This is a genomic window from Actinokineospora inagensis DSM 44258 (genome assembly GCF_000482865.1).
GTDB lineage: Bacteria > Actinomycetota > Actinomycetes > Mycobacteriales > Pseudonocardiaceae > Actinokineospora > Actinokineospora inagensis.
Genome location: NZ_AXWW01000035.1, coordinates 1 through 57,274, shown reverse-complemented (window position 1 = coordinate 57,274; position 57,274 = coordinate 1). Strand labels below are relative to the sequence as shown.

Genomic DNA, 57,274 nt, shown 5'->3' with positions numbered 1-57,274 from the left:
CATCGAGTAGCGGTAGCCGTCGGCATGGCTGAGTCGGATACCGAGGGTGTCGGCGTCCCACTTGGGATCGGTGTAGTGGACGTAGTCGGCGGCGTGCCGTTCGACGGCGACGATGTCGAAGGGGCCGCGAATCCGGCTCGGGTCGTCGATGGCGAACGCGTAGGCGACGACGTAGTCGGTGTGGATCAAGATGTTGCCGGTGTTGTCGATGTCGGCCCACATCCGGCCGGACACCTTCGGTCGCACCGGCAGCAGCGGGTACTCGTTGGCGATCTTGGTGACCCAACTCGACCGCGAGTGCGGGTCCTCGTCGAGGAATCGCTTGCTGTAGGCGGACAACAGCGTTGTTGCCTTGGTGAGGTCACCGCGTTCGATGACGTCGGGGTCGAGCCGGGACGCGATGACTACCGCTTTGGTGCGGTCGAAGGCGTCTTGGACCTCTTTGGCGCTGTGGCCGCGCAGTGGTGTCGCGATGGGGGTGACGATCCCGGCGGCCCCGTCGCTCCAGCCCGATGCGGGGGTGTTTTCGAAGGGGTGGGTCATGTCGACCCGGAAAGCGAGATCCGCCGTCGTGGCCGTCGTGTGGTCGTGTTTGGTCCACAGCTTGGGCAGGTAGGTCGCGGCCGACACGACGACCAGTGCGCTGGTGATGATCAGGCCGATTCGCGTGGTGGTCGAGAACCGCCGCGGTCGGGGCTCGCGCGGACGCGACTTGCGTTTTCGGACGCGTGGCGGTCGGGCTTTTCTGGCGGCTTTCTTGGCGTCCTTTTCAACGCGCGCCAGCCACGTCGGGTTCCGTAGGTCCGGGTGGTCGAAGATGTCGCCGTCGTCGTCGCGTAAAGCCACGGTGTATCCCCCAGGATGTGAGCCGAGCCCGGGGAAGTGTACGGCTATGGCCACAGTGGACAAAGCGGCCGCGGGGGTTGTTCGTTCGCGGTGCAGGTCGCCGAAACGTCCGGTTCGGGGAGAACCGGACGTTTCGGCGCAAAGGGTCAGCAGCCGTCGAGCATCGACGACAGGGCCGACTTCTCCGACGAGTTCACGGTGAGGTTGTAGGTGTACTTCACCTGCGTCCACATCTTGGCGTAGGTGCACCAGTAACCGGTGAGCGGCGGCTTCCAGCTCTCCGGGCCCTTGTCGCCCTTGGCCTGGTTGACGTTGTCGGTGACGGCGATCAGTTGCGGGTGGGTCAGGTCGTTGGCGAACGCCTGCCGCTGCGCGGTGGACCAGCCGGACGCGCCGGAGCGCCAGGCGGCGGCGAGGGGGACGACGTGGTCGATGTCCACATCGGAGGCGGCGTGCCAGGTGGCGCCGTCGTAGGGGCTGTACCAGGCGCCCGAGGTGGCCGCGCAGGACGAGTTGGTGACCACGCCGCTGCCGTCGCGCTTGAGGACGGTCTCCCGGGTGTCGCAGGCCCCCGAGATGGTGATCCAGTGCGGGAACTTGTCCCGCGAGTAGCCGGTCATCGAGCCGTCGGCGCGCACGGTGAGCGCGGACAGTTCCGAGCGGGCGGTGCTGACGCTCGGGATGCCGGGCGGGGTGGCTCCCGCCGGGCTGGCGAGGGCGAACACCCCGATCAACGCGGCGAGCAACGCCGCAACGCGGGTCTTGGTCGTCATCGTTCCTCCGGGTAGCGGGGAAGGCGGTCCCTCACCGTGGGGCCGCCAGATGGCCGATCATGCACCTGAAAGTGACTGGCTCATAACGGACGGTGAAAGGTCTGGGTTACACCGGGCACGCGGGGCGGTTTTCGGGCTGGGGGTCGGGCCAGTAGCCGAAACTGGGGTAAGAGGGGCTGGCTACGGCCGCCGAGCACCCGCGCTTGCGGACGCTGCCGTCCGGGTATTGCACCCCGGTTTTGAGCCCGTCCAGGGTCGTGACCTGCACGACCGGCTCGTTGAAGTAGACCGTCGCGCGTCCCTTCGGGACAAGACACGTGGACGGGACAAACGCCCAGACCCCGTAGGAGCTACCGGAGCGGGGCGCGCTAACCAACGCCACGGCGCCGTCCGTGGTCACGTACCGGTAGGACACCTGGCCGAGATCGAGATCGGTGACCTGCTGCGTCGGGTCCACCACGTCCGGCCCGGTGCCGACGCGGGTGTAGTTGAGGCTCGGGACGCAGCCCGCCGCGAGCTTGACGCCGGTGCCGAAGGTGATTCGCCGCCAGCCGGTCACTCCGTCGACGGTCGTCTTCCGCAGGGAGTGGAACGGCGCGTTGATGGCCCCCACCCAGTCCCGCCAGCGGTCGCCGTCGGTGCCGCACTGCTCCGGGACGCTGTCGAGCCCGCCCGCCTGCGCCGCCTTGGTGAGGTTGCCGCGCAGCACCCAGCCGACCGGGGTGGCCATGGTGTGCGCGGCCGTCACCCTGACCCGCACCCAGTCGCCGCAGTGGGCCGTCAGTTCCGCCTTGTCGCCCTTCGCCGCGTTCGCGAGGACGAGCCTGCCCGGGTAGTCGCGCACGGTGGCCCGGTCGGCGGAGAACGTGTCCATGGTCGCTGCGTCGCTGACTGGCGCAACCGCGACACCGGTCGCGATCACCGCCGCGAGCACCAGCGCGATTCGGTTCATACGTCGCTTCACACGTGCCAGTAGCCCGCGGAACCGGCTTCGGGCGACACCGCCGCTGCCCAGCCGATCAACCACAGTGCACGGTCACAACAGGCCGCGCGCCACCCGCAGGTCCTCGGTGTGCCGGTACCACGTCCACTTCGCCACGTCCTTGACCTCGCCGTCGCGGGTCAGCCGGGTCCGCACGCAGCCGATCTGGAACGCCCGCCCGGCCACCGCGGTGACCCGCTTGCCGAGCAGACCGCCGCGCACCACCCTGGCCACCAGGCCCGCGCCGCCGTCCGGGTCCGGGGTGACCTCTATCCGCTTGGCCCGACCGCGCAGCGCGACCGCGTCGTCGCAGTAGGCCACCCCCTGCGGCTGCTCGATCACGCCGAGTCCGACCAGGACACCGCCCGCGTCGTCCCGGATCAACGGGAACGGGTCGATCTCGCCACCCAGCGCGATGTCCACCAGCCGCCCCTGGTCGCGGGGCAGCCCCCACAGCGGCGGGACGGCCGACGCGCCCGGGTCGACCGGGATGAACCCGATCGGCGTGTCGGCGAGGCGGTCCAGCCGCAGCACGCGCAGTACGACCGCGGCGAGGTCGGCGTCGGTGCCGAACACCACCACCCGGTCCTGGTCAGCGGCCTTGAGCAGCGGGTCGACGGCCGCTCGGCCGGGGGTCGCGGGCACCGCCCGCCAGGTGATCCCGTCACGCTCGGTGAGCGTCGGCGGGCGGCCGGTGGCGGTCGCGTTTCCGCAGGCCAGCACGAGTGCGCTCACGGTCGTCTCCTGGTCTAGTCTCAATCACCGGCATTCGCCCGAGGACCGCCCGGGTACGGGTGTCCCACAGGTTCCGCACTGTCAACACCTGGAGTTTCACATGCCGGCTATCGTGCTGATCGGCGCCCAGTGGGGCGACGAGGGCAAGGGCAAGGCGACCGACCTGCTCGGCGACCGCGTCCAGTGGATCGTCCGCTACCAGGGCGGCAACAACGCAGGCCACACCGTCGTGCTGCCGGACGGCCAGAAGTTCGCCCTGCACCTGATCCCCTCCGGCATCCTCAGCCCCGGGGTCACCAACGTCATCGGCAACGGCGTCGTGGTGGACCCTGGTGTGCTGCTGACCGAGCTGTCCGGACTGGAGGAACGCGGGGTGGACACCTCGCGGCTGCTGATCTCCGCCGACGCGCACCTGATCATGCCGTACCACGTGGCCATCGATAAGGTCACCGAGCGCTACCTGGGCAAGTCCAAGATCGGTACCACCGGCCGCGGCATCGGCCCGGCCTACCAGGACAAGGTGGCCAGGGTCGGCGTGCGGGTGCAGGACCTGCTGGACGAGAAGATCCTCCGGCAGAAGGTCGAGGCGGCCCTCGACGTCAAGAACCAGATGCTGGTCAAGATCTACAACCGCAAGGCGCTCGACCCCAACCAGGTCGTCGACGAGGTGCTCGCCGCGGCCGAGCGGTTCGGCCACCGCATCGCCGACACCCGGCTGCTGCTCAACCAGGCCCTGGAGCGCGGCGAGACGGTGTTGCTGGAGGGCTCGCAGGGCACCCTGCTCGACGTCGACCACGGCACCTACCCGTTCGTCACCTCGTCCAACCCGACCTCCGGCGGCGCCTGCGCCGGCTCGGGCATCGGCCCGACCCGGATCACCACGGTGATCGGCATCCTCAAGGCGTACACCACCCGGGTCGGCTCCGGGCCGTTCCCGACCGAGTTGGACGACGACATGGGCGAGCGGCTGCGCAAGGTCGGCGGCGAGATCGGCGTGACCACCAAGCGGCTGCGCCGCACCGGCTGGTTCGACGCGGTGATCGCCCGCTACGCCACCAGGGTCAACGGCATCACCGACTTCTTCCTGACCAAGCTGGACGTGCTCTCCGGCCTGGACACGGTGCCGGTGTGCGTCGGCTACGAGGTCGACGGCCGCCGGGTCGACGACATGCCGATGACGCAGACCGACGTGCACCACGCCGTCCCGGTCTACGAGGAGCTGCCGGGCTGGTGGGAGGACATCAGCGAGTGCCGCACCTTCGACGAGCTGCCCGCCAACGCCCGCGCCTACGTCGAGCGGCTGGAGGAGCTCTCCGGCGCGCGCGTTTCCGCGGTCGGCGTCGGCCCCGGCCGCGACCAGACGATCGTGCGCCACCGGATGGCGTAGTCGAATAGGCCGAAAACCCCCGGGACAATTCGTTCCGGGGGTTTCTTCTTTTCACACAGAAAATAAGGCGTCAGGTTGTTGCGCGAATTCCGGTAAAGGTGACCAGGCGGTTTCCAGGATTCGAGACGCGGCGTCCGGGCCGTTGACTTCACCCCGGCGGGATCGAACACTCATCGACATGAACGGCGGCCCCCAACTGGTGCACCGCCTGCACGTCGACCTGCGGCGGCAGGCGAGTTCGATCTGTCCGGCCTGACCGGTCCCGCGAACCAGCTCCTCGTAGCGCCTTCACCAGGGAGACACCGTGTCCGTCTCTGCCCTGGGCGCCCCCGCGCGTGCGGAATCGCCCCCGTCCCCCGTCCCGGCCAAGCGAAACCGGCGAAAACCACCCGACCTGCGCCGGTGGATCAGTCCACTCGCGATAGTCGTGCTGTGGCAGCTCGCCTGCGCCACCGGACTCCTGCCACCCGACAAGCTCAGCTCGCCGTGGACCGTGCTGCGGTCGGGCGTCGACCTCGCCCGCAGCGGCGAACTCGGTGACGCGTTCGTCGTGTCCACCACCCGCGTCGGCATCGGGTTCCTGATCGGCGCCGCGGTCGGCCTCGGGCTCGGTGTCGTCGCCGGGCTGTCGCGGTGGGGGAACCACCTGGTCGACCCGCCGGTCCAGATGCTGCGGACGCTGCCGTTCCTCGGGCTGATCCCGCTGTTCATCCTGTGGTTCGGCATCGGCGAGGAACCGAAGATCGCCCTGGTCGCGCTGGGGGTGGCGTTCCCGCTCTACCTCAACGTGCACGCGGGCATCCGCGGCGTCGACAGCCAGTTGGTGGAGGCGACGACCGCGCTCGGGTTCACCCGCGCGGAGCGGCTGTTCCACGTCGTGCTGCCGTCGGCGTTGCCGAGCACGCTGGTCGGGTTGCGGCAGTCCCTCGGTGTGGCGTGGCTTTCGCTGATCGTGGGCGAGCAGGTCAACGCGAGCAGCGGACTCGGCTACCTGATCAACAACGCCCGGGAGTTCCTGCGCACCGACGTCATCGTGGTCGGGCTGGTCGTCTACGCCGCGCTCGGACTGGCGACCGACGCCATCGTGCGGCTCGTCGAGCGGAGGGCGTTGCGATGGCGGGGCTGACCGTGGCGGTGCGCGGGCTGACCAAGCGGTTCGGCGAGCGGACCGTCCTGCGCGACCTGGACCTCGACATCGCGCCGGGGGAGTTCGTCGCGCTGTTGGGGCGCAGCGGCTCCGGCAAGTCGACCTTGCTGAAGGTGTTGGCGGGACTGGACACCGACACCACCGGATCGGCCACTGTGGACGGTCAGGTCTCGGTGGCGTTCCAGCAGCCCAGGTTGCTGCCGTGGCGCAGGGTCTGGCGCAACGTGGTGCTCGGCCTGCACCCGGTGGTCGGTCGGGACGCCGCGCTGGCGGCACTGGCCGAGGTCCGGCTGGTCGACCACGCCGACGCCTGGCCGCGCACGTTGTCCGGCGGCGAGGCCCAGCGGGTGTCGCTGGCCCGCGCGCTGGTCCGCGAACCCGACCTCCTGCTGCTCGACGAACCCTTCGGGGCGCTCGACGCGTTGACCCGCCTGGCCATGCACCGGCTCGTGGAAACCCTGTGGCAGCGGCACAAACCCGCCGTGCTGCTCGTGACCCACGACGTCGACGAGGCGTTGTTGCTGGCCGACCGGGTGCTCGTGCTCGACGACGGCCGTATCGGGAGCGAGTACGTCCTCACACACCCGCGACCGAGAGAACTGTCCGACCACATCGACATCCGCGCCCGTGTGCTGCGCGACCTGGGAGTGACCGACCGTGCGACTGCGTAACCTGCCCCTCTTAGCCGTAGCTGCCCTGGTTCTGACCGCCTGCGGCAGCACCGACTCGGAGAACAAGGCGGCGTCCGTCCCCGCCGCGGTCAACGCCGCCGACCTGGCCAAGGTCACGCTCAAGGTCGGTGACCAGAAGGGCGGCCAGAAGTCGCTGCTGGACGCGGCGGGCCTGCTCAAGGACCTGCCGTACAAGATCGAGTGGTCGACCTTCACCTCCGGCCCGCCGTTGCTGGAGGCCGCGTCCGCCGCGGCGATCGACATCGGCGCCGTCGGCAACACCCCGCCGCTGTTCTCCGCCGCGGCCAACGCCAAGGTCGCCGTCGTCGCCGCGCAGAAGGGCGACGTCACCAGCGACACCTTGTTGGTCCCCGACGGCTCGCCGCTGCGCGGCCTCCAAGACCTGCGCGGCAAGACCATCGGCGTCGCCAAGGGCAGCTCCGCGCACGGCCTGCTGCTCAACGTGCTGCGCGCGGCGAAGCTGAACCCCGGCGACGTCACCATCAGCTACCTGCAGCCCTCCGACGCGTACGCCGCGTTCACCCAGGGCAAGCTGGACGCCTGGTCGATCTGGGACCCGTACACCACGCAGGCACTACGAGACGCCAAAGCCAGGATCCTCGTCGACGGCACCGGCACCATCGGCGGTGGCAAACCCAACACCGAAGCCGGACCCGACTCGCTCGCCAACGGCTACAGCTTCCTCGTCGCCGGTAAGGCGGCCCTGGGAGACGCGGGCAAGAACACCGCTTTGCGCGATTACGTCGTCCGCTACGCCAAAGCGCTCAACTACGCCAAAGCCCACGTCGACGAACGAGCAGCGGCCTGGTCGAAGGAAACCGGCCTCAAACCCGAGGTCGCGCTGGAGGCGGCCCAGCGCGGCCTGGACCGCCCGATCAAGCTCGACGACACCCTGAACGCCGACGAGCAGAAACTGGCCGACGCGTTCGTCGAGGCCAAGATCCTGCCCGCCAAGTTCACCTTCGCCGACTTCGTCGACCACCGCTACGACGCCGACATCGCGGCCGTCGCCGAGTCAGGAGCCCAACGATGAGCGTCACCCTGCACTGGTTCCTCCCCACCTCGGGCGACGGCCGCACCATCGTCGAGCGCTTCCACGCGGGCCGCGCCGAGTCCTCCGCCCGCCGCGAACCCGACATCGACTACCTCGCCCAGGTCGCCCGCGCCGCCGAACAACTCGGCTTCACCGGCGTGCTCACCCCCACCGGCACCTTCTGCGAGGACGCCTGGCTGATCACCGCCGCCCTCATCCGCGAGACCAGCAGGCTCAAGTTCCTCGTCGCGTTCCGCCCCGGCGTCATCTCCCCCACCCTGGCCGCCCAGATGGCCGCCACCACCAGCGGATCTCCCGCGGCAGGCTGCTGCTCAACATCGTGACCGGCGGCGACGCCGTCGAACAGCAACGCTTCGGCGACTTCCACGACCACGACGCCCGCTACGCCCGCACCGACGAGTTCCTCAGCATCGTCCGCGGCACCTGGACCGGCGAACCGTTCGACTTCGACGGCGACCACCTGCGGGTCGTCGGCGCGACCACGCTCGCCGCCCCGGACCCGCTGCCGTCCATCTACTTCGGCGGCTCGTCCGACGCCGCCCTCCCCGTCGCCGCCCGACACGCCGACGTCTACCTGACCTGGGGCGAACCGCCCGCCCAGGTCGCCGAGAAGATCGCCAGAGTGCGCGCGCTCGCAGGCGACCGACCACTGCGGTTCGGCGTCCGCCTGCACACCATCTCCCGGGACACCCCGGACGCGGCCTGGGCCGAAGCCCAGCGGCTCCTCGACGCGCTCAGCCCCGAGCAGGTCGCGGCGGCCCAAACCCAGTTGGCGACCAGCCAGTCGACCGGTCAGCAACGCATGCTGGCACTGCACCGGGGCGCGCTGGACAAGGGCGTGCGCGGCCTCGAGGTGCACCCCAACCTGTGGGCCGGTATCGGCCTGGTCCGCGGCGGCGCGGGCACCGCCCTGGTCGGCAGCCACACCGAGGTCGCCGACCTGATCGAGGAATACCACGGGGTCGGCATCACCGAGTTCGTCCTCTCCGGCTACCCACACCTGGAAGAGGCGTACTGGTTCGGCGAGGGCGTGCGGCCGGAACTGGCCCGACGCGGCCTGCTGGCCCCGCAGGAGGCGACACCCGCACGCGAACTGCGGGTCGCCGCGTCCTGAATCGAGTGGCGGAGGGCCGGTTTGAGCAGGGGCCTGCCCTCCGCCCTCACTCGTCCGCTCATCCGGCCTGGGGATGGATCACGCTCAGCCGGATCGCGGTGCCGACACCCAGGTCGACATGTCGGCGCCGCAGCCGTTCTACGCACATCGCGGCCGTGGGTCAGGCGCTGATGATGCACCACCCGCACTCGCTGTTCACCCAGGTCATCACCTGTCTCGCCAGGTGGTCACGCCGTTCGCCATCGAGGTGATCGGGTCGAGTTGTCCACACTCCACACCAAGGTCGTCGGGTCGAGTTGTCCACATTCCGCTCGCCTGTCCACAGCCCCCGACACCCACCCCTGTCGATCTTGCCCACCCGGTAGACTGGGCCTGGGGACGCCCCCCGGGAAGGGTGGGGGCCGCCCGGGGCCAGGTCCGGATGCTGTTGAAGTCGGTTGTGCGCAGGCGGCACGCTCCCAGATCGCGACCGTGCCGCGTGGGTACGGCACATCGACAACCGGCTGCACCGGGTCGGCGACGTCACTGTCCGCGAAAGCCAGTCCCGAGTACGCGTCGGCACCGGACCTCACGTCGTGGCCACTCCGCGCAACCCCGCCATCAGCGCCTGACGCCTCGTCACCGTCGCTCACGCGCCGTGACCTGGCCGCTGTAACCACCCAGGCTCCTGCTCCGACCAGCACAAACTAGCGTCCGCGGAACCCCTGGGAAGGGGGCGGTTGCCGAAGTGCGTGTCCGGTCCGTCACTCCCGCGCGAGCGCTGCCTCCTCCAGGTCGAGTTCGCGTTGCACCTGCCGCAGGATCTCGTCGTCGATTTCGCCGCGGTCGCGGGCGGTGACGAAGACAGCGCGCTCCGCGGCCAGCATCTCCCGCCGCAGCCGCCGGAACGCCGCGGCCGGGTTCTCCTGGGCTTGGCGGCCCAACCGCTCCCACACGGCGTTGCCGCGGTGTTGGGCCAGCGCCCGCAGTTTCGCCGCGACGTGCTCGGGTACGTCGTCGCCGTCGAGCAGTTCGTCCAGTCGGTCGACGGCCGCCCGTGCCGCTGTGCTCTGCACCTGGGCCTCGGCCAGCACCCGGTCCTGCCCGTCCTCGGCCCGCACACCCAGCCGCCGGATCAACAGGGGCAGCGTCATGCCCTGCAGCAGCAACGTGCCGACGGTGATCACGAACGTCAGCAGCACCACCACGTCGCGGCCGGGCATGGTCAACGGGATCGCCGCCGCACCCGCCAGCGACACCACGCCGCGCATCCCGGCCCACGAGATCACCGTCAACTGCCGCCAACTCGGTTTCGCCTCGCGCCGCCGGATGCGCGGGGACAGCCACCGCGGCACGTACGCCGACGGGAACATCCACACGAACCGGATCGCGATCACCGCCAGCAGCACCAGCCCGGACGCCGCCAGCAACCCGCCGTCGATGTGCACCGAGGACACGATCGTCCGCATCTGCAACCCGATCAGCGCGAACACCAGCGACTCCAGCAGCATGTCCACCGACTGCCACACCGCCGTCTCCTGCAGCCGCGTCGCGTACCCCGCCGCGGGCGCGTTGTGCCCCAGGTACAGCCCCGCCGCCACGATCGCCAACACCCCGGACGTGTGCACCTCCTCACCCAGCAGGTAGGCGGCGAACGGCACCAGCATGCCCAGCGCGCTCTCCAGGAGCCCGTCACCCAACCGCAACCGGATCTTGTGGACGACCACGCCCAGCACCAGACCGACCAGGACCCCACCAACCGAGGTGACGAGCAGCGTGACGATCCCGGTCGTCCAGGAGAACGCCGCCACCCCGGTGGCCGCCGCCAACGCCACCTTGAACGCGGTCAGGGCGGTCGCGTCATTGCCCAGGCTCTCCCCGGTGAGCAACGTCATCGCCCGCCGTGGCAGCCCCAGTTTCCGTCCGATCGAGACCGCCGCCACCGCGTCCGGCGGCGCCACCACCGCCCCCAACACGAGCGCCGACGCCAACGGCAGCCCCGGCAGCACCATGTGAGCGACAACACCAACCGCGACCGTGGACGCCAACACCAGCCCGACGGCCAACAGCCCGATCGGCCGGATGTTCGCCTTGATGTCCAGGTAGGAACTGTCCAACGCCGCTGAGTACAACAGCGGCGACAGCACCAGGACCAGCACCAACTCCGGGTCCATCCGGAACTCCGGCACCCCCGGCACGAACGACACCGCCAACCCCACCGCCACCAACAACAACGGCGCGGGCCAGTCGAACCGGCGCGCCGCAGCCGCCACCGCCAGGGCCCCCGCCAGCAGCAGGAGTAGTTCCACCGCAGCCTCCTCCGTGTCCGTGCGCAAGGATTGCCCATGCCACACCCGGCACGGAAGGAGCCGCCCCATGTCCTGCGACCACACCACCACCCTGCCCACCCTGCCCGCCGACCCCACCGACACCTGCGGCGACTGCGTCGCCGAGGGCAACCGCCACTGGGTCCACCTCCGCCGCTGCCTCACCTGCGGTCACGTCGCCTGCTGCGACTCCAGCCCCCGCAAACACGCCACCGCCCACCACCACGCCACCACCCACCCCGTCATGCAATCCCACGAACCCGGCGAATCCTGGCGCTGGTGCTTCATCGACGAACGCATCGTCTAACCCCTGCCCCAAACGAGCTACCAGCCAACTCCCCCACGCGCGGCGTCACCGGCCCCACACCCGCGCGACGCACGGCTCCACACAACTCGCACCCGCTCGCCCCACAGCTCCAACAGCCCGAGATCCGAGCCCCACTCACCCGATCCGGCGAACCCGCCCGTACCCGCTTGCCAAGCCGCCCCACCACCCCCAGGCGGCCCCACCCTTCCGGCAGGGTTTCGGCACTGTCGGTTTGTGCTGGTCAGAGTGTGATTCGGGTTGGTGTGGCGGTCGTTGTGGGCCTCGGGTCATGTGTCGTGGTCCTGCGGTGATCTTGGTGTGTCGGGCCGGGCGGGGTGCAGCCGCTTTGCCGTCAGGGTCGAGGCCGACGGCGTGGTATTTGCCCCTGTCGACGTCCAGGCCGAGGAACACGCCGACAGCGCTGCTCATCCACCCTGCCGATCGTTCGTCGCGGGTGGTCACCCGGACGGGCATCGATGGCCCGGCTCCTACAAGGCTGAGCTCGCCCGCCACCTGGCAGCCGCTGACATCGACGTGTTCGAGGTCACCGGCTCAACCGCGCCGGCGACTGTCCAGCGAACTCGGCCCTGCGCAGCATCGAGCTGGTGCGCCTACGCTGGGACCACCACACCCGCGACCACATCGACCGCGTGTCCGTGAAGGCAAAGCCAGACGCGAGCCACCCAGTGCCTCAAACGCCACATAGCCCGCAAGCTCTACCGCGTCAGCACCCACCCACTCCACGGACAGCCCCAACACCCCAGGCCGGCGGGCACCCGCAGTGGATCTTGCCAAGCCACCCCCCACCACCCCCAGGCGGCCCCCACCCTTCCCGGGGGCAGCCCTCGATGCCAGTCTACCCGTGGGGTCGGACAAAAGATCTTGAAACAAGGGGCGGAGAAGCTCTCCTGTGGATAACTTCTGTCACCGAGATGGATTAACCTCCGGAGCGGAACATGGGCCTGACCTGGGAAAGGTGAAGGGCCGCCACCCCTAGGACAGAGGTGACGGCCCAATCGGAAGAAGGTCAGTGGCGCGGGAAGGTTTCCGCACGCGACGCGACCCCGATGTCGGCGTTGTCGGTGAAGACCCCGTCCACGCCCGCGGCCCAGTAGGCCGACAGCTCACCGAACAGGTTGCCGTACTCGTTCGGCACGGTCGAGGAGCGGAAGTTCAGCGGGAGGAAGGTGTTCTCGGCGCGGAAGGTGTACGGGTGCACCTTGAGCCCGGCCTTGTGGGCGTCCGCGATCAGGCTGGTCGGCTGGGCGAGGTTGCCCGCGGCGTCCCGGGGGATGACCTGGTTCTTGTCGGGGCCGATCCCGTACGCGTACTTCGCCACGTCGCGCAGGCCAGCGGCGGAGACGATGTCGGCGTAGGTGCGCTTGTCGCCGCGGTCGATGAAGTCGTACGGCGCGCCGGACGCCGAGGTGAGCTGGATGAGCGGGAGGCGCAGTTTGTGGCTGAGTTCCTGCAGGTTGCCGACCTCGAACGACTGCACGAACACCTTCGCGTTCGGCCGGTTGAGGCCGTTGCGGTTGAGGATGTCGACCAGCTTCGGGTTGAGGTCGAGGCCGAGCTTGCGGAAGTACGTGGGGTGCTTGGTCTCGGGGTAGATCCCGATCTCCCGGCCGAGTTCGCGCGAGAGTCGCCTGCTCAGGTCGATGACCTCCTGGAAGGTCGGCACCTCGTAGCGGCCGTTGTAGATCGTGTTGCGCTGCCGGACGTCCGGGATGCGCTCGACGGCCCGCAGCGTCTTGAGTTCGGCGAGGGTGAAGTCCTCGGTCCACCAGCCGGTCACCGTCACACCGTCGAGGACCTTGGTCTTCTTCCGGTCGGCGAACTCGGGGTGCTTCGAGACGTCCGTCGTGCCACCGATCTCGGGTTCGTGCCGGGCGACCAGGACGCCGTCCTTGGTCGACACCAGGTCCGGCTCGATGTAGTCGGCGCCCATCCGCGCGGCCAACTCGTAGCCGGCCAGGGTGTGTTCGGGCCGGTAACCGGCCGCGCCGCGGTGGCCGATGACCAGTGGGGGCGCCGTGCCGTGCCGCTGGTCGGCCTGGTCGGGGGTGGCGCTCGCCGTCGTCATACCGACAACCCCTAACAGGGCCAGGGCGGACACGGCAACGCCGATCGTCCGGGTAGCAGGCATTCTTCCTCCTCGTCGACCGCTGGTTGACCGGCGTCACCCTGGTCGCGCACCGCGAAATCCCGGTCACGTTCCGGCAACGCCGGGATCACCGCCGGATGAACGCTCTGTCCGGCTTCGCCGGGTTTGCACCGGCCCGCCGCGTGCCGCCCACCCGGCGGCATCTACCCTCACTGACCGTGCGAGTCCTGGTGATCGGGTCTGGTGCCCGCGAACATGCCCTGGTCCTGGCGCTGTCGAAGGACCCCGAGGTCGTCGCGCTTGCCTGCGCCCCCGGCAACGCCGGCATCGCCGGGCTCGCCGAGATCTACGGGGTCGACGCGCTCGACCCGGCCGCCGTGGTCGAGTTGACCGCTCGGTGGAACGCGGACCTCGTGGTCATCGGGCCGGAGGGTCCGCTGGTCGCCGGGGCCGCCGACGCCGTGCGCGCCGCGGGGGTCGCCTGCTTCGGGCCCAGCGCGGACGCCGCCCGCATCGAGGGGTCGAAGGCGTTCGCGAAGGACGTCATGGCGGTGGCGGGAGTGCCGACGGCGCACAGCGAGATCGTCGACAACCCGGCCCGGCTCGACTCGGCCCTCGCCCGGTTCGGTCCCACCTGGGTCGTGAAGGACGACGGTCTCGCCGCGGGCAAGGGTGTCGTGGTCACCGCCGACCTCCCCACCGCGCGCGCCCACGCGATGACCCTGCTCGAAGACGGCCACCCGGTGCTGCTCGAGTCGTTCCTCGACGGCCCCGAGGTGTCCCTGTTCTGCGTCGTCGACGCCGCCGGGGTCGTCGTCCCGCTGCTGCCCGCCCAGGACTTCAAACGCGTCGGCAACGGCGACACCGGCCCCAACACCGGCGGCATGGGCGCCTACGCCCCGCTCCCGTGGGCGCCGGACGGCCTCGTCGACGACATCGTCACCCGCGTCGTCGAGCCGGTCGTCCGCGAGATGGCCAACCGCGGCACCCCGTTCACCGGCCTGCTCTACGCGGGCCTCGCGCTGACGTCCAACGGCCCCGAGGTCATCGAGTTCAACTGCCGCTTCGGCGACCCGGAAACCCAGTCCGTGCTGGCACTGCTGCGCAGCCCGCTGTCGCTGCTGCTGCTGTCCGCCGCCCAGGGCACCCTCGCCGACCACCCCCCGCTCGACTGGGCCGACGGCTCCGCCGTCACCGTCGTCATCGCCGCCGACGGCTACCCCGGCCGCCCCCGCACCAACGACCCCATCACCGGAGCCGAAGCCGACGGCGTCCTGCACGCGGGAACCCGCCGCCGCGACGACGGCGCCCTCGTCTCCGCAGGCGGCCGCGTCCTCGCCGTCGTCGGCACCGGCCCCACCCTCCCCGACGCCCGCGACGAGGCATACCGCAAGGTCACCGCCATCCACCTCGCAGGTTCGCACCACCGCACCGACATCGCCCTGCGCGCCATCAACGGCGAAATCGGCGCCCCGGTCTGACCGCAACCAGGGGTGACGCCCCGCCCCCCGTTGGTAACCTCGACCAGGACACCGACGCCGACCCCCGGGGGTACCCGCCATGACCGACGACACCCAGGTCGTCGCGGGCGCGATCGCCGCCGTAGCGGCCACCGCCCGCATGGCAGCCGAGGCCATCCACCAGTCGACCCGCACCACCACCGGCCAATTCGTCATCAACCGCGACAACGTCCTGGCCGCCGCCAAGGTCATCCAGGTCCAAGCGGACACGCTGCAGAAGCGGCTGGACGACGCCGCACGCGATCTCCAGGTCGTGCCGCCGGGGAATGACGATGTCAGTCGGCACATCGCGACCGAGTGGAACGACCGGCTGATCTTCCAGGACGGGTCGTACAGCATTCGGGTCAACGACTACATCACCGGGCTGCGTGATCTCGTGAACCAGCTCAGGACGAGCGCGAAAACCTACGGCTACAACGAAGACGAGATCAAGGCGGCGCTTGGGAGCGCGAGTGGGTAAGCGGGCCGTCCTGGCACTGGTGATCGTGATCGCCTCGGTCGTCGCCGGGTGCACCGCCAGGGAGCCGGGTACACCGACCTCGATCCAGGGGACCGATTCGTCGCAGCCGTCGCCGACCGCGGGGCGGCCGGACAAGACCGCGGTGTCGATCCCGCCGCGCCCGAAATCGCTCAAGCTGGACGCAGTGGATCCGTGTGCGCTCTTGACCAGTGGCCAACAACAAGATCTGAAGGTCGACAGGCATCATGCGGAAACCAGCGACGTCGAGATCTACCACGGCGCCAAGGAATGCGTTTTCGAGGTCTCCGCGCAGGCACCTTATTACCGGTACTACGCGACGTTGATCACGACTGAGGGGATCGACGCCTGGTTGACCGGCAAGCGGAATGTCGACGCGAGACTCGTGTCCGTGGGTGGGTTTGCCGCGGCCGAGTTCACCCTCGCAGGTCAGGGGAAGAACGCAGCGCCGTGTACCACGGCGCTGGATGTGGCCCAGGGGCAACAACTGCAGGTCGTGATGACCTCCAGCGGCAAGGATTTCACGCAGGACCAGGTGTGCCAGATGAGCGAGCAGGCGGCCGGACAGGTGTTGGCGACGTTGCAGACCCTGGAGTAGGACCACTGAGACCTGAGGGGCGGAGATGGCGGAGAACGGGTTGGCTGACCTGCGGTTCGACGGGTACGGCTATGACGCGTTGGCCGATCAGTTGGACGGGTTGCGGCAGGGGCCTGGCTCGGAGAGCCTGTTCAAGGCGGTCGGGGCACTGCTGAAGATCGCCGACGGGTTGGCCGAGACGGATCTCACGCTGCGCGCCGAGTTGGCGAAGGTCGGGGTCGCGTGGCAAGGCGCGGCCGCTGATGGCGGTGTGGCGGCGACGCAACACGCCGGGGTCTACGCGTCTGACGCGGTACCGGTGGTGACCCAATCCGCCCGTGGCGTGGGTGAGCAGGGGGACTCGTTCTCCACGACGCGGAATGCTGCGCCGGAGGGGAAAGATCTGCGGGGTGCGAATCGGACGACTGTGTGGGATGACGGGTTGGGGCTGCTCGGGCACACGACTGATCACGCGGCTGAGGTGCAGCGGACGCAGGCGGCGCGGCAGCAGGCGATCGTGGCGATGAACAATTACGTGCAGGGCAGTCAAGGCGCGTTGAACAACTTCCAGGGTCTGCCCGTCCCGCCGACGGTTGGTGTCGTGACTGAGCAGCCGCCGGAGCGGGGTTCGACGGCGGTTCAAGGGTTTTCGACTGGGGAGGGCTCGTTCAGCCCCTCGGGGAACAGTGCTGCCACCGGTGGTCCGTCATTCGCTCCGCCGGGTTCGCAGTCGGGTTTTACCGGTGTCGCTCCGCCTGGTGGTGGTCCGGCTCCGTCGGTGGAGTTCCGGCCCGGTGGCCAAGCGGCGCCTGGGGTGTCGAGTGGTCCGGTTCCGGCGCTTGGGCGGGTTTCCGGGGTTGGGCCGGTGGTGTCCGGTGTTGGGGGGATGCCGGAGAACTTCGCGACTTCGGGGGGGATGCGGCCGGGGTTTTCCGGGCAGCTCATGGGTGAGATTGCCACTGCTGCGGGAATTGCGGGGGCTGGTGGGGCGGGTGCGGCGACTGGGGCGAGTCTTGAGCAAGACCGGCTTGCCCGTGGTGGTAGGCCTGTGAACGCGCTCGCGCCGGGGAAGCAGGCTGGGCCGGTGGCCGAGGTGCCTGAGGAAGAGGCGAAGGCGGCTAGGAATGCGGAGAAGTTGGGTGGGGTCAAGAGTGGTAAGCAGCCGTCTTCGTTGATGCAGGCGGCGGCGGGGAGTGGGGCGGAGGGGGAGGATGAGGACGAGCATGTGCGGAAGTACGGGATTGACTCGGAGGATTTGTTCGGGGATGAGCGGTTGGTGATCGCGCCCGTGCTCGGTGAAGACGACTGAAGTTGTCCGGGAGCATTGTTCTGTCGGCGCTTGAGTTCGACGTGTTGTGGGAGGCGGAGGGGCTTCCGTTGCGGCACGTCGCTATTGACGTGCCCAGTCCGGGGATGACCTATACGGAGCGGTCCGTGTTGGTGGCGGGGGCTTTGCGGCAGTTGGAGTTGCGGGGGTTGGTGCGGCGGGGTCGGGCGTTGCCCGAGTTGGGTGATCAGTTGGCGTTGTTGGCGCACGCGCGGACGACCATTGACGCGTGGGTGTGGGCGGATCGGGAGATCAGGGCGCTCGCGGTGGCGAACAGTGATCAGGCGGCGCTCGCGGTGGTGGACGCTGATCAGGTGTGGTTGATTCCCGCGCGGGTGACGGCGCTTCCGGAGGCGGCGGTTTCCGTGGCCGGTGAGTGTCCTGCCGGGCCGGGGCGTTCGGTCAGTGTGCCGACCGATGTCCTTGTCGCGGCGGATGGGAAAGCCGGTGGTGAGCCGCAGAACCTGGTGACGCCGTTGCAGAAGGCCGGGCTTCCGTTGTACGAGGCGCAGACATTGGCGGCGATGTTCGTCGGGATCGGTGTGCGCGGGCAGTTCGGTCTTGAGCGGCTGAACCAGCGCAGGCAGCGGGCGAGTCGGGTGGTGGCATTCCACGACACCGCTCAGGGCCGTTATTTGCACGTGGCGAAGCCGAGCAATGACGGTGAGATGTGGAGCACGGTGGCGCCCGCGGACAACGCCCGGCTCGCGGCCGCGGTGGGGGAACTCCTCGACGATCTGTGACCGGCGGGGAACCGGTGCCCGCCGGGGGGCGTCAGAGTCGGGCACCGAACCGCTGAGGGGGACGTTGTGGCAGGCGCCGACTACAACCTGCAGGCCATCGAGCAGTGCCGGGCGGCGGTCGCGGGTCAGGCCGGTCCGGTCGCCGCGGCCGGGGACCACTTACCCGTTGACGCCGATGGCGCGGTTTTCGGCACCTTACCCAGTTCGTCCGCTTTGGCCGACGCGGTCCGGGCGCTGGCGAAGACGTCCGGTGACGAGTTGGACAAGGCGGGCGCGCTGCTTGGCGCGGTCGACCGGGCGTTGGACGCGATCGGCACGACGGTGACCAACAACGAGCAGGCCGCCCAGCGGTCGTTGACGGTCTGAGGGGGCTGCGGTGACCGCGAGGGATTCGGCGGCGGGCCTGGGCGGGGCGGCGGCCGCGCTGGCCGACGACGCGAACAAGGTGTACTTGGCGAAGCCGGGCGCCATCGGCGACCTGGCCGAGAAGTTCACGCAGGCGGGGGCGGCGAGCACCGATTCGGTCGGCAAGGTGGACAGTTCGGTGAAGCAGTTGGACGGCGCCTGGCAGGGCACGTCCGCCGACGGTTTCGTGGCTTATATGGCCAATTTCACCAAAGCGGGCCAATCGCTCAACGAGGCTCTTACCGCTGCCGCGTCCGACTTGCACACGGCCGCGACCGGCATTCAAGGCGCGCGCGACGCGCTCGAAGGCATCTTCGGTGAGCTCTACGACAATGCCACCGCGTGGATCAAAGCGAATCCGAAGGCCACGGAAGACGAGAAGCGCAGCCACATCGATGGTCTCGCCGGTGGCTACAAGGGGCGCGTGACCCAGCAGATCGACTACGCCGAACAAGCGGTGTCGACGGCGGCTTCCGCGCTTAAGGGCCACCAACCCAACCCCACGTTCTCCAGCATCCCCGATCCGAACACCCAGTCGTTCACGCCCGCCCCGGGTAAGAAGATTGAGTGGACGCCCACCCAGCCCGGCGCGACTACCCAAGCCAGCACTACGAACTCGCCGCAGCAGCCTGCCGCGACACCCCCGGCAGCCGGAACTAGCAGCGGCCACCACAGCGGCGGCGGCTCAGGTGGAGGCCACAGCGGTGGTGGTGGCCACGGTGGCGGTGGTGGTGGTCACAGTGGTCACGGTGGCGGTGGGCTCGGGTCCAGCGGTGGCCCGCCGAGCGGCCCACCCCCCGGCAACGTGCAGGAGTGGATCCGCGAGGCGATCGCCGAGCTGCGCGCCCGCGGCATCAACGTCACCGAGGCCGACTCGCAGCTCATCTGGGAGATCATCCAGCACGAGTCGGCAGGCAACCCGAACGCGATCAACAACTGGGACTCCAACGCGGCCAAGGGCACCCCGTCCAAGGGCCTGATGCAGACCATCGACCCGACCTTCAACTCGTACAAGTTGCCTGGTCACGACAACATCTGGAACCCGGTCGACAACATCTGCGCAGGCGTGAACTACGCGGTGTCGCGCTACGGGTCGCTGTCGAACGTGCCCGGAATCAAGGCGACCCACCACGGCGGTGGCTACGTCGGCTACTGAGCCAGGTGGCGGGCGTCACTAGGCTGGGGCCATGCACGCGCTGCTCAAGGTGGCCGAACGGGCCGCGATCCCGCCGTTCCACGTGATGGATGTGGTGTCGGCGGCCAACGCGCGCCAGCGCACGCACGGCGACATGCTCTCGCTGGCGGCCGGTCAGCCGTCGGCCGGCGCCCCGCAGGCGGTCAAGATCGCCGCCGCCGAGGCGTTGGGGTCGCAGCCGCTCGGCTACACCGAGCCGCTGGGCATCCCGGAGCTGCGCGAGGCCATCGCCGGGCACTACGGGCGGCGGTACAACCTGGACGTCGCACCGCAGGACGTCGTGGTGACCACCGGATCGTCCGGCGGTTTCCTGCTGGCGTTCCTGGCCGCGTTCGACGCCGGTGACCGTGTCGCCCTCGCCCGCCCCGGCTACCCGGCGTACCGCAACATCCTGGCCGCCCTCGGTTGCGAGGTGGTCGAGTTGCCCTGCGACGAGCGGACCCGGTTCCAGCCGACCGTGGACGTGCTCGACGAGATCGGCCCGATCGACGGGTTGATCGTCGCCAGCCCGGCCAACCCGACCGGCACCGTGCTGGACCCGGCGGAACTGGCCGCGATCGCCGGGTGGTGCGCCGAACGCGGGGTGCAGTTGGTCAGCGACGAGATCTACCACGGTATTTCCTATGGCGCGGAAACGGCGTCGGCGTGGCAGTTCTCCCGCGAGGCCGTGGTGGTGAACTCGTTCTCCAAGTATTTCGCGATGACCGGGTGGCGGCTGGGCTGGCTGCTCGTCCCGCAACGGCTCCAGCGTGCTGTCGACTGCCTCACCGGCAATTTCACGATCTGCCCGCCCGCCATTTCCCAGCACGCCGGCGTGGCTGCTTTTGATGACGGTGTCTACGCCGAACTCGACGCGCACGTGGCGCACTACGCGGCGAACCGGACCCTGCTGCTGGACGGTCTGACCTCGATGGGCATCACCCGGGTCGCCCCATCGGACGGCGCCTTCTACGCCTACGCCGACGTGTCGCACCTGACCCGCGACTCGATGAGCTTCTGCCAGCGGTTGCTCGCCGAGACCGGGGTCGCCATCGTGCCCGGAATCGACTTCGACCCCGAGCTGGGTGGGCGTTTCCTGCGGTTCTCCTTCGCCGGTGCGACGCATGACATCAAAGAGGCGGTGAACCGGCTCGCGGGCTGGCTCTGACCCGGCCGTCAAGCGAACCCGGGTCCGTTGGGGAACGATGGGCCACCGGTGCTCGTTCAGCGGGTACAAGAGGTTCTCGGGGAGGCGGCGGGACATGGTTATCAGGATCATCGGCGCGATCATCGTCATCTGGCTGGCGTTCACCTTGATCGGCGTCGTGTTCAAGGTGCTCGGCACGCTGCTGGTCGTGGCCGCGGTGGCCACGCTCGGTGTGGCGGCGTACGGCGCGATCAAGGGCCGCTCGCACCGCCAGATCCGCTAGGACGCAGGGCTCCGCCAAGACGCAAGGCGTCGGGGATGCACAGGGGGCATCCCCGACGCGGTCTACGCGGCTGGACTGGTGCTGCGCGCGGAGTTGATCCGGCGCAGCACCTCGTTGATGTCGGCTTCCGGCACGTCACGGTGGGTCACGAACCGCACCCCGCCGGGCACGCTCGTGGCCTGCACGCCCACCCGGTCCAGCGAGGTAAGGGCGGCCGCGACATCGGGCACGGCCGCGATGACGATGTTGGTCTCCGGCACCCCGACCTCCCAGCCCAGTTCGGCCAGCCCCGCGGCCAGCCGGCGGGCGTTCGCGTGGTCGACGGCGAGGTCGTCGATCCGCTCCAGGGCGAGCAGCCCGGCCGCGGCGAGCACGCCACCCTGCCGGACCCCGCCGCCGAGCATCTTGCGCACCCGGCGGGCCTCGGCCACGAACGACGTCGACCCGGCGACCAGCGACCCGACCGGCGCGCCGAGCCCCTTGCTCAGGCACACCTGAACGGTGTCGACACCCACCGTCAGCGCGGCGGGCGGCACCTGCAGGGCGATTGAGGCGTTCCACAGCCGCGCGCCGTCCAGGTGCACCAGCAGCCCGGCTTCCCGTGCCGCGGAGACCAAGAGGGCGTGTTCGTCCGGTGGGGTTACCGTGCCGCCCGCGAAGTTGTGCGTGTTCTCCAGGCAGAGCAACCGCGTGTGCAGCGCGTAGTAGGGAGCGGACGCGGTAGCGAAGGCGCGCACGTCTTCCACACCGATCCGCCCGGGGCCGACAGTCCACTCGAGCGCGTGCGGCATTCCCCCGGCCAGCCACGCGGCTGTCCCCAGTTCGGCCTCCAGTACGTGCGCCGCGCGCGGGGCGAGGAAACGGTCACCGCGGCGCAGGTGGACGGTCAGCGCGATCAGGTTGCCCATCGTGCCGCTGGGCACCCACAACGCCGCCGCCATGCCCAGCCGGGCGGCCGCCTCTTCTTCGAGTCGGCGCATGGTGGGGTCGTGGTCGAGCACGTCGTCACCGACCTGCGCGGCGGACATGGCCACCCGCATGGTCTCGTCCGGCTGGGTCACGGTGTCCGAGCGGAGGTCGATCCGGCGCGTGTAAGTCACGATCCGATCACACCACAGCATCGGCTGTTCGACCGATGCCGGGGGTGGCGTATGTCTCTGCGGTACCCCGTGCAACCGTTGTCCGGGGCACGTCCGTCCCCCACCCGTAGACAAGACGAGCGGAGAGCGTCCGCGTGGACCAGCGCGACGAGCAGGAGTTCGCGGAGTACTTCACGGCACGGCGCGACGCCGTGCGCAGAACCGCTTACCTGCTCTGCGGGGACTGGCACCGGGCGGACGACCTCACCCAGACGGCGTTCGTCGCGTTGCACCGCAGGTGGCGCAAGATCCGGGACCGCGGGGCCCTGGACGCCTACGTCCGCCGGTCGGTGCTGCGCGCGATGATCGACGAGACGCGCAGGCCGTGGCGGCGGGAGCGGCACGTCGAGGTCGTCCCGGAGGTCGCGGCCACCGACGCCGAGGTCGGCGAGGTGGTGGCGGTCCGCTCGACGTTGGTGGACGGGCTGGCCAAGGTGCCACCGCGGCAGCGGGCCGTGCTCGTCCTGCGGTTCCTCGAAGGGCTCGACGTCGCCGCGACCGCCGTGGCGATGAAGTGTTCGGAGGGGACCGTGAAAAGCCAGACCGCGCGCGGGCTGGCCGCGTTGCGCGACGTGCTCGGCGACGCGGTCGACGACCTGCGGTCGACTTCGTGACGGGGAGGTGGGTGTAGGTGGACGAGCACAAGATCTCAGAGCTGTTCAACGACGCGGTCCGCGACGTGCCCCCGCCGTCGTTCGACCGGGACGACGTGCTGGCGGCCTCGGCCAAGGCGACGAGGCGGCGCACCGGGGTGATCGCCGGTGCGGCGCTGGGGCTCGCCGTCGTCGTGGGCGGGGTGGCCGTCGGGGTCGCGTTGTGGCCCACGACGAACGGCACGTCGAGTAACGATTCGGCCGCGCTCGGCTCGGCGCCCGCGGTTCCCGGTAACGCGAATCCTGTTCCGGGCGAGACGCAGAGTGCCACCCCGCGCCTCGCGGAGGCGGCACCGGACGCTCCGTCGGCGACGCCCAAGCAGGGGGGCTCGCCGGGTGGAGAGGTCGGCCTCGGTGCCGACAGCACTCCTGGTGGGTGCGGACCGGCGGACCGGAAGCTCGCTGCTGCCCTCGCGGGCGAGCTTCCGTCCGCCGTTTCTCCCGGCGAGTACCGCGCTTCCCCGCTGACCTGCGCCCCCGGTTCGACGTCGGCGGCCTTCCAGATCACCAGGGGGCCGGAGCGCGGGCTGCTCTCGATCATGGTCACCCCGAAGGGCAAGGCGCAGGTCATGCAGCCGCCGTGGGCCGACCGGTCGGGCGCGCAGGGCTTCGTCATCGCGGCGAAATCGGGTGCGACGGTGGTGCTCGAGGTCGAGTCCGTGTCCGGCTCCGCCGCCCCGCCGATCACCGCGGACGGGCTGCGCGACATCGGCAAGAAGCTGGCGGGCCGGTACTGACCCTGCCCGACCGCGTCCGGCGGCAGAATCCAGGCATGACCACCGCGAGCACTCCCAAGGGTGAGCGACGCAGGCACGCGCTCGTCGAGGCCGCCGTCGAACTGCTCGCCGAGGGCGGTTTTGACGCGGTCCGGCACCGGGCCGTCGCCGAGCGCGCCGGGTTGCCGCTGGCGTCCACCACGTACTACTTCCAGTCGCTCGACGAGCTGATCGGCGCGGCCATCGAGTACCACGGCCGCTCCGAACTCGCCCGCGGCCGGGCCGTGCTCGCCGCGATGACCGAGCCGGTGCGCGGCCGGGACCACCTCGTCGAACTGGTCCTCGACCAGCTCCTCGGCCCCGTCGAGCGGGACGACGCCGAGAACGTGCTGCTCCGCTACGAACGGCTCGTCGCCACCGGCCGCCGCCCGTACCTGCGTCCGCTGATGCTGGAACTGGGCGCCGAGCTGCGTGCCCTGCTCCGGGAGACGTTCGCGCTGGCCGCCGCCGACATCGACGACGCCAGGCTGGAGCAGTTGATCGCGCTGGTCGACGGGGCCGTCGTCAACGCGCTCATCGAGGTCAACCCCGATCCGCGGGCGGCGGCGCGGCGGATGCTGCGGACGGCCCTCGCGTAAGCTGGCCAGACGTGACCGCAGCGCAGAAGCCCCGCATCCCCAACGTCCTCGCAGGCCGCTACGCCTCCCCCGAGCTGGCCGCGCTGTGGTCCCCGGAGGCGAAGGTCCGGCTGGAGCGGGAGCTGTGGCTGGCGGTCCTCTCCGCGCAGGCCGACCTCGGCATCGACGTCCCGGCCGGTGTGGTCGACGACTACCGGCGGGTCCTGGACCGGGTCGACCTGGGCAGCATCGCCGACCGCGAGCGGGTCACCCGGCACGACGTGAAGGCCCGCATCGAGGAGTTCAACGCGCTCGCCGGGCACGAGCACGTGCACAAGGGCATGACCTCCCGCGACCTCACCGAGAACGTCGAGCAGTTGCAGGTCCGCCGGTCGCTGGAACTGGTCCGGGTCCGGGTCGCCGCGGTGCTGTCCAGGCTGGCCCGCCTTGCCGCCGAGCACGCCGACCTGGTCATGACCGGCCGCTCGCACAACGTCGCCGCGCAGGCCACCACCCTCGGCAAGCGGTTCGCCACCGCGGCCGACGAGCTGCTGGTCGCCTTCACCCGGCTCGACGAGCTGATCACCCGGTACCCGCTGCGCGGCATCAAGGGCCCGGTCGGCACCGCCCAGGACATGCTCGACCTGCTCGGCGGTGACCAGGACAAGTTGGCCCGGCTGGAGCGCGCGGTCGCCGGGCACCTCGGGTTCGACGAGCACCTCGTGAGTGTCGGGCAGGTCTACCCGCGGTCGCTCGACTTCGACGTGGTCACCGCGCTCGTGCAGGTCGCGGCCGCACCGTCCAGCCTGGCCAAGACGATCCGGCTGATGGCCGGGCACGAGCTGGTCACCGAGGGCTTCAAACCCGGTCAGGTCGGCTCGTCGGCCATGCCGCACAAGATGAACACGCGTTCCTGCGAGCGGGTCAACGGGCTCGCGGTGGTGCTGCGCGGGTACGCGTCGATGGTCGGCGAACTCGCGGGCGACCAGTGGAACGAGGGTGATGTCTCGTGCTCGGTCGTGCGCCGGGTCGCCCTGCCGGACGCCTTCTTCGCCCTCGACGGTCTACTTGAGACATTCCTCACCGTACTCGACGAGTTCGGCGCCTACCCGGCCGTGATCGCCCGCGAACTCGACCGGTACCTGCCGTTCCTGGCCACCACCAAGGTGCTGATGGCCGCCATCCAGGCCGGGGTCGGCCGGGAGACCGCGCACGAGGCGATCAAGGAGAACGCGGTCGCGGTCGCGCTCGCCATGCGGGAGAAGGGGATCGCCGACAACGACCTGCTGGACCGGCTCGCCGCCGACAGCCGTATCCCGCTCGACCGCGCCGCTCTCGACGGGCTGCTCGCCGACCGGCTGCCGTTCACCGGCGTCGCGGGCGCCCAGGTCGCCGCGGTCGTCGCCCGCGTTGAAACCGTGCTGGCCCGCTTCCCCGAGGCGGCGGCGTACGCGCCGGGAGCCATCCTGTAGCGAGCGTCACCAGGTCGCCGTCCTGTCATGTGGGAAGACGGCCGCCCGTTGGCGCTCACGGCCGGTTGGTTCCTACCGTCGGTGCCGAACGCGGGTGGGGATCGGACCTCCTCACCCGCGTGATCCTCTTGTGCGACAAGCACATGAAGACGGGAAGACCGATGAGAACCTCACTGCGGCGCGCGATCGCGCTCGCCATCGCCGGGATCGCCGCCACCACCGCGTTGGCGGGCTGCGGGTCCTCGTCGGCCGACGCAGGCGACTCCAGCACGCTGCGCGTCGGCACCCTCGGCGACGCCCCGCCCAACGTCTACCAGGAGAACGGCGTCTACACCGGCTTCGACAACGAACTGTTCAAAGCCGTCGCCGCGAAAGCCGGGTACCAGACCGAGTTCGTCGGCACCGACTTCTCCGCCCTGCTCGGCCAGGTCGCCAACAAGACCTTCGACGTCGGCTCGTCCGCCATCGCGCAGACCGACGAGCGGCGCAAGACGGTGGACTTCACCGACCGGTACAACTACGAGTACATCAGCGTCCTGAGCAAGGACAAGACCATCACCGACGCGAAGCTGTTGAGCGGCAAGCGGGTCGCGGTGATCCAGGCCACCGTCGGCGACAAGTACCTGGGTGCCAACGTCCCCGGCGCGCAAGTCGTGCGCTTCCCCAGCTACGACTCCGCCATCGCCGGACTGCGCAACGGCACCGTCGACGCGTGGGTGGTCGACCTGACGATCGCCGAGAAGTACGCCAAGGACGACCCGGCACTGTCGGTCACCACGACCATCGCGGCCAACGACCTCCCGCACGGTTTCGCGGTGCGCAGGGGCAACGACCAACTGCGCGCCAAGCTGAACGACGGCCTGCACGCGGTCATCGCGGACGGCACCTGGCTGCGGTTGCACGACAAGTTCATCCCGTCGGTGCCGGTGCCCGACGAGTTCAAGCCCAAGTCCTGATGTCCGACCTGGTCGACACCTTCCTCAACTGGGACCACATCACCGCGGTCCTGCCGGACCTGCTGCGCACCGGCCTGGTCAACACGCTGATCCTGGCGGGCAGTTCGGCGGTGCTCGGGACGGTGCTGGGGCTCGGGTTGGCGCTGCTGGGGTTGTCCCACCGGCGGTGGCTGCGGTGGCCCGCGCGGGTGTACACCGACATCTTCCGCGGTCTGCCCGCGATCGTGACGATCCTGCTGGTCGGGCAGGGTCTCGCGGTCGTGGCCCGGCCGGTGATCGGCACGAACCCGTATCCACTGGGGATCCTCGCGTTGAGCCTGATCGCGGCCGCCTACATCGGCGAGATCTTCCGGGCAGGCATCCAGAGCGTCGACAAAGGACAGTCGGAGGCGGCGCGCGCCCTGGGCATGACACACGTGGCGACCATGGCGAAGGTCGTTGTGCCGCAAGGGGTTCGACGGGTGCTGCCCGCTCTCGTCAACCAGTTCATCGCGCTGGTGAAGGACTCCAGCCTGGTGTACTTCCTCGGGTTGCTCGCCTCGCAGCGGGACCTGTTCCGCATCGGGCAGGACGTGGCGGCCAACACGGGGAACCTGTCGCCGCTGGTCGCGGCCGGGTTGGTGTACCTGCTGATCACGGTGCCGCTGACGCACCTGGTCAACTTCGTCGACCGGCGCCTGCGCGACGGTCAGCCGGTTCGGGGAGGTGACACCCTTGCCGAGTTCGAGCCTGCTCGTGCGTGACCTGCACGTGTCGTTCGGCCCGGTCGAGGTGCTGCGCGGGGTCGACCTGGAGGTGCCGCGCGGGACGACGACGTGCGTGATCGGCCCGTCCGGTTCGGGCAAGTCGACGTTGCTGCGCGCGATCAACCAGTTGGAACCGCCCAGCCGCGGCGAAGTGCTGCTCGACGGCTCGGGCGTGGCCGACGTCAACGTCCTGCGGCGGCGGATCGGCATGGTGTTCCAGCACTTCAACCTGTTCGCCCACCGGACAGTCCTCGACAACCTCGTGCTGCCGCTGCGGTCGGTCCTGCGGCTGTCCCAGGAAGAGGCGCGCGACCGGGCGTCGCGCTACCTGGACCGGGTCGGGCTCGCGGACAAGGCGCCGTTCCGGCCGTCCGCCCTGTCCGGCGGGCAGCGGCAGCGGGTGGCGATCGCCCGCGCGCTCGCCATGGAACCCGAGGTCGTGCTGTTCGACGAGGCCACCAGCGCACTCGACCCGGAGCTGGTGAAGGGCGTGCTCGGGTTGATGGCGGAACTGTCGTCGGCGGGCATGACCATGGTCGTCGTGACGCACGAGATGGGGTTCGCCCGCGAGGTCGCCGACCAGGTGTGCTTCCTCGACCACGGCTTGGTCGTCGAGTCCGGTCCGCCCGCCGCGGTGTTCGGGTCGCCAACCGCGCCCAGGCTCCGGAAGTTCCTGGACCAAGTCCTGTGAGCAGGTAGCGTGGACGGCGTGGCAACGGTTTCCGCGCTGACGTACTACCCCGTCAAGGGATTCCACGGCATTTCGGTCTCCACGGCGGACGTCGTGCGGACCGGCCTGCGCGAGGACCGCGCGTACATGGTCGTCGACGCCGCCGACGGCACGTTCCTCAGCCAACGCAAAGTCCCCGCCATGGCCGTCGTCCACGCCAACCCGACCCCCGACGGCCTCCGGCTGTCCGTGGCCGGGTACGACGACATCCTGGTCGAGCCGGTCGTGGACGGCCCCCGCCGCGAGGTCAGCCTGTTCAACAAGTGGTTCGGCCCCGCCGTGGACCAGGGTGACCTGGCCGCCAAGTGGTGCAGCGAGGTCCTCGACCGCGACGTCCGCCTCGTCCGCGTCCCCCCGGACCACGACCGCGACGGCTGGGGCCTGCACCCCGGCAAAGTCGGATTCGGCGACGCCCACGCCGTCCTGGTCACCTCGGACTCCTCGTTGGTCGAACTCAACACCCGCATCACCGCCGCTGGCGGAACCCCCATCCCCATGGACCGCTTCCGCCCCAACATCGTCATCACCGGCTGGCCCACCCCGCACACCGAGGACACCGCGGCCACGTTGACCATCGGCCCCGTCCACCTCGGCTACTCCACCGAAGCCATCCGCTGCGCCGTCCCCACCGTCGACCAGTCCACCGGCGAGCGAAAAGGCCCCGAACCCACCCGAACCCTCGCCACCTACCGCCGCCACCCCACCCGCCCCGGCGTCACCTTCGGCGCCAAATACGCCACCCTCACCCCCGGCCCCCTAACCCTCGGCGACGAGGTCCACCTCACCAGGCGCTAGACTCCCCTCCACCAAGTCCGGGTGGCGGAATGGCAGACGCGCTAGCTTGAGGTGCTAGTGCCCTTAACGGGCGTAGGGGTTCAAGTCCCCTCTCGGACACGCTTACTACCCCTACCAGACCTGATGCTGACGTCGAGCATCCGGTCTTGTGCGTTGTAGAGCAGTTCCAGGTCGAGGGCGGCGTAGAGCTCTTGGAGCCTGGCCGGGCTGGCGTCATTGATCTCGCGGCCGATGGTGTCGAGGTGGTCGAGCATGGTATTGGCCTCCGCCTGGCGAACCATACGGCCAGGCGGAGGGCCTGAAGCTCTACCGGTCCTGGGGTGTGTCGACACCGACTTGGTTCACCCGGTACCTGAACGAGATCGGGGTCAAGTCGGTCGCCGCTATTCGCCAAGGGTGTGCCTCTCGAACCGAACCACCTGACGCATTCGGTGGAATGGTGGTGCGGTCGAGGTGGATACCGCTTACGATGATCAACATCGTATTCGGGTACTTCTCGTCATTGAGGTCGACTTCGTTCTTAGTCAGGATCACCTCCTCGCCAAGAGATGTAGTACCTTTCACCTCTACGTAGAGGCGTTCGCTTCGGCGTCTGGCGTCGAGGTCGTAGGACTCGGTGGCTCCGAAATCGCGAACCGAGTAGCCCTTCGCCTCCAAGTGGCCGCGGGCGAGGGCGACAGAATGGTCCTCGATTGCCGCGCGCTCGGCGTGGCTTAGCCGCATGCCCTGGCCTGCGCGACGTCGTCCCGCGACGCGGTCTGCCACACTGATCGCATCAGAGATTTCCGGGGCCAACTCGCCGGGCACCGCTTCCGAGCCGCTTTCCGCCACGTGCAGTTCTTGTAGCACGGAGGCCATGAACAGCAGGTCTGTCTTGAACACCTCCTCAGTGGGGAGCGTATCGATGCGGTATTCGAAGGCTGCGACCATGCCAACCTCATATCCAAATGCGCGTCTACTCGCTCGGCCCTTCAACGAGATCGCCTAGACCAGGTCGGGCCGCTGCCCCAGGGCAGGTGTGAGCGCAGTTCTTGCCCATGCGACACGGGCACGTAACTCGGCCAAGGGCCGGTCCACTGGTGAACCACCATTCCACTTTGTGGTGCCCTGTATGAGTGTCAAGAAGACAGCTTCTCCGCAGGCGTCGAACAGGTAGACGACATACCATCCATCGGTGGCCCTGGGAGATCTGCTGGCCGAGTGAACGCGCACCCATGGGATCTCGCTGCGGAGGCCTTTTCCGTCACTGGCGTCAACTCGCAGATCTTCTACTGACACGGCCCGGAGCTCAGGTAATAAGCCCTCAATCCAGCCCGTCATCTGTTTGCGGATCAACTCTCCGCGACGCTGCATCGCCGGGGTGTTCTCCGCGCTGTACTCCGGCTGAGCTTCCAGCACTCTTCGTATCACGTCACGCACCATGCGAAGATCATCACACCCTCCCGGATCCGTCCCGCATCGCGCGGGACCTTGCTCGCACAAGTGCGCCACTGATCCTTCGGACACTTGGGGTAAGCCCTGCCGCGTTACGGCCCGGGTGGGACCGGAGTAGTTCCTTGCACGCAGGATCACGGGCGGTGGCGGTTCCTTTCCTGCCGAATGATTCGCGCTGGTGTGGTGAAGAGGGCGTGGGCGGCCAAGAAGGCGGGGGGTACGAGGGTCGCGAGCAGGAGCCAGGGGTTGGCCTGGTCGGCGATGGCGGACCACTGGGCCACCACGATCAAGGTGCTGACGAAGAGGACGCGAGCGGTCAAGGGGGCGTGCATCTGACCTCCGATGTGGACGGCTTCAGCCGACTTAGGCGATATCGGGTCAAAATATTCCCAGTGGTCGGGCCGGTATGTCTACACCGTTGATCGAGGGGCAACCTATAAAGTCGGTCCCGGGTGGACGTGGGAGGACCGGTGACCGAGGACTGGGCCGCGGTGGCGTGGACCATCGTGGAGCGGATGCGGGTGCTCGGCCTGTCCCAACAAGACGTGATCGACCGGTCCAACCTCTCCAAGGTCGTCGTCCGCGAACTCCAGCACAACCTGGTCCAACGCCGCCGCAGCCCCCGCACCCTGGAGGCGATGTCCGTCGCGTTGGGACTGCACCCCCGGCACCTCTCGGGCATCCTCGAAGGAAGGACCGTGGAAACCATCCACAGCCCCGAAGACCGGTCCTACGTCATACTCGACCGGCTGGCCGCCCTGGAGAGCCGACTCGACAAGATGACCACTCTGCTCAGCGAAATGGACGACGACCTGGGCATCCTGGGCAGACACCTCCGCGAGCGATGACCCGTAGGTGGGCTTGCGTTGCGCAGGCCGGAGCTACCTCATCGTTGGATTCCCGCCCGGCATCAACCTGCGGAAACATGCCCCAGGTCGAGAAATTCGCCTTGTCGTTCGCGATACCCCGCGACTCCTGTAGACGGCATCGGACGCGCGTATTCACGACCACCCGGGGCGAACGGCTCTGGGGTTGCGGCATCATCGGCGTCCCAGTGCGGCGCTCGATCACTGCTTCCCCTTTCTCCTCCAGGTCCTCCAGGTGGCGAGAGTGGCATCCTGGATCGGCGCGGTGTAGATCGGTTTGATGTCTTTCTTGATCGCGTCCCAGTGCTGTCGGGGGATAAGCTGGAGCGTGTTCCGAATGAGGCTCGGTTTCGGTCATGGTGACCGTATCGGGCGGCTGCCGCAACAAGCCCAGGCATCGGGGTGCGGTGGACGTTTCGATGGAACTGTTTGGCGGACACGGCGTCGGTTGCCTCCACTGCCCACTACTGTGTGCGCGGCCAGAAGCGCCGGGACGGCGAACACGGTGATCGTGGGCCACGTGTTCGCCGCGTACTCGGCGACCAGCAGTTGGGTGGTCGAGATCAAGCCTGCCACGAAGGCCACCCGTGCGGCAGGTGATGACAACGCAGTGGTCGCTACTTGGCGGTGGTCGGGTCTCTTCACGGGTGCGAGCCGTTCGTTGGGCTGTATTGACCTATAATTGGTACCATATTGACCGCATGTGGTGGGTTGGAGGGTGTGTGGGTGATGACTGGGGCGCGGTCGCCAGGTGTGTCCGGGAGCGCTTGGTCGAGCTTGAGATGCCGCAGGCGCGGCTGGTCCAGCGGTCGCAGGTCTCGAAACTGGTTGTCCGGGAGATAGCAGGCGGGACTGTGATCCGGTCCCGGAGCCCGCGGACCCTGGAAGCTCTCTCGGCCGCGTTGGAACTGCACCCGCAGCACCTCCTAGCGGTCTTGAGAGGGGAGAGTCCACCGAAAGTGGGTGGAACGGGAGACCCGGCCCTGGATCGCCTCGACGACGTGCGGGAGTTGCTTGGCTTCATTCTCGCTCGTCTTGACAGGATCGAGAGCAGGATCGCGCCCCTGAATGCCCACGAGCGGCAAGACGGTCGTACACGGTGGTAGAAGGAGACAGTGCCTCGATACCTTTATGTCTACGTCGGCCAAGCGGCGGCGCGTGAGAACCTCGGCATCGGGATGGACAGCCTCACGTGGGGGTGGAAGACCGATTCGCATGGTGACGAGGTGAGAGACGCTATGGCCGTGCTGCGCAACCCCAAGTCCACCAGCTACCTCGTCTTCGTCCAGGGAGTGCGGGCACCCGATCAACCGGTGGGGTGGCCGCGGGTCCCCCTGGGTGATCCGGCGTGAACGCGGACCTCGGATCGGCCGAATCCTTGCGCTGCAGCCTCTGCCACCGCGAACTACCCGTATCACTGCTGCGCCTCGCCCACATCAAACGGCGTGCCGAGGCGACCGCGAAGGAACGCCTCAACACCGCGAACACGATGCCCACGTGCACCCTGGGTGCGATGAACTGTTCGAACGCGGCTTACGTCCTGGTCGATGCGTGTGGTCGGTCGTACCGCAATGCGCGCGTCTCCGGTATCACTGACGACCTCGACGTGGCCTTGGCGCGATTCGACGGACAGAAAGTGCTGGCGTTCAATTCTGCCTCGGCCCCGTTTTTCGCCGAACACGCCCTCCGTCATACCGGGGTGCTATGACGGTAACGGGGGAATGCCGAGTTCTACCAGCATCGCCCGTGGCGACGTAGTAGCTCGTCAGTTCGAGGCAGTACGCCCAGATCTGGTTGCACGGGTAGTTTGGGCAGCGAGACCATGTTGGATTCGGCCACGGCATCGACCGCCGACCACTGCTTGTTCTCAACGACCACAACCACGATCTGGTTCTCGTCACCTGGCCGGCACCCAAACCCGCCTGGATCAGCGGGTCAACCACGGTCGGGATGCTGTTCTCTCAGGAACGACCCCGCTCTCGGTGAGCCGTACATCGAACGGGTGTCATCCTAATGTGTGATGACTGTGGGTCTGACCCGGCTGGATGACTCTGTGAGTGACGGTCTGCCGGACACTCGTCGCGAACCGGGTGGTGTCGGGGGATCAGGCAGAATCAACGCTCGGGTGTGCGGCGTGGTGGATGAGAGGTGCCGGATGGGTGGTGGGCTCGGCCGGGTGGATGCCGCGGAGGTCAAGCGTCACGGGAGGCATTACACGCCGGTGGGGTTGGCTGAGTTCTTGGCGGAGTCGGTGGCGCGCAACATGTCTGGTCTGGATGTGGTGCGGGTGTTGGACCCGGCGTGTGGTGATGGCGAGTTGCTGTTCGCGGCGGCGCGGGTCGTCGGGCGGCTTTGGGCGGGGGTCGCTGTCGAGTTGACGGGCTATGACCTCGATGGGGAAGCGGTGCGGCTGGCGGAGAAGCGGGCGCGGGAAAGCGGGCTGGGTGGTTCCTGGCACGAAGGGGACTTCATTGTTGAGGCGGCGGGACTGGAGCCCGACTCGTTCGATGTGATCATTACGAATCCGCCGTATGTGCGGACTCAGCAGTTGGGTGCGGAGGCGGCGCGGGTTTTGGCGGGGGGGTTCAATCTGGTGGGGCGGATTGACCTGACGCATCCGTTTGTTGGGAGTTTTCCGCGGTTGCTGCGGGCGGGTGGGGTGATGGGGTTGTTGTGCTCCAATCGGTTTCTGAGTACCAGGGCTGGGGCTAATGTGCGGAGTCTGTTCGACGGGGATCTGCATCCGATCGAGCTTTATGATCTGGGGGACACCAGGTTGTTCAGTGCGGCGGTCCTGCCCGCGATCGTGATTGCGAGCAGGACCGAGAGTTCGGGGAGGTGTCGATTCGCCACTGCTTACCGTGATGAAGGTGCCGTGGTGACGAGCGATGTGTCGCTGTTTGAAGCTTTGCGCGCGGACGCGGACAGTGTGATCGAGCATGGTGGCAAGGCCGTGGCTGTGCAGGTTGGCGAATTGGCTGATCGGGCTGATTCGACGGAGCCGTGGCGGCTGAGGCGTCGGGGTGACTGGTTGGAGCGGGTCAACGCGGCGACTTGGCGTACGTTTGGTCAGGTGGCCAAGATTCGGGTTGGGATCAAGACCACCGCTGATGCCGTGTTCATCCGGGAGGAATGGGACGGTGTGGAGCCGGAGTTGGTGTTGCCGCTGGTTACCCACGAAGACGTCCAAGCCTGGCGGGTCGGGACCCCGCGCGCGAGTGTGTTGTATCCGTATGACCTTGGCCGGGATCGGCGGACTCTCCTTGATATGGCCGAGTACCCGGGGGCGATGGCCTATCTCAATTCGCACGCGGAGAGGTTGAAGGGGCGGAAGTACGTTCGGGACGCGGGGCGGGAGTGGTATGAGATTTGGGTGCCGCAGCGGCCGGGGAGGTGGGTGGGGGCGAAGATTGTGTTTCCGGACATCAGCGAGCGGGGGAGGTTCGCGTATGACCGGTCGGGGGCGGTGGTGAATGGGGATTGTTATTGGATCTCGGTGGCGGACATCGGGGATGAGCGGGTCGCGTACCTGATGTTGGGGGTGGCGAACTCGGCGTTGGGGTTGCGGTTCTACGACGAGGTGTGTGGGAACCGGCTCTATTCGGGGCGGCGGCGGTGGATCACGCAGTACGTGCAGCGGTTTCCGTTGCCGGATCCGGAAACCGCTGCCGCGGCGGAATTGGTGGAGGCGGTGCGGGAGCTGGTGGCGGGCGGCGGTGCCGCGGAGGTGATCGATCGGTTGGTGGAGAAGGCTTTTGGGCTATCCTGACGGTTACTTCTCGCAGCCGATACCGTCGCCGTCGTTGTCCAAGCCGTAGATGTCGCGGCCGATCACCCGCACGGGGCCGCTGACGTAAGCGGGGCCGTTGCCCGAACCGCCCGCGCAGTCGACGTCGCTGGCGATGGGAACGCAGCCGGAGTAGTTCGGGTCGCAGTTGGACACGGGTTTCACCGTCGTCGTCTTGACCGGCGCGGGTACGGGGGCGGGTCGCTTCGTTGTGGTGGTGGTGACGACGACCGGCTTCTTGGTGGTGACAACGGGAGCGGCGGGGACCGTGGTGGTTGTCGTGGGCGGCGGCGTGGTCGTGCTGCTGCTGGTCGTCGTGGTGGTTGTGGACGTCAGGGTGGACGTCGAGACAGTTGTGGACGTTGATGTGATCGTCGAGAGAGCCGGCGCCGCGGCGTTCGTCCCCGACGAGTTGCACCCGGCCACCGCGAAACCGACCACCAGCAACCCCAACGCGAGCAACCCACGCGCGGTGGATCTGGCCATGGGCAACGTCTCGATCATGATGCACTCCCGGAGCTGTACGACATACGCCTGTGCATCGGACGGGCGATCTTCGTGTTACCACCGGGTGAAACAACTGCCGTCTATCGCGGAGAGTAAGCGTGTGGGCCATCGCAAAGGTGATGGCCCGGATACGCTGGACGGGTGAAGCTGACTTTGTTCGGACATGCGTGTGTATTGGTGGAGACCGGGGCGGCGCGGGTGTTGGTGGACCCGGGGATGTTCTCGCCGGGGTTCGAGGACCTGCGGGACCTGGACGCCGTCCTCATCACGCACCAGCACTTCGACCACTTCGACCCGAATCGGTTGCCGGGGTTGATGGCGGCGAACCAGCACGCCGAGTTGGTGGTGGATCCCGGGACGGCGGTCGAGGTCGAGAAGTTGGGGCTCCGGGAGCGAGTTGTCCACTCGGGGGACAGCCTGCCGATCGGGGGGTCGGTGCTCAGCGTGGTCGGTGGCGAGCACGCGGTCATCCACCAGGACATCCCGGTCATTCCGAACGTCGGTTACCTGATCGACCACGGCGCCTTCTACTACCCGGGTGACTCGTTCGTGGTGCCGGAGCAGAAGGTCGACGTCTTGGCGTTGCCGACCGGGGCGCCGTGGTTGAAGTTGGGGGAGGCGATCGACTACTTCCGGGCGGTGGCGCCGCGGGTGGCGGTGCCGGTGCACGACCTGACCTTGGCCGAGGGGATGCGGGAAGGGTCGTACGAGCGGTTCCAGGAGTTGGGGCCTGCGGGCGCGCGGGTGGAGGTGCCCGGCCGAGGTAACTCGATCGAGTTCAATTAGGCGGCAATCCGGCGGGAAACGCCGGGTTCCGTGCGAGTGTCCACGGCGTGGGCGCGGGGGCTGCGACCCGGCCGACCCGGCCGGGTGGTCCGCGCCGTGGAGGGCTGATCGTGTTCGAGCGTTTCCGTCGGGCGGCGGCGGCCGTGGTCGTGGCGGCGGCCGCCCTGGTCGGGATGAGCGGGAGTCCGGCGGCCGCGGTCGCCGGGCAGCGGGCTTACCTGGTGATCACCGCCCCGGGGGACACCTCCGGGGCCAAGTCGGCCGTCGCCACCAACGGGGGGTCGGTGTACGCGTCGTACGACGTGATCGGCGTGGTCGTGGCGCACTCGGCGGCGTCCGACTTCGCGACCAAGATGCGGGCTGTAACCGGGGTCCAACTGGTGGGTGCCACCCGGACGGTGGACGTGCCGACACAGGCGGACAACCCGCCGATCCCGGCCGCCCCAACCGAGGTGATCCCGACCGCGGCTGAGACCAGCAGGCCGGACATGACCCAGATCAAGGCCGACCAGGCGTGGCCGGTCAACACGGGTTCGCCGCTGATCACCGTGGGTGTGCTGGACACCGGGGTCGACGACCAGCACTACGACCTCAAGTCCAATTTCGACGCCACCAAGTCTGCCTCTTGTGCCTACGGCAAACTCGACACGCGGCCCGGTTCGTGGCGCCCGACCGCTGACCACGGCACGCACGTGGCGGGCACGATCGCGGCCGCGAAAAACGGTAAGGGCGTCGTCGGTGTCGCGCCGAGCGTGCACGTGGCCAGCGTGCGGATCGCGGAGAACCCGAGCGGGTTGTTCTTCGCCGAGAACACGATCTGCGCGTTCGTGTTCTCCGCCGACCAGGGCTTCAAGATCACCAACAACAGCTACTACACCGACCCGTGGCTGTTCAACTGCCCGAGCGACGCCGACCAGGCCGCCATCCTGGAGGGTGTGAAGCGGGCGGCCGCGTACGCCGAGGGCAAGGGCGTGCTGAACGTGGTCGCCGCGGGCAACGAGAACATCGACCTGGCGAACAAGACGACCGATACGACCAGCCCGGACGACGCGACCCCAGCGTCGCGCCCGGTGACCAGCGCGTGCCTGGCCGTGCCCAATGAACTGCCGAGCGTGCTGACCGTTTCGTCCATCAATTCCTCGAACGTGAAGTCGGCGTTCTCCAACTTCGGCACCAACAAGATCGCTTTGGCCGGTCCGGGCGACGCTGTCTATTCGACGCTGCCCGGCGGCAAATACGGCAACGCGTCCGGTACTTCGATGGCCACCCCGCACGTCGCCGGGGTCGCCGCACTTATGCTCAGCGCGAACCCGACGCTGTCCGTCGCCGATCTGAGGGCCCGCCTCGCGCTGGAAGCCGACGACCTGCCGTGCGCCGACGCGCGCTGCGCCGGGACCACCGCGAAGAACAACTTCTACGGTGAGGGCCGGGTCGACGCGTTGGACGCTGTGGTCGGGTTCCCCTTCGGCAACCCCACTGACGTGCCCATACCCGACGCGGGACCGGCGGTGACCAGCCCGATCGTGGTCACCGGCGTCCCCGGGAACGCGGGCACGGTCAAGGTCGACGTCAACGTGGTGCACACCTACCGCGGCGACGTGGTCCTCGACCTGATCGCCCCGGACGGCACCTCGTACCGGCTCAAGAACCCCTCCACCAGCGACGCCGCCGACAACATCGTCGCCACTTATTCCGTGAATGCGTCGAGCAAGGTGGCGAACGGAACCTGGAAGCTGCGGCTGCAAGACCTCTACGTCTCGGACACCGGCCACCTCAATTCGTGGAAGATCACGTTCTAAGCCTGGTAAATCGCGCGAAGGCCGTCCCTGCGGGGGGCGGCCTTCGGCGTTTTGCGGGTTCTCTGGGCCGTTTGAACTCTTTTTTTCGCCAACAATTCTCCCGGCGGCTGTTTTTCGTCATCATGGCCCGGATGAGGGGGACCCTGCCCCTTCAGAACCGCCCCCGGAGGACATCGTGTTCCTGCGTTCCCGCGCCGGGCTGAGGCGCACGGCGATCATCGTCGCGCTCAGCGTCGGCCTGATCACGCCCATGGCTGGTGTCGCCGCCGCGGGCCCCGGCAAGCCGGGTACCGGCCGCACGGTGGCCGCCGCGGCGGGGTTGCGCGCCTACCTGGTGCTTACCGCGCCGAACAACACCAGCGGCGCGAAGTCGGCTGTCACCAGCAACGGTGGCACTGTCTTCGCCTCTTACGACGCGATCGGCGTGATCGTGGCGCACTCCTCCGCCGCGGACTTCCCGACGAAGATGCGCCAGGTGTCGGGCGTGCAGCAGGTCGGCGCGTCCCGCACCTCGGACGTGCCCGCCGACGCGCAGAACCCGGCGATCCCGACCGCGCCCTCGGAGACCACCCCGACCGCGGCCGAGACCTCCCGCCAGGACATGACCCAGATCGGTGCCGACAAGGCGTGGGACGTCAACCAGGGGTCGTCGAGCGTGCTCGTCGGCATCCTGGACACCGGCGTCGACGACCAGCACTACGACCTGAAGCCGAACTTCGACAGCTCGAAGTCCGCCTCTTGTGCCTACGGCAAGCTGGACACCCGCGCGGGTTCGTGGCGCCCGGTCGCCGACCACGGCACGCACGTGGCGGGCACGATCGCGGCCGCCAAGAACGGTAAGGGCGTCGTTGGGGTCGCGCCGGGCGTGCACATCGCGTCGGTCCGCGTCGCGGAACCGACCACTCAACTGTTCTTCCCGGAGAACGTGGTCTGCGGTTTCGTGTACGCGGGCGACAACGGTTTCGCGATCACCAACAACAGCTACTGGACTGACCCGTGGTGGGCGAACTGCCCGAACAACGTCGACCAGGCCGCGATCCTGGAGGCCGTGAAGCGCGCCGCCGACTACGCCACCGGCAAGGGCGTGCTGAACGTGGTCGCGGCGGGCAACGAGAACACCGACCTGGACAACAAGTCGACCGACACGCTGAGCCCGGACGACTCGACGCCGTCGAGCCGCCCGGTGACCTCGTCCTGCAAGATCGTGCCGGGTGAGCTGGACTCGTCGCTGACCGTCGCGTCGATCACCGGCAGCAACACCAAGTCGTCGTTCTCCAACTTCGCCAACAAGGTCGACGTGGCCGCCCCCGGCGACAACGTGTACTCCACGCTGCCCGGCGGCAACTACGGCTCGATGTCGGGCACCTCGATGGCCACCCCGCACGTGGTCGGTGTCGCGGCGCTGCTCAAGAGCGTCACCCCGAGCCTGACCCCGGCGGACCTCAAGGCCAAGATCGCCGCGCAGGCCGACGACATCGCTTGCGGCGACAGCCGCTGCAAGGGCTCGACCGCGAAGAACACCTTCTACGGCGACGGCCGCGTCAACGCGCTCAAGGCCGCGCAGGGCGGCGGCCAGCAGCCGGGCGGCCCGTGGGAGAACACCGACGACGTGCCGATCCCGGACAACGCCGCCGCGGTGACCTCGACCATCACCATCGACGGCCGCACCGGCAACGCGCCCGCGACCGCCAAGATCGACGTCAACATCGTGCACACCTACCGCGGCGACCTGGACGTCACCCTGGTCGCCCCGGACGGCACCACCTTCTCGCTGCGCAAGCCGAACCCGGGCGACGGCGGCGCCGACCTGGTGACCCAGTTCCCGGTGGACCTCTCCGGCGAGGCCGCCAACGGCGCCTGGAAGCTGTCGGTGCGCGACACCGCCGGCTACGACACCGGCTACCTCAACTCCTGGAAGATCACCTTCTAGCCTGCCAGCAGCAGCACGACCCGGTCACCGGGCTGTGCCCGCAGGATCGCGGCGGCCGAGCCACCGTTGACCGCGATCGCCACTTGACCGGCCGAGTCGACCAGCACGACGGCGCTACCTGCTGAAGCGTCGGCGAACGTGCGGCCGACGACCGCCTCCAAGGACCGGTCGCCGACCTGGGCGTGCACCACCGCGCCCGGGTCGGCGCCCAGTTCTGTCGCAGCCAGTTGCACGTTGCCGTAAGTGTCCGCGCCCAGTACCTCGGTGGTGATCCTGCCCGGCTCCACCGTGGTTACCGGCGCAGGTAGCCGTATCAACTCGCTTAGGTCGATGGAGGGGCCGAGGTCGGCAGGGCTAACGCCGTTGGCCAGATTCGCGGCGGCGGGGGCGAAGATGTCGCGACCGTGGAAGGTAGCCGACACGGGCTGCAGGTAGAACTCAGTGATCTCGTAGGCAGCGGTAACTCCCCCGAGCACTTCCGCGGCCGGTATCAACAAGCCGTTGTCCGGTCCGATGAACACCCCTTCCGGCGACACCACCGCCACCGGTCTACGCGCGGTACCCACCCCGGGATCGACGACTGCCAGGTGCACCGCGCGCGGTAGGTACGTCACCGCCTGCGCGAGCAGCGCCGCCCCTCGCCGTATGTCCTGTCGCGCGACCTCGTGGCTGACGTGCAAGACCCGTGCATGCGGCGCCACGCGCGCGATCACCCCCTCGCAGACCGCTGGGAAGCCGTCCGCGAGGCCGTAGTCGGTGGTGAAGCTGACCCAGTCGTACCCCACCCCAGCAGTGTCCCGAACGGACCGTAGGCTGCACAAACGTGTCCACCCTCGAGGATTACCCGAAGATCGCCGCAGGCAAGGTCCGTGAACTGCACGCCGTCGACGACGAGCACCTGCTGCTGGTCGCCTCGGACCGGATCTCCGCGTACGACTTCGTGCTGGACTCCCCGATCCCGGACAAGGGCCGCGTCCTCACCGCGATGAGCGTGTTCTGGTTCGAGCTGCTCGCCGACATCGTCCCCAACCACCTGGTCGCCTGGGACGACCCGCGCATCCCGGCCGAGGTCCGTGGCCGCGCCCTCCTCGTGCGCAGGCTGGACATGCTCGCCGTGGAGGCGGTCGCCCGCGGCTACCTCGCCGGGTCGGGCACCCGGGACTACGAGCGGACCGGCGCGGTGTGCGGCATCGAACTGCCCCCCGGCCTGGTCGAGGGCTCCGAGCTGCCCGAGCCGATCTACACCCCGGCCACCAAGGCGCCGATCGGCGAGCACGACGAGAACGTCACCTTCGCCGAGGTCGCCGAGGTCATCGGGGTCGAACTCGCCACCGAGGTGCGCGACCTCACCATCACCGTCTACGCGAAGGCCGCCGACCACGCCCGGCGGCACGGCATCATCCTCGCCGACACGAAGTTCGAGTTCGGCCTGCTCAACGGCCGCGTCGTCCTCGGCGACGAGGTCCTCACCCCGGACTCCTCCCGGTACTGGCCGGTGGAGACCTACGCGCCGGGCAAGGCCCAACTGTCGTACGACAAGCAGTTCGTCCGCGACTGGCTGACCTCGCCCGAATCCGGCTGGGACCGGGCGGGCAACACCCCGCCCCCGCCGCTGCCCGCCGAGGTCGTCGCCGCCACCCGAGCCCGGTACATCCAGGCATACGAGCAGGTCACCGGCCGGAAGTTCGCCGACTGGATCGGCTGAGTCACCACCGGCGACACCTGGTAGTCACCCGGTGGCGCTGTGCTGGTGCGGTGACGGCTCGACTGGTGGTCTCGCTGTCCGGGATCGACGCCCGGACCCTGCACCGCTGCGCCGAACTCGCCGAGCACCTGGGCAGACGCGCGGTGCCACTGTCCCTGTTGGTGGCCCCCCGACTGGCGGGGGCGGCGGTCGACTGGGTCCGCTCCCGCCGCGCACTGGGCGACGACGTGCTCCTGCACGGCTTCGACCACACCCGCGAACCCCGCGGCCGCAGCATGTCCCTACGCCGCCCCGAGTTCGCCGCGCTTCCCGCGCACGAGGCCGGGCTGCGCCTCACCGCGGCGATGGCCGCGATGGAACGCGCGGGCCTGCACACAACCGGATTCGCCCCGCCGCGCTGGCAGGCTTCGCGCGGGACACTGATCGCGTTGCGCCGCAAGGACTTCGCCTTCTGCGCCGACCTCGCCTGCGTCCGCGACCTGCGGACCGACACCCAGTTGCGGGCCAGGGTGCAGACCCTGAGCAGCCACGAACGGGTGGAGACCTGGCGCTGCTTCGCCCTCGTCCTGGCCGCCACCCGAGTCACCCGCCGCGGCGGCCTGCTCCGCTTGGCCATCGACGCCACCGACCTCGACCGCCCCGCCCCCCGCGCCGCCTTCCTCGACGCCATCGACACCGCCCTGGACAACTCCGCGACCCCGACCACCTACCGCGAGTGCACCGCCCTGAGCACGATCACATAGCGGTGCCCGCGATGCCCGGTCCTGAGTCAGTGGCTCGACCCGGAACGTTGGTCATGTCTCGACCTGCCCACGACGCTCCTGCCCGCGTTGCCGAATCGCCCGTCCAGCACGAGAGGCGTTCCCCGGCGCGTTGCCAGGAACGCCGTGAATACCCGGCCAACCCTCTGGGATCCATCGACTCGACTCGGAACCTTGACCACGTCTCGACCTGCCTACGGCGCCCCTGGCTGCGTTGCCGAAACGGCCAAGGTCCAGTGTGAGGCCGTTCCGGCGCCTTGCCGGGAACGCCGATACGCGACCGATGTTCCGGGTCGAGCCACTAATTCATCCGACCCGCTGCAAGATTTCCGTCTCCTCGTCCGGGGTCAGCCCCGCCTTGCGCACCCGGTTCGGATCCAGTGACCGCTCGTGCGCCAGTGCGCCCGCCACCGCGTCTGCCAGCGGCATCGGCGTCAACCCGGCCGCCAACGCCGGACCGGCGTCCCGCGCCGACATCTTGTGGTAACCGGTCGGCAGCCAGAACGGCAGCGACCTCGGCCCCATCCACGGCGCCACCCCGTTCGCCCGCAGGTCCGCCTCGCTGACCCGCACGAACTCCACCTCGGACCCCAGTACCTCGGCGATGTCCGCGAGCAGGTCGAGCAGCGGCACCACCGGCCCGATGCCGTCGTACACCCCGGTCGTCCCGCGTTCCCCCGCGTCCACGATCCAGTTCGCCAGGTCCCGCACGTCCACGAACTGGCTCTGGTGGTCCACGTCCGGCACCACCACCCGGCCGCCCCTCGCCAGCCGCTGCACCCAGTAGCCGAACCGGTCGAACTCGTCCCCCGGCCCCGTGATCAACCCCGCCCGCACGATGAACGCCCTGTCCCCGGCCGCGTCCAACACCGCCCGTTCGCCGGCGACCTTCACCGCCCCGTACAGGTTCGGATCGCTCGCCATCCCCTCCCGCGTCCCGTGCACCGCCCGTGGCTCCAACACCGGGTCACCGATCCCGGTCGGCTCCGCACCCGGATCCGCGTAGACACTGATCGACGACACGAACGTCCAGTGCTTCGCGGTCGCCCCGAACTCCGCCAGCGCCCGCTGAACCCACTCGTAGGAAATCGTCGCCACATCCACGACGGCGTCAAACCGCTCCCCCCGCAGCGGCGCCAACCCGTCCTCCAGGTCCCGGTCGACCTTCACCAACCGAGCCCCCTCCGGTACACCACTTGACCCGCGAGCCGCGCACACCACTTCATGCCCCCGCCGCACCCCCTCCGCCGCCACGGCGTGCCCGAGGAACCGCGTACCACCCAGCACCAGGATTCGCATACTCCCAGCCTGCCCCGAAACTCCCCGCCGTTCCAGCGTTTTCGCCCCATGACCTGGCGATATTGAACACCTGTTCGAGTGATTCAGTCGGGGTTGCCCGCAGCCGATCTAGCCAAGGTGACGTTGCATGCCTTTGTTGATGAATCTCGGCGCGGTGATCAGTACCTGATCGCCGCTGCTGTCGTTGACCCGCGATACTTGCGGCCACTGCGCAAACTGCTGTCCGGGCTGCGGAAGCCGGGTCAGCGCGAACTCCACTTCAAGAAGGAGACTCCCGCCCGCCGCAGGGAGATCATCGCCAGGCTCGTCGGAGGTGGCGCTTCGACGAGCGTGTATGTGGCCTCGTGCGCTCAAGGGGAGGCACGAGCGCGCAGTCGGTGCCTGGTCCGACTGATCCACGACTTGCTCGACGTGCAGACCGGGCGCCTGGTGCTCGACAGTCGTCAAGATCGCGACGACCACGACCGGCTAACCATCAGGAAGGCACTCGGTGAGCGCCCCACCGACACCGTGCTGGTCTACGAGCACTTCGACAGCACGGCGGAGCCGCTGCTGTGGATCGCTGACGCGGTCGCGTGGTGCTACGGCGCGGGGGCCGACTGGCAACGCCGCATCGGTCCGCTGTTGACCAAGGTGATTGACCTGCGCGATGTGCGCTAGACAGCGCGAAGCCCGGCTGCCGACCGTCCGGACGGGAACCGGGCTCACTTCCCTGGCTTACGGGCCAGAGCTACAAGACGAAGACTAGCCGGTCCCGCGCGGTCCGCCAAGGCCCATTCTTGCACTTCACGCGATCGGGTGACGGTGGGCGGGTGGTGCGGGTCACCGGGGGGCGGAGGGCGAACTCCCAGGTCAGGTACGCTTCCGGGGTATTGGCCGCTCGAACTCGAGGAGTAGCCCACCGTGGCCCGAGTTGTCGTCGATGTCATGCCCAAGCCGGAGATCCTGGACCCGCAGGGGCAGGCGGTGGCCCGCGCGCTGCCCCGGCTCGGGTTCGACGGGGTGTCCGATGTCCGCCAGGGGAAGCACTTCGTGTTGGAGGTCGACGACGCCGTCGACGACGAGACGTTGCACCGGATCGCCGAGGGGTTCCTGGCGAATCCGGTCGTCGAGGAGTTCGTGGTGCGGCGGGTGCAGGCGTGAGGATCGGCGCGGTCACCTTCCCGGGGACGCTGGACGACAGCGACACCCTCCGGGCGATCAAGGCATCCGGTGCCGAGGCGGTCGCCCTCTGGCACGGCGACGCGGACCTGCGCGGGGTGGACGCCGTCATCCTGCCCGGCGGGTTCTCCTACGGCGACTACCTGCGCGCCGGCGCCATCGCCCGGTTCGCGCCGGTGATGGACGAGATCATCGCCGCCGCCCGCGGTGGTATGCCGGTGCTGGGGATCTGCAACGGGTTCCAGGTGCTGTGCGAGGCCGGTCTGCTGCCCGGCGCCCTGCTGCGCAACGCGGGCCTGCACTTCGTCTGCCGCGACCAGTGGCTCAAGGTGGAGAACAACACCACCGCCTGGACCTCCCGGTACGACGCGGGTGCGGAGATCATCGTCCCGATCAAGAACATGGACGGCCGCTACGCCGCGACCAAGTCCACTGTGGACGAGTTGGAGGGCGAGGGCAGGGTGGTGTTCCGCTACACCGGCGGCAACCCGAACGGCTCACTCGGCGACATCGCGGGCATCAGCGACCCGACCGGTCGGATCGTCGGCCTGATGCCGCACCCCGAGCACGCCATCGGCGCGCTCACCGGCCCGTCCGACGACGGCCTCGGCATGTTCCTGTCCGTCCTCGACTCGGTGGTGGCCGCGTGATCGACACCGTTGACAACGCCAAGGCGACGCCCGAGCACGAGCAGCCGTTCCGCGAACTCGGTCTCAAGGACGACGAGTACGCCCGCATCCGGGAGATCCTCGGCCGCCGCCCCACCGACGCCGAGTTGGCCATGTACTCGGTGATGTGGAGCGAGCACTGCTCGTACAAGTCGTCCAAAGTGCACTGGAAGCACTGGTCGGCCAACACGACGCCGGAGATGAAGGCGAAGATGCTGGCGGGCATCGGCGAGAACGCCGGTGTGGTCGACATCGGCGACGGCTGGGCGGTCACCTTCAAGCTGGAGTCGCACAACCACCCGTCCTATGTGGAGCCGTACCAGGGCGCGGCGACCGGCGTCGGCGGCATCGTCCGGGACATCATGGCGATGGGCGCCCGCCCGCTCGCGGTGATGGACCCGCTGCGCTTCGGCGACCCGCACCACCCCGACACCAAGCGCGTGCTGCCCGGCATCGTCGCGGGCGTCGGTGGCTACGGCAACTGCCTCGGCCTGCCCAACATCGGCGGTGAGGTCGTGTTCGACTCGTCCTACCAGGGCAACCCGCTGGTCAACGCGCTGTGCGTGGGCGCGATGCGCGTCGAGGACCTGCACCTGGCGCACGCGTCCGGCACCGGCAACAAGGTGATCCTGTTCGGCGCTCGCACCGGTCTCGACGGTATCGGCGGCGTGTCCGTGTTGGCCAGCGAGACCTTCTCCGGCGACGAAGGCGGAACCGGATCAACGCTCGACCCTGCAGGCAGGTCTTCGGCCCGCAAGAAGCTGCCCGCGGTCCAGGTGGGCGACCCGTTCACCGAGAAGGTCCTGATCGAGTGCTGCCTTGAGCTGTTCGCCCAGGGCATCGTCGTCGGCATCCAGGACCTCGGCGGCGCGGGACTTTCCTGCGCGACCAGTGAGCTGGCCAGCGCGGGCGACGGCGGCATGCGGGTCGAGCTCGACCGGGTTCCGTTGCGCGCCACCGGGATGACCCCCGCCGAAGTCCTCTCCAGCGAGTCGCAGGAGCGGATGTGCGCGGTGGTCAAACCGTCCGATGTGGACGCCTTCTTGCGGGTGTGCGCCAAGTGGGACGTCATCGCCACCGAGATCGGCGAGGTGACCGACGGCGACCGGCTCGTGATCACCTGGCACGGTGAGACCGTTGTGGACGTCCCGCCGCGCACCGTCGCGCACGAGGGCCCGATGTACGAACGGCCCATCGAGCGTCCCGACTACCAGGACTCGTTGCAGGCCAACGGGTCTGATGGTTTGGCGCGACCATCCACACCGGACGAGCTGCGCGCCGAGATCTTGCGCATGGCCGCCAGCCCGAACCTGGCGTCCCGCCGCTGGGTCACCGAGCAGTACGACCGCTACGTGCGCGGCGGCACCGTCCTCGCCCAGCCCGCCGACTCCGGCATGATCCGCGTCGACGAGGAAACCGGTCGCGGCGTCGCGCTGGCCACCGACTGCAACAGCCGGTTCGTCAAGCTCGACCCCTACACCGGCACCCAGCTCGCGTTGGCCGAGGCGTACCGCAACGTCGCCGTCACCGGCGCGACCCCGCTCGCCGTCACCAACTGCCTCAACTTCGGCTCCCCCGAAGACCCTGGTGTCATGTGGCAGTTCGAGCAGGCCGTGCGCGGGCTAGCCGAGGGCTGCAAGGAACTCGGCATCCCGGTCACCGGCGGCAACGTCAGTTTCTACAACCAGACCGGCACCACCGCCATCCACCCGACCCCGGTCGTCGGCGTCCTCGGCGTCATCGACGACGTCCGCCGCCGCATCCCCACCGGCATCGGCGCCGAAGCGGGCGAAACCCTGCTGCTGCTCGGCGACACCCGCGATGAGTTCGGCGGCTCCGAGTGGGCGCACGTCGCCCACGGCCACCTCGGCGGCCTCCCGCCCAAGGTCGACCTGGCCAGGGAGAAGCTGCTCGCCGAGGTCCTGGTCGCGGGCTCCCGCGACGGCATGATCTCCGCCGCCCACGACCTGTCCGACGGCGGCCTCGCCCAGACCCTGGTCGAAACCTGCCTCATCGGCGAGGTCGGCGCCCGCGTCTTCCTCGACCCCGACCAGGACCCCTTCGTCCAACTCTTCAGCGAGTCCGCCGGCCGCGTCCTCGTCGCCGTCCCCCGCTCCGAAGAACTCCGCTTCACCGAGATGTGCACCGCCCGCGGCCTCCCCACCCGCCGCACCGGCGTCGTCGACCCCGACTCCCACTCCCTGGAAATCCAGGGCGTCGGCGAGCTGCCGCTGTCCGAACTGCGCGAGGCCTGGGAAGGCACCCTCCCGGCCCTGTTCGGCTGAGCCTTTCTTCGGGCGGTCCCGGGTGGACACCCACCCGGGACCGCCCGCTATCGCCCCAGGTTGGGCGGTGTGTCGAAACTGAACTCAACTGCTGTCCGTGACAGCCGCTCCCACTCGGAACCGGGTCGGGTCACCGAACCGCTCGCCGTGAACTGGGCCGTTCCCCGAGCCCGGACAGACGCGTCCGAACTGCGATCATCACCCGATCCGGACAGAGATCACCGTACGCGGCGGTAGCGATCACGCGCCCGATGGCGTCCGCGAACTTGATCGTCTCCTGCTCTACGCTGGGTCCCGACGCGGGAGACCACGCACGACCAGTCCCGCTCCGTCCCCGGGTGCCAGTCGTACCACCGACCGGCAGCCGGGTCGGCCAGGCTCCCCACGAGGGCGACTCCTGACCGGCCAGCTCACCTGGAACGGAGCGTGACATGGAGACGACGTGATCGATCGCGACCACCAGGACCCGCCGGACGACGACGCCGAGACGCCTCGCGGGCTGTTGACGTGGCTCGAGTTGGCCGCCCTGGTCCTCTGCTGGACCGGGGACAGCCCAGCCACCACGTTGATGGCCGGGCTGCTCGCCTGGTTTTGCCGGTACCTGCTCTCGCGGCTGTGAGGACGTGAGCACAGGGTCCTGATCTGGCCGGGGTGTCGGTTGCAGCCGATGCCCCGGCCTTCTTCATCCCCGACGACCGTCGTCCGCGTGGCGTCCGAGGTATCGGTGACAGCGAGTCACAACTTGCCGCCGTGACGCAACCAAGACTAGCCGATGTTGCGATCTCGGCAACAGAGTGTCCGCTATCCGCTCGCCCGTTGTAAAACGATGTCGATGAGTTTTGTGTGGCCAATTGGTGAACGGAGACCTTGTAGATCGGCCGTGCTTACTGTGTCCAGTATTTGTCGGTCGCGTGTCACGGGTGCGTTGAATACCTGGTTCGTGCCATGCCGGCGAGCGGTGTTTATTGGAACGTCATAAGCTCTCGCCATAACGTCGGGAGTATGTGTCGTGGCTATCGCAGCAATCGGCCAGGTAGCGCTCCCGACCACGCCTTTCTTGCTGACCATTGCTTCTACCAGCCGATCTGCGTCGACATCGGGGGCCGCAACCGAGCCTCTGCGCCTCTTTGTTCACCTCGAAAACGGCGCTGGTGGAGATTTTGGTGGTTGCCTCAAGCGCTGGACATTCGGACAGGCGCGGGCGCTGATCGCGCTGAGTTTGACAGCGGCCAAGTGGCTCGACAGTCAAAGTTTCGCGCCTGGTTGTGATTGGCCTGTCTGTGCGTTCTGAATCCCTCAGGACTGTGCATTCACGCCGGTAATTCTGTTTATGAAGGCCGGAAGGCGTTGGTCACAGTGGTGTGGCCTCGCGGGGCCACCGCCGAGCGGGGCGGGTGGGGCGCCGGGTCTTTCGGCCACGTTTGTAGACGCAGAGTGAGCGGGCTACTTGTCCAGCCAGCGTTCGATTTCTTCGGGGCGGCCGGGTTTGGCGAAGAGCCAGCCCTGGGCGTTGTCGCAGCCGAACTCGCGGAGGCGGTCGGCTTGTTCGGGGTCTTCGACGCCTTCGGCGATGACGACGTGGCCGAGGGCGTGGGACAGGGTGACCAGGGTGGTGACGATTTGCGCGTCCGCCGGGTCTGCTGACGGCGAGTCGCGGAGGCCTTCCATGAAGGAGCCCGCGAGTTTGATCGCGTGGACCGGGAGGTGGCGCAGGTAGGCGAGGTTGGAGTAGCCGGTGCCGAAGTCGTCGATGGCGATGCGGATGCCCAGGTCGGCCAGGTCGCGCAGGGTGCGCAGCGGGCCGCCGGAGGTGTTCATGATGGCGCTTTCGGTCAGTTCCAACTGGATGGTCGACGGGGGCAGGTTGGCGGCCTTGATGATCGTGGTGATGTCGGCGACCAGGTTGGGTTCCTCGGTTTGCCTGGCGGCGAGGTTGACGCTGACCATCGGAGCGCGGTCGCCGTACGTGTCGTGCCAGCGGCGGGCTTGGCGGGTGGCTTCGCGCAGCACCCAGCGGCCGAGGGGGACGATCAGGCCGGTTTCCTCGGCGAGGCCGATGAACTGGTCGGGGCCGAGCCGCCCGAACTCCGGGTGCGCCCAGCGGACCAGGGCTTCGACGCCGATCAGTTTGCTGTCGCTGAGCCGGACGATCGGCTGGTAGTCGACGTAGAACTCCTCGCTCTCCACGGCGGCGGGCATCCGCGCGGAGAGGGTGAAGCGGGCGACCTCGCGGGCGTTGCGGTCCGGGTCGTAGGCGGCCCACCGGTTCTTGCCGTCGGCCTTGGCCCAGTACAGCGTGACGTCGGCGTCGCGCATGGTCTCGGCCGGGGTGGCGCCGACCACGGCCCGTTCGACCAGGCCGATGCTGGCGGACACGGACAGCCGGTGCCCGCCGATCGGGAACGGCTCGGCCAGGCAGCCGAGGATCCGCTCGGCCAAGTTGATCATCTCGGCCCGGCCGGAGCTGTTCTCCACCAGCACCACGAACTCGTCGCCGCCCATCCTGGCCACCGTCCGGCCGGGGGCGGTGAGCAGCCCGTCCAGCCTGCCCGCGACCGCGACCAGCAGGTCGTCGCCGATGTCGTGGCCGAGGCTGTCGTTGATGACCTTGAACCCGTCCAGGTCCAGGTAGCACAGGCCGACCCTGGTGTCGTCGTCGTGGCCGAAGGCGGCGTTGAGCCGCTCGGTGAACAGCGCCCGGTTGCCCAGGCCGGTGAGCGGGTCGTGGTTGGCCTGGTGGCGCAGCCGCTCCTCCAGCACGTGCCGGTCGGTGATGTCCTCCAGCATCCCGATCAGGTACTGCGGGGTGCCGTCGGCGGCGCGGATCAGCGACACGGTCACGTCGGTCCACAGCGGGCTGCCGTCCGAGCGGCGCAGCAGCCGCTCCATCCGGTAGTAGTCCCGCCTGCCCGCGGCGACGTCGTCGAACGGGCGGCGCATGGCGACCGGCTCGTCCGGGTAGCGCAGGTCGTTGACGTGCATACCGCGCAACTGGTCCGCCCGGTAGCCGAGCATCGCCGCCATCGCGGTGTTGATCTCGACCAGGGTGCCGTCCGCGTCGCCGATCGCGATGCCGACCGCGGCCTGGTTGAACATGGCGCGGAACCGGGCCTCGCTGGCCAGCAGGGCCGACTCGGCGCCGCGGCGGGCCTCCAGCGCCGCCCGCCGGATCGTCTCCTGGTCGCGGAAGATCTTCTCCTGCATGGCGGTGGCGAACCCGGCGGCGAACGCGCCCTGCACGGCCGGTAGCAACTCCGCCCGCAGCTCACCCGCGCCGGTGACGCGCAGCAGGTCCGACCCGATCAACTGCAGCGACGCCCGCAGCGTCTCCGGACCGGCCAGCCGCAGCCCGACCAGACCCGCGCCGATCCGCTCGACCGGCTCGGCCTGGAAGCGCTCCGCGCGCAGGCCCGCCAGCAGCACCTCGGTGTACTCGCGCACCAGGTCGACGAGGCCGCGGCGGTCCATGGCGACGTAGCCGGTCTCGGTGAGCACGGCTGCCCAGGTGCGCGCGAACGCGTCCGGTCCGCTCACCGCTCTCCCTTCCCGAGAAACCACGCGGGTCAACGCAAAGTCTCACCTGTTCAACGCCAGGTAGCCAGCCCGGATGCGCGTTCGGGACCTACTCCGGCCCGAGTTGACATAGCGCGCCCGCCCGGTTACCGAAAGCGTCCGTTCGGAGTGGACCGTGGGTGACTTTTCCACCACCCCGAGATCGGTCACCCCTGCCCACCCCTGCTCTAGTGAATCCTTCACGCTTAAGCGTGACAAGTGGACGGTGATCTGATCACAATCGACGCACGGGCGGCTACCGCGCGTACCCGACCGCCTGGCTTCAGCCATTGTGTTGGCACTCGGAAAGGGCGATCAAGCATGTCCACTGTCCGCGTCGTCAGACCTGTCCTGGCGGCCCTGCTCGCGGCGGCGACCGCGCTGGTCGGCGCGCTGCCCGCCACCGCGGCCACCCCGGTGCGGGACCCGAACGGGAATCACGAGATGGGTTCCCAGATCCGTTTGCACGAAGGCACCCCGCGGTCCGCGGTCGTCCCGACCGCCTTGGCGGCGACCGTGTCCGGGATCGATGTCGCCAGCTACCAGGGCAACGTCAACTGGGCGTCCTGGTGGAACCAGGGCAAGCGGTTCGCCTACGTGAAGGCGACCGAGGGCACCGGCTACACAAACCCGTATTTCGCCCAGCAGTACAACGGTTCGTTCACCGTCGGCATGATCCGCGGCGCGTACCACTTCGCCCGGCCGGACGTGTCCACCGGCGCCGCCCAGGCGAACTACTTCGCGAGCAACGGCGGCGGCTGGTCCCGCGACGGCAAGACGCTGCCCGGCGTGATCGATCTGGAGTACAACCCGTACGGCGCGACCTGCTACGGCAAGTCCCAGTCCGCCATGGCCTCCTGGATCCGCGACTTCGGCTCCACCTACCGGTCGCGCACCGGCCGCGACGCGGTGATCTACACCAGCACCAGTTGGTGGTCCCAGTGCGTCGGCACCGCCTCGTTCTCCGGCACGAACCCGCTGTGGGTCGCCCGGTATGCCTCGTCGGTGGGAACGTTGCCCGACGACTGGGCCTACTGGACGTTCTGGCAGTACTCGTCGTCACCGATCGATCAGGATTACTTCAACGGGGCCACCGACCGGCTGAAGGCCCTGGCCACCGGCTGAGGGTAGGTTCACCGCCCGTGAGCCTGGCTTTCCTGATCACCGGACTGGTCGTGCTGGTCGTGGGACTGGCCGTCGCGGCCGGTTCGGTGCTCGGGCGGGGCGCCCACCGGGAACGGTGGTGGCTGTTCGCGGCGGTGCTCGTTTCGATCGGGTTGTTCGGCGCGGTGTCCGGGTGGCTGCTGGCTGACCCGGCCGCCAACCGCGGCGAGTCGCTCAAGACCGGTGGTCTCGCCGGGGGCGCGGTGGTCGCGCTCTACGCGCTGTGGCTCAACGACCGGCGCCGCCGGGTCGAGGAACGCCGCCAGGACATCGAGCGGCGCAGGCACGACCTGGAGAGCGACCGGGCCGAGTTCGACCGCGAGCGGGTGGCCGACGAGCGGTTCGCCCGAGCCGTGGAACTGCTCGGCAACGACGCCGACCAGGTCCGCATCGGCGCGCTGCACGTGCTCGACGGCCTGGCCAAGGCCCGGCCGTACTACACCCAGACGGTGCTGGACGTGTTCTGCTCGTACCTGCGCATCCCGTACACCCGGTCGGGGGATGCGGCGGACGAGAGCGAGGCCCAGGTCCGCAAGACCGCCCAGCGGCTCATCGCGCACCTGCTGCCGCCTGCCGACCACACCGGCGACCAGTTCGACCTGGACCTGACCGGCGCCGACCTGGAGTACTTCGACCTCTCCGAGCGCGCCATCGGCACGCTCACCCTGCGGGCCGCCCGGCTGCACTCGTCGAACGCGATCTGGGGCGCCCGGATCCACGGCGACGCCTGGTTCACCGGCATGGTCAGCGACGGCATCCTGCACGGCCACGACGTGGTGTTCGGCGGGAAGGCCTGGTTCAGCGGGGTGCGGTTCCGCGGCCCGGTCGATCTCGAACGGGCTGAGTTCCACGGTCTGGTGAAGTTCGACGGCACGAGGTTCCAGGACTGGCTGCGGTGAGTACGGAACCGGACACGAACGGGTGACGTCAGAAGGTCTCGAAGGGTTGGCCCTGAGCTGAGGGGTGCAAATGTCGTGGTACGGCGATCCCGACGAACTCGACCGGTTGGCCGGACAGGTCGAACAACGCGCCGAGGAGGTCCGCAGGCACGGCGCCACCATGGTCGGCCAGGCGTCCGCCATGCGCTGGAAGTCGATCGCGGCCGACCGCTGCCGCGCGGCCGTCGCCGATGACCGCAAGGCGTTGGACACGGTGGCAACCCGGCTGGACGAGGCCGCCGCCGCGCTGCGCAAGCACGCCCAGCAGGTGCGCGAGCTGATCGCGGCCATCAAGCACATCGCCGACACGGTGGTGAACTGGTTCCACAGCGCCGTCGACCGGTTCAACCAGGCCGTGGACCGGTTCAACCAGGCCGTCAGCGACATGGCGCACGCCGTCGCCAACGGCCTCGGCTTCGGTGGCCCCGCCCCGCAGCCGCCCCGCCCGCCGTGGGAGGGCTGGCAGTACCAGCCGGGCAACCTGCCGCCCGCCGGGGACAAGCAGTGGCTGGACGTCGGCCAGTTCATGCGGGCACGAGGAGTCGCGTGACCACCCCCGCCCCGCACCGGCTGACGCTCACCGCCGCCGAATACGCCTACCTGGTCGGCAGGCTGGCCGCGGACATGCCGCCGGACTGGAAACCCGACGCCGAGGTCGCCGCCGCCGGTGACCTCGCCGAGAAGGGCGTGCTGCGCGACGACGAGATCCACCCGTCGGTCGCCGCGAACGTCCGCGTGATCACCTCGCCGCGGATCTTCCTGGACACCACCGCCACCGCGGGCTCGCGCGGCTCGCGGAGCCTGCACGCGGTCGCGGGCGAACTGGGCGCGTCGCTGTTCCTGCTACCGGACGGCGGCGTCGAGCTGTCCATGTTCGCCGCCGTCACCCTCGGCCGCGAACTGGTCCGCGCGGTCCCCGCCGAAGAAGGCGGCATCGGTGCCGCGCTCGACGCGTCCGACGACGCCGAGCCGATCAACGGGGTCGTCCCGCTGGCCGCGCTGCACGAGCTCGGCGTCGCCGACCTGCTGCGCGAAGCCGACCCCGACGCCCCCGGCTACGTCTTGGCCGAGCTGAAGCTGCCCAAGGCGGAGGCCGAGTTCGCGCTGGACGTCGTGCGCCGCACCGACGGCGTGCTGCGCTGCCTGGTGACCGCCGTCGTCGGTACCTCGGTGCACAGCGCCCAGGTCCACTGGCTGCACAGCGACGCGGGCTGGGTCGGCATCCGGCCCGCCGCCGACGGGGCGGGCCGCAGGCTGGTGGAACTGACCCCCGTCGACCGGGAAGACCTCGGGGTCTGGGTGACCCCCTACGTGGCGGAGGCGCTGTCGTGACCACACCGGTGACCAACCTGACCGTCGGCGGTGGCGCGGGCGGCACCGAGGCGTTCTACGAGGACCTCGCCGCCATGGGCGGCCTCACCGACGACGTCGCGGGCCAGACCCTCGGCATCGCCCTGACCAGCCACAGGTACCTGGCCGACCCGGACCTGCTGGCGTCCGCCGTGCTCAACCCGGTCGGTGCGGCGAACTTCGAGACGCACATGCTCGGCGCACTCGACGGGCCGACCGGGCTCACCGCGACCTCCGCCGCCATCGGCCTGCGCGGCATCACGTTCCAGGCCACCAACGCCGCCTACCACCTCGCCGACGACCTCAACGCCAAGGCGCTGGAGGCGAGCCGCTGGCTGGAGGGCGCCGCCATGGTCGCGGTCCCGGAGGCGGCGGTCGCGGGCGGCACCCTCATCGCCGCCGACATCATGCTGAACTACCACGGCGACTGGCAGAAGTGGCTGGTCGAGCACCCCGGCATGATCGACCAGGTGCTCGGCATGACCCCGGGCGCGCTCAGCGCCCTCGGCCTGCCGACCGATCTCGCCACCCTCACCGACCTGGTCGCCGCCGCCTACCCGGACGGCGAGCCCGTCCTGTCCGACCTCGGCACCGACCCGAACTCGATCGCCACCGACCCGCCGAGCGACCTCGGTGAGCTGTTCAACGGGCTCGACCACCGCAACGGCACCGACGCGAACATCGACGTGCGCAAGGTCGTCCAGCCGGACGGCTCGGTCGCCTACATCGTCGACATCCCCGGCACCAGGGTGTGGAACCTGCCTGGTGGGGACGGTGGAAGCGCCAACGACATGGGCACCAACGTCGACGCGATCGCGGGGAACCCGACTGTGCTGCAGAAGGGCATCCAGGAAGCCTTACGCGAAGCGGGAGTCCCCAAGGACGCGCCGCTGATGCTGGTCGGCCACAGCCAGGGCGGCATCGTCGCCGCTCGCTCCGTCGACCCGCTGCTCGCCGACGGGTACAACGTGACGCACGTGGTCACCGCCGGGTCGCCGGTCGGCGGGATCCCGGTGGACGAGCGGGTGCAGGTCCTGTCCCTGGAGAACAACGGCGACGTCGTCCCGCACCTCGACGCCGCCGAGAACCCCAACAGCGACAACCGAACCACCGTGAAGTTCGACCACCAGACCGGAACAGCGGCGGGCAACCACGCGATCAACGGGAACTACACCGAGGCCGCCAAGGAACTCGACACGAGCACCGACCCGTCGGTTGTCCACTTCCGCGACAGCGCGAGCGTGTTCTTCAGCGGCCAGTCGGTGGAAACCCACCAGTACAAAGTGGAGCGCAAACAGTGAGGTTCGCCGTGTTGGCCTTGGCGCTCCTCCTGACCACGAGCTGCGCCAAGTCCAACCCGGCAACCATCCCACCAGACTTCGACCACACAGTCGAAGACCTGATCAGCGCGGTCGACAACACAGCAACGGTGACGTTCGAAGCGAAAACCTGCGGCAGTCTCCTCGACACCGCCCCAACCGAATCCGTCGCCGCATGGGCCGACGCGACCGTGTCGACCTCCGCCCAAGCCCTCCGCGACACCGCCACCACCCACGGCTGGCAACCCCAGTCCGCCGACGGCTGGGACCTGGCCCTGATCGGCCCCGGCGGAATACGCCTCGGCTTGCGCAACGGCAAAATCCGCGCCGAACAAGCCCGGTGCACCGTCCAACAGCCCCTCCAACTCACCGCCCCCATGCACCCGGCCCTCACCCCGGTTCAATGGTCCACACTGGACCCAAGTTTCGCTGAAACTTCCGAAGCCGCCACCCGCATCGCCACCGCCGCACACGTTCCCCCCGACCCCCGCACCTTCTCCGGCACCCTCACCAACGCCCCCAACACCACCCTGATCACCTGCGACCTCGGCGGCCCCCAAGGCGCAAAGTGGTACGCCTCAACGAAAACCCCCCTCACCGACCCGGACATCACCGCCACAAAGCAACGCGCCCTCACCACCCTCCCCGGCTGGCAAGTAGACCCCCGCCCCCAACAACCCGACTACTTCACCGCCACCACCCCCCAAGCCACCCTGACCATCGCCCTAGCCGAACACCACCTAACCCTCACCGCCTTCTCCCCCTGCACCCCAGCAGCCTGACAAACAGAACACCCCACCCGACACCGGCACCGCGTGCCCCAAAAAAGCCCACGCCTCATCGACAAGCGCCACCCCCTCACACCGCATACCCAAAAAAAGCCTCCCCCATATCGACGAAGCGCCACACCGGCACCGCGCCCTCCCAAAAAAACCGGCCCGCATCGACGAAGCGCCACTCCTGCACCGCGCCCTCCCAAAAAAGACCGGCCCGCATCGACGAAGTCCCACACCTGCACCGCGCGCCCAAAAACCC

At 69.0% G+C, this 57,274-nt stretch carries 61 protein-coding genes, 1 tRNA gene and 2 pseudogenes (1 of these 64 cut by a window edge); 47 read left to right on the top strand and 17 right to left on the bottom strand.

Annotated features, from left to right (window positions below; translation table 11 throughout):
• The 4 genes from H504_RS0115195 to H504_RS0115180 form a co-directional block, all read right to left on the bottom strand.
• Positions 1-846, bottom strand: the 5' portion of a protein-coding gene (locus H504_RS0115195) for a hypothetical protein (RefSeq protein ID WP_026423454.1). The gene continues 138 nt to the left of window position 1, outside the view; only the first 846 of its 984 coding nucleotides appear in the window; the start codon lies at positions 844-846; its stop codon lies beyond the left edge, outside the window.
• Positions 847-992: 146 nt separating this feature from the next.
• The gene (locus H504_RS0115190) at positions 993-1,619 is read right to left on the bottom strand and encodes an HNH endonuclease family protein (protein ID WP_026423453.1); all 627 of its coding nucleotides are present in this window, start codon (positions 1,617-1,619) and stop codon (positions 993-995) included.
• 106 nt (positions 1,620-1,725) lie between these two features.
• Positions 1,726-2,571: a hypothetical protein gene (locus H504_RS0115185; protein WP_026423452.1), complete on the bottom strand. Its 846-nt coding sequence runs from the start codon at positions 2,569-2,571 to the stop codon at positions 1,726-1,728.
• A gap of 84 nt (positions 2,572-2,655) precedes the next feature.
• Positions 2,656-3,336: a hypothetical protein gene (locus tag H504_RS0115180; protein ID WP_026423451.1), complete on the bottom strand. Its 681-nt coding sequence runs from the start codon at positions 3,334-3,336 to the stop codon at positions 2,656-2,658.
• 100 nt (positions 3,337-3,436) lie between these two features.
• On the opposite strand from H504_RS0115180, the gene H504_RS0115175 reads away from it, so the two are divergent.
• The 5 genes and pseudogenes from H504_RS0115175 (at position 3,437) to H504_RS35305 (ending at position 8,730) form a co-directional block, all read left to right on the top strand.
• Positions 3,437-4,723, top strand: a complete 1,287-nt coding sequence (locus H504_RS0115175) for an adenylosuccinate synthase (protein ID WP_026423450.1) — start codon at positions 3,437-3,439, stop codon at positions 4,721-4,723.
• Between the two features lie 304 nt (positions 4,724-5,027).
• Entirely contained in the window at positions 5,028-5,849 is an 822-nt protein-coding gene (locus H504_RS0115170; protein WP_026423449.1) for an ABC transporter permease, read from the top strand.
• The gene (locus tag H504_RS0115165; RefSeq protein ID WP_026423448.1) at positions 5,837-6,541 is read left to right on the top strand and encodes an ABC transporter ATP-binding protein; all 705 of its coding nucleotides are present in this window, start codon (positions 5,837-5,839) and stop codon (positions 6,539-6,541) included. The genes H504_RS0115170 and H504_RS0115165 overlap by 13 nt, the downstream gene beginning before the upstream one ends.
• Positions 6,528-7,595 (top strand): ABC transporter substrate-binding protein, encoded by a 1,068-nt coding sequence (locus H504_RS0115160; protein ID WP_026423447.1) that lies wholly within the window; start codon positions 6,528-6,530, stop codon positions 7,593-7,595. Before H504_RS0115165 ends, H504_RS0115160 begins: the two co-directional genes overlap by 14 nt.
• Positions 7,592-8,730 (top strand): annotated as a pseudogene (locus H504_RS35305) (LLM class flavin-dependent oxidoreductase). The gene H504_RS0115160 and the pseudogene H504_RS35305 overlap by 4 nt, the downstream one beginning before the upstream one ends.
• 743 nt (positions 8,731-9,473) lie before the next feature.
• On the opposite strand, the gene H504_RS0115150 reads toward H504_RS35305, so the two are convergent.
• Complete coding sequence (locus tag H504_RS0115150) at positions 9,474-11,018, bottom strand: Na+/H+ antiporter (RefSeq protein ID WP_026423446.1); 1,545 nt, start codon at positions 11,016-11,018, stop codon at positions 9,474-9,476.
• A 67-nt stretch (positions 11,019-11,085) separates the two neighbouring features.
• Here H504_RS0115150 and H504_RS0115145 point away from each other — a divergent pair, with 67 nt between their 5' ends.
• The gene (locus H504_RS0115145; RefSeq protein ID WP_026423445.1) at positions 11,086-11,343 is read left to right on the top strand and encodes a UBP-type zinc finger domain-containing protein; all 258 of its coding nucleotides are present in this window, start codon (positions 11,086-11,088) and stop codon (positions 11,341-11,343) included.
• Between the two features lie 1,027 nt (positions 11,344-12,370).
• Here the strand turns inward: H504_RS0115145 and H504_RS0115140 are convergent.
• A complete protein-coding gene (locus tag H504_RS0115140; RefSeq protein ID WP_051385898.1) occupies positions 12,371-13,492 on the bottom strand; it encodes a glycerophosphodiester phosphodiesterase in 1,122 nt (373 codons plus the stop codon).
• Positions 13,493-13,668: 176 nt separating this feature from the next.
• On the opposite strand from H504_RS0115140, the gene purD reads away from it, so the two are divergent.
• From purD to H504_RS42040, 9 genes are all read left to right on the top strand, one after another.
• On the top strand, positions 13,669-14,931 hold the full coding sequence (gene purD, locus H504_RS0115135) for a phosphoribosylamine--glycine ligase (protein ID WP_026423443.1): 1,263 nt from the start codon (positions 13,669-13,671) through the stop codon (positions 14,929-14,931).
• Positions 14,932-15,010: 79 nt separating this feature from the next.
• Entirely contained in the window at positions 15,011-15,430 is a 420-nt protein-coding gene (locus tag H504_RS35300) for a PE domain-containing protein (protein WP_035304449.1), read from the top strand.
• Positions 15,423-16,046, top strand: coding sequence for a DUF3558 domain-containing protein (locus H504_RS0115125; protein WP_026423442.1), 624 nt, complete (start codon positions 15,423-15,425; stop codon positions 16,044-16,046). The genes H504_RS35300 and H504_RS0115125 overlap by 8 nt, the downstream gene beginning before the upstream one ends.
• 25 nt (positions 16,047-16,071) lie before the next feature.
• The gene (locus H504_RS0115120) at positions 16,072-17,334 is read left to right on the top strand and encodes a PPE domain-containing protein (protein WP_026423441.1); all 1,263 of its coding nucleotides are present in this window, start codon (positions 16,072-16,074) and stop codon (positions 17,332-17,334) included.
• Between the two features lie 2 nt (positions 17,335-17,336).
• Positions 17,337-18,095 (top strand): ESX secretion-associated protein EspG, encoded by a 759-nt coding sequence (locus H504_RS0115115; RefSeq protein WP_026423440.1) that lies wholly within the window; start codon positions 17,337-17,339, stop codon positions 18,093-18,095.
• Between the two features lie 66 nt (positions 18,096-18,161).
• On the top strand, positions 18,162-18,461 hold the full coding sequence (locus H504_RS0115110; protein ID WP_026423439.1) for a hypothetical protein: 300 nt from the start codon (positions 18,162-18,164) through the stop codon (positions 18,459-18,461).
• A gap of 10 nt (positions 18,462-18,471) precedes the next feature.
• Positions 18,472-19,656: a transglycosylase SLT domain-containing protein gene (locus tag H504_RS0115105; RefSeq protein WP_026423438.1), complete on the top strand. Its 1,185-nt coding sequence runs from the start codon at positions 18,472-18,474 to the stop codon at positions 19,654-19,656.
• A gap of 31 nt (positions 19,657-19,687) precedes the next feature.
• Positions 19,688-20,842, top strand: coding sequence for a pyridoxal phosphate-dependent aminotransferase (locus H504_RS0115100; protein WP_035304447.1), 1,155 nt, complete (start codon positions 19,688-19,690; stop codon positions 20,840-20,842).
• A 94-nt stretch (positions 20,843-20,936) separates the two neighbouring features.
• A complete protein-coding gene (locus tag H504_RS42040) occupies positions 20,937-21,104 on the top strand; it encodes a hypothetical protein (RefSeq protein ID WP_026423436.1) in 168 nt (55 codons plus the stop codon).
• 62 nt (positions 21,105-21,166) lie between these two features.
• Here the strand turns inward: H504_RS42040 and H504_RS0115090 are convergent, their stop codons facing one another.
• Entirely contained in the window at positions 21,167-22,204 is a 1,038-nt protein-coding gene (locus tag H504_RS0115090) for a threonine aldolase family protein (RefSeq protein ID WP_026423435.1), read from the bottom strand.
• A gap of 134 nt (positions 22,205-22,338) precedes the next feature.
• Between H504_RS0115090 and H504_RS0115085 the strand changes: the two genes are divergently transcribed.
• The 9 genes from H504_RS0115085 (at position 22,339) to H504_RS0115045 (ending at position 29,027) form a co-directional block, all read left to right on the top strand.
• Positions 22,339-22,857 (top strand): SigE family RNA polymerase sigma factor, encoded by a 519-nt coding sequence (locus H504_RS0115085; protein ID WP_026423434.1) that lies wholly within the window; start codon positions 22,339-22,341, stop codon positions 22,855-22,857.
• 17 nt (positions 22,858-22,874) lie between these two features.
• Complete coding sequence (locus tag H504_RS35295; protein WP_051385897.1) at positions 22,875-23,633, top strand: hypothetical protein; 759 nt, start codon at positions 22,875-22,877, stop codon at positions 23,631-23,633.
• Between the two features lie 35 nt (positions 23,634-23,668).
• Positions 23,669-24,250 carry a TetR/AcrR family transcriptional regulator gene (locus H504_RS0115075; protein ID WP_026423433.1) on the top strand — a complete coding sequence of 194 codons (582 nt, stop codon included), beginning with the start codon at positions 23,669-23,671 and terminating at the stop codon, positions 24,248-24,250.
• A gap of 11 nt (positions 24,251-24,261) precedes the next feature.
• A complete protein-coding gene (purB, locus tag H504_RS0115070) occupies positions 24,262-25,701 on the top strand; it encodes an adenylosuccinate lyase (RefSeq protein WP_026423432.1) in 1,440 nt (479 codons plus the stop codon).
• Positions 25,702-25,862: 161 nt separating this feature from the next.
• Positions 25,863-26,657 (top strand): ABC transporter substrate-binding protein, encoded by a 795-nt coding sequence (locus tag H504_RS0115065; protein ID WP_026423431.1) that lies wholly within the window; start codon positions 25,863-25,865, stop codon positions 26,655-26,657.
• Complete coding sequence (locus H504_RS0115060; protein WP_026423430.1) at positions 26,657-27,400, top strand: amino acid ABC transporter permease; 744 nt, start codon at positions 26,657-26,659, stop codon at positions 27,398-27,400. The genes H504_RS0115065 and H504_RS0115060 overlap by 1 nt, the downstream gene beginning before the upstream one ends.
• Positions 27,372-28,094: an amino acid ABC transporter ATP-binding protein gene (locus tag H504_RS0115055; RefSeq protein WP_026423429.1), complete on the top strand. Its 723-nt coding sequence runs from the start codon at positions 27,372-27,374 to the stop codon at positions 28,092-28,094. The genes H504_RS0115060 and H504_RS0115055 overlap by 29 nt, the downstream gene beginning before the upstream one ends.
• 18 nt (positions 28,095-28,112) lie before the next feature.
• Positions 28,113-28,928, top strand: a complete 816-nt coding sequence (locus tag H504_RS0115050) for an MOSC domain-containing protein (protein WP_211239326.1) — start codon at positions 28,113-28,115, stop codon at positions 28,926-28,928.
• A 15-nt stretch (positions 28,929-28,943) separates the two neighbouring features.
• Positions 28,944-29,027: transfer RNA gene (locus tag H504_RS0115045), tRNA-Leu, on the top strand.
• Here H504_RS0115045 and H504_RS40125 read toward each other — a convergent pair.
• The 4 genes from H504_RS40125 to H504_RS35280 form a co-directional block, all read right to left on the bottom strand.
• On the bottom strand, positions 29,009-29,209 hold the full coding sequence (locus H504_RS40125; protein WP_026423427.1) for a hypothetical protein: 201 nt from the start codon (positions 29,207-29,209) through the stop codon (positions 29,009-29,011). The genes H504_RS0115045 and H504_RS40125 overlap by 19 nt on opposite strands.
• A gap of 25 nt (positions 29,210-29,234) precedes the next feature.
• Positions 29,235-29,858 (bottom strand): protein NO VEIN domain-containing protein, encoded by a 624-nt coding sequence (locus tag H504_RS35285; protein ID WP_026423426.1) that lies wholly within the window; start codon positions 29,856-29,858, stop codon positions 29,235-29,237.
• A 54-nt stretch (positions 29,859-29,912) separates the two neighbouring features.
• Positions 29,913-30,350, bottom strand: a complete 438-nt coding sequence (locus H504_RS40120; protein WP_084467721.1) for an MrcB family domain-containing protein — start codon at positions 30,348-30,350, stop codon at positions 29,913-29,915.
• 146 nt (positions 30,351-30,496) lie between these two features.
• Positions 30,497-30,694, bottom strand: a complete 198-nt coding sequence (locus H504_RS35280) for a hypothetical protein (protein ID WP_035304444.1) — start codon at positions 30,692-30,694, stop codon at positions 30,497-30,499.
• 138 nt (positions 30,695-30,832) lie between these two features.
• Here H504_RS35280 and H504_RS0115025 point away from each other — a divergent pair, with 138 nt between their 5' ends.
• Positions 30,833-31,210, top strand: a complete 378-nt coding sequence (locus H504_RS0115025; RefSeq protein ID WP_026423425.1) for a hypothetical protein — start codon at positions 30,833-30,835, stop codon at positions 31,208-31,210.
• A 219-nt stretch (positions 31,211-31,429) separates the two neighbouring features.
• On the opposite strand, the pseudogene H504_RS41320 reads toward H504_RS0115025, so the two are convergent.
• A pseudogene (locus H504_RS41320) lies at positions 31,430-31,570 on the bottom strand (transposase); the annotation flags it as partial.
• Positions 31,571-31,950: 380 nt separating this feature from the next.
• On the opposite strand from H504_RS41320, the gene H504_RS0115020 reads away from it, so the two are divergent.
• The 4 genes from H504_RS0115020 to H504_RS0115005 all read left to right on the top strand — a co-directional run bounded on the left by H504_RS0115020 (position 31,951) and on the right by H504_RS0115005 (position 34,997).
• Positions 31,951-32,334: a hypothetical protein gene (locus H504_RS0115020; protein ID WP_026423424.1), complete on the top strand. Its 384-nt coding sequence runs from the start codon at positions 31,951-31,953 to the stop codon at positions 32,332-32,334.
• Between the two features lie 9 nt (positions 32,335-32,343).
• Positions 32,344-32,580, top strand: coding sequence for a hypothetical protein (locus tag H504_RS35275; protein WP_035304443.1), 237 nt, complete (start codon positions 32,344-32,346; stop codon positions 32,578-32,580).
• Positions 32,577-32,936, top strand: coding sequence for a hypothetical protein (locus tag H504_RS0115010; RefSeq protein ID WP_026423423.1), 360 nt, complete (start codon positions 32,577-32,579; stop codon positions 32,934-32,936). Before H504_RS35275 ends, H504_RS0115010 begins: the two co-directional genes overlap by 4 nt.
• 447 nt (positions 32,937-33,383) lie before the next feature.
• Entirely contained in the window at positions 33,384-34,997 is a 1,614-nt protein-coding gene (locus tag H504_RS0115005; protein WP_026423422.1) for an Eco57I restriction-modification methylase domain-containing protein, read from the top strand.
• Positions 34,998-35,000: 3 nt separating this feature from the next.
• Here the strand turns inward: H504_RS0115005 and H504_RS35270 are convergent, their stop codons facing one another.
• Positions 35,001-35,171: a hypothetical protein gene (locus H504_RS35270; RefSeq protein ID WP_211239325.1), complete on the bottom strand. Its 171-nt coding sequence runs from the start codon at positions 35,169-35,171 to the stop codon at positions 35,001-35,003.
• 19 nt (positions 35,172-35,190) lie between these two features.
• Between H504_RS35270 and H504_RS0114995 the strand changes: the two genes are divergently transcribed.
• From H504_RS0114995 to H504_RS0114980, 4 genes are all read left to right on the top strand, one after another.
• Positions 35,191-35,667, top strand: a complete 477-nt coding sequence (locus H504_RS0114995; protein ID WP_157440428.1) for a hypothetical protein — start codon at positions 35,191-35,193, stop codon at positions 35,665-35,667.
• The gene (locus tag H504_RS0114990; RefSeq protein WP_026423420.1) at positions 35,664-36,308 is read left to right on the top strand and encodes an MBL fold metallo-hydrolase; all 645 of its coding nucleotides are present in this window, start codon (positions 35,664-35,666) and stop codon (positions 36,306-36,308) included. The genes H504_RS0114995 and H504_RS0114990 overlap by 4 nt, the downstream gene beginning before the upstream one ends.
• 110 nt (positions 36,309-36,418) lie before the next feature.
• Positions 36,419-38,107, top strand: a complete 1,689-nt coding sequence (locus H504_RS0114985; RefSeq protein ID WP_245614262.1) for a S8 family peptidase — start codon at positions 36,419-36,421, stop codon at positions 38,105-38,107.
• Between the two features lie 175 nt (positions 38,108-38,282).
• Positions 38,283-40,037: a S8 family peptidase gene (locus tag H504_RS0114980; RefSeq protein ID WP_026423418.1), complete on the top strand. Its 1,755-nt coding sequence runs from the start codon at positions 38,283-38,285 to the stop codon at positions 40,035-40,037.
• On the opposite strand, the gene H504_RS0114975 is transcribed toward H504_RS0114980, so the two are convergent.
• Positions 40,034-40,822: an SAM hydrolase/SAM-dependent halogenase family protein gene (locus H504_RS0114975; RefSeq protein ID WP_026423417.1), complete on the bottom strand. Its 789-nt coding sequence runs from the start codon at positions 40,820-40,822 to the stop codon at positions 40,034-40,036. The two genes, H504_RS0114980 and H504_RS0114975, sit on opposite strands and share 4 nt — an antisense overlap.
• A 38-nt stretch (positions 40,823-40,860) precedes the next feature.
• Here H504_RS0114975 and H504_RS0114970 point away from each other — a divergent pair, with 38 nt between their 5' ends.
• Together H504_RS0114970 and H504_RS0114965 are read left to right on the top strand one after the other, a co-directional pair.
• Positions 40,861-41,742, top strand: a complete 882-nt coding sequence (locus H504_RS0114970; RefSeq protein WP_026423416.1) for a phosphoribosylaminoimidazolesuccinocarboxamide synthase — start codon at positions 40,861-40,863, stop codon at positions 41,740-41,742.
• Between the two features lie 50 nt (positions 41,743-41,792).
• A complete protein-coding gene (locus H504_RS0114965) occupies positions 41,793-42,485 on the top strand; it encodes a DUF2334 domain-containing protein (RefSeq protein WP_157440427.1) in 693 nt (230 codons plus the stop codon).
• Positions 42,486-42,809: 324 nt separating this feature from the next.
• Here the strand turns inward: H504_RS0114965 and H504_RS0114960 are convergent, their stop codons facing one another.
• Both H504_RS0114960 and H504_RS43125 read right to left on the bottom strand, forming a co-directional pair.
• Positions 42,810-43,802: an NAD-dependent epimerase/dehydratase family protein gene (locus H504_RS0114960; RefSeq protein ID WP_026423414.1), complete on the bottom strand. Its 993-nt coding sequence runs from the start codon at positions 43,800-43,802 to the stop codon at positions 42,810-42,812.
• 108 nt (positions 43,803-43,910) lie between these two features.
• The gene (locus tag H504_RS43125; RefSeq protein WP_245614261.1) at positions 43,911-44,060 is read right to left on the bottom strand and encodes a hypothetical protein; all 150 of its coding nucleotides are present in this window, start codon (positions 44,058-44,060) and stop codon (positions 43,911-43,913) included.
• Between the two features lie 144 nt (positions 44,061-44,204).
• Here H504_RS43125 and H504_RS43120 point away from each other — a divergent pair, with 144 nt between their 5' ends.
• The 6 genes from H504_RS43120 (at position 44,205) to H504_RS41310 (ending at position 49,207) form a co-directional block, all read left to right on the top strand.
• Positions 44,205-44,462 carry a hypothetical protein gene (locus H504_RS43120; protein ID WP_245614260.1) on the top strand — a complete coding sequence of 86 codons (258 nt, stop codon included), beginning with the start codon at positions 44,205-44,207 and terminating at the stop codon, positions 44,460-44,462.
• Between the two features lie 243 nt (positions 44,463-44,705).
• Entirely contained in the window at positions 44,706-44,945 is a 240-nt protein-coding gene (gene purS / locus H504_RS0114950; protein WP_026423412.1) for a phosphoribosylformylglycinamidine synthase subunit PurS, read from the top strand.
• The gene (gene purQ / locus H504_RS0114945; RefSeq protein ID WP_026423411.1) at positions 44,942-45,613 is read left to right on the top strand and encodes a phosphoribosylformylglycinamidine synthase subunit PurQ; all 672 of its coding nucleotides are present in this window, start codon (positions 44,942-44,944) and stop codon (positions 45,611-45,613) included. The genes purS and purQ overlap by 4 nt, the downstream gene beginning before the upstream one ends.
• Positions 45,610-47,916, top strand: a complete 2,307-nt coding sequence (purL, locus tag H504_RS0114940) for a phosphoribosylformylglycinamidine synthase subunit PurL (RefSeq protein WP_026423410.1) — start codon at positions 45,610-45,612, stop codon at positions 47,914-47,916. Before purQ ends, purL begins: the two co-directional genes overlap by 4 nt.
• A gap of 442 nt (positions 47,917-48,358) precedes the next feature.
• Complete coding sequence (locus H504_RS41315) at positions 48,359-48,535, top strand: hypothetical protein (protein ID WP_157440426.1); 177 nt, start codon at positions 48,359-48,361, stop codon at positions 48,533-48,535.
• Between the two features lie 390 nt (positions 48,536-48,925).
• Positions 48,926-49,207, top strand: a complete 282-nt coding sequence (locus H504_RS41310) for a hypothetical protein (RefSeq protein WP_157440425.1) — start codon at positions 48,926-48,928, stop codon at positions 49,205-49,207.
• A 152-nt stretch (positions 49,208-49,359) separates the two neighbouring features.
• On the opposite strand, the gene H504_RS0114930 is transcribed toward H504_RS41310, so the two are convergent.
• A complete protein-coding gene (locus tag H504_RS0114930) occupies positions 49,360-51,450 on the bottom strand; it encodes a putative bifunctional diguanylate cyclase/phosphodiesterase (RefSeq protein ID WP_245614259.1) in 2,091 nt (696 codons plus the stop codon).
• A gap of 339 nt (positions 51,451-51,789) precedes the next feature.
• Here H504_RS0114930 and H504_RS0114925 point away from each other — a divergent pair, with 339 nt between their 5' ends.
• The 6 genes from H504_RS0114925 (at position 51,790) to H504_RS0114900 (ending at position 57,021) form a co-directional block, all read left to right on the top strand.
• The gene (locus tag H504_RS0114925; RefSeq protein ID WP_026423408.1) at positions 51,790-52,593 is read left to right on the top strand and encodes a lysozyme; all 804 of its coding nucleotides are present in this window, start codon (positions 51,790-51,792) and stop codon (positions 52,591-52,593) included.
• 17 nt (positions 52,594-52,610) lie between these two features.
• A complete protein-coding gene (locus H504_RS35265; protein WP_051385894.1) occupies positions 52,611-53,531 on the top strand; it encodes a pentapeptide repeat-containing protein in 921 nt (306 codons plus the stop codon).
• Between the two features lie 70 nt (positions 53,532-53,601).
• The gene (locus H504_RS0114915; protein WP_026423407.1) at positions 53,602-54,120 is read left to right on the top strand and encodes a WXG100 family type VII secretion target; all 519 of its coding nucleotides are present in this window, start codon (positions 53,602-53,604) and stop codon (positions 54,118-54,120) included.
• Complete coding sequence (locus H504_RS0114910) at positions 54,117-54,902, top strand: ESX secretion-associated protein EspG (protein WP_026423406.1); 786 nt, start codon at positions 54,117-54,119, stop codon at positions 54,900-54,902. Before H504_RS0114915 ends, H504_RS0114910 begins: the two co-directional genes overlap by 4 nt.
• On the top strand, positions 54,899-56,221 hold the full coding sequence (locus tag H504_RS0114905; RefSeq protein ID WP_051385893.1) for an alpha/beta hydrolase family protein: 1,323 nt from the start codon (positions 54,899-54,901) through the stop codon (positions 56,219-56,221). Before H504_RS0114910 ends, H504_RS0114905 begins: the two co-directional genes overlap by 4 nt.
• Positions 56,218-57,021: a hypothetical protein gene (locus H504_RS0114900; protein ID WP_026423404.1), complete on the top strand. Its 804-nt coding sequence runs from the start codon at positions 56,218-56,220 to the stop codon at positions 57,019-57,021. The genes H504_RS0114905 and H504_RS0114900 overlap by 4 nt, the downstream gene beginning before the upstream one ends.
• The last annotated feature ends 253 nt before the right edge of the window (positions 57,022-57,274 follow it).

Coding starts and splice junctions, on each gene's coding strand:
- H504_RS0115075 (WP_026423433.1), top strand. CDS start 23,669: ATGACCACCGCGAGCACTCCCAAGGGTGAGCGACGCAGGCACGCGCTC.
- H504_RS0115145 (WP_026423445.1), top strand. CDS start 11,086: ATGTCCTGCGACCACACCACCACCCTGCCCACCCTGCCCGCCGACCCC.
- H504_RS0115100 (WP_035304447.1), top strand. CDS start 19,688: ATGCACGCGCTGCTCAAGGTGGCCGAACGGGCCGCGATCCCGCCGTTC.
- H504_RS0115005 (WP_026423422.1), top strand. CDS start 33,384: ATGGGTGGTGGGCTCGGCCGGGTGGATGCCGCGGAGGTCAAGCGTCAC.
- H504_RS0115190 (WP_026423453.1), bottom strand. CDS start 1,619: ATGACGACCAAGACCCGCGTTGCGGCGTTGCTCGCCGCGTTGATCGGG.
- H504_RS0115175 (WP_026423450.1), top strand. CDS start 3,437: ATGCCGGCTATCGTGCTGATCGGCGCCCAGTGGGGCGACGAGGGCAAG.
- H504_RS0115185 (WP_026423452.1), bottom strand. CDS start 2,571: ATGAACCGAATCGCGCTGGTGCTCGCGGCGGTGATCGCGACCGGTGTC.
- H504_RS0115120 (WP_026423441.1), top strand. CDS start 16,072: ATGGCGGAGAACGGGTTGGCTGACCTGCGGTTCGACGGGTACGGCTAT.
- H504_RS35280 (WP_035304444.1), bottom strand. CDS start 30,694: ATGCACGCCCCCTTGACCGCTCGCGTCCTCTTCGTCAGCACCTTGATC.
- H504_RS0115165 (WP_026423448.1), top strand. CDS start 5,837: ATGGCGGGGCTGACCGTGGCGGTGCGCGGGCTGACCAAGCGGTTCGGC.
- H504_RS0115060 (WP_026423430.1), top strand. CDS start 26,657: ATGTCCGACCTGGTCGACACCTTCCTCAACTGGGACCACATCACCGCG.
- H504_RS0114960 (WP_026423414.1), bottom strand. CDS start 43,802: ATGCGAATCCTGGTGCTGGGTGGTACGCGGTTCCTCGGGCACGCCGTG.
- H504_RS40120 (WP_084467721.1), bottom strand. CDS start 30,350: ATGGTGCGTGACGTGATACGAAGAGTGCTGGAAGCTCAGCCGGAGTAC.
- H504_RS0115065 (WP_026423431.1), top strand. CDS start 25,863: ATGAGAACCTCACTGCGGCGCGCGATCGCGCTCGCCATCGCCGGGATC.
- H504_RS40125 (WP_026423427.1), bottom strand. CDS start 29,209: ATGGTTCGCCAGGCGGAGGCCAATACCATGCTCGACCACCTCGACACC.
- H504_RS42040 (WP_026423436.1), top strand. CDS start 20,937: ATGGTTATCAGGATCATCGGCGCGATCATCGTCATCTGGCTGGCGTTC.
- H504_RS0115140 (WP_051385898.1), bottom strand. CDS start 13,492: ATGCCTGCTACCCGGACGATCGGCGTTGCCGTGTCCGCCCTGGCCCTG.
- H504_RS35300 (WP_035304449.1), top strand. CDS start 15,011: ATGACCGACGACACCCAGGTCGTCGCGGGCGCGATCGCCGCCGTAGCG.
- H504_RS0114925 (WP_026423408.1), top strand. CDS start 51,790: ATGTCCACTGTCCGCGTCGTCAGACCTGTCCTGGCGGCCCTGCTCGCG.
- H504_RS0114915 (WP_026423407.1), top strand. CDS start 53,602: ATGTCGTGGTACGGCGATCCCGACGAACTCGACCGGTTGGCCGGACAG.
- H504_RS35285 (WP_026423426.1), bottom strand. CDS start 29,858: ATGGTCGCAGCCTTCGAATACCGCATCGATACGCTCCCCACTGAGGAG.